The organism is Streptomyces sp. NPDC017246, assembly GCF_044331325.1.
Taxonomy (GTDB): Bacteria; Actinomycetota; Actinomycetes; order Streptomycetales; family Streptomycetaceae; genus Streptomyces.
The window spans coordinates 163191-213851 of the sequence record NZ_JBIRMW010000002.1 but is presented as its reverse complement, the minus strand read 5'-3'; the positions used below and the strand labels follow the sequence as shown (position 1 = coordinate 213851).

General features: G+C 69.8%; 48 protein-coding genes and 2 tRNA genes (1 of these 50 cut by a window edge). 17 read left to right on the top strand and 33 right to left on the bottom strand.

Annotation, left to right across the window (positions count from 1 at the left end):
* Positions 1-139 precede the first annotated feature (139 nt).
* The gene (locus ACH4MY_RS05740) at positions 140-1996 is read right to left on the bottom strand and encodes an SDR family oxidoreductase (protein WP_397998012.1); all 1857 of its coding nucleotides are present in this window, start codon (positions 1994-1996) and stop codon (positions 140-142) included.
* A complete protein-coding gene (locus tag ACH4MY_RS05735) occupies positions 1996-2841 on the bottom strand; it encodes a M24 family metallopeptidase (RefSeq protein ID WP_397998009.1) in 846 nt (281 codons plus the stop codon). The genes ACH4MY_RS05740 and ACH4MY_RS05735 overlap by 1 nt, the downstream gene beginning before the upstream one ends.
* Before the next feature lie 262 nt (positions 2842-3103).
* Between ACH4MY_RS05735 and ACH4MY_RS05730 the strand changes: the two genes are divergently transcribed.
* From ACH4MY_RS05730 to ACH4MY_RS05715, 4 genes are read left to right on the top strand one after another with little or no spacing between them, the layout of a single operon-like run.
* The gene (locus ACH4MY_RS05730) at positions 3104-4084 is read left to right on the top strand and encodes an ABC transporter ATP-binding protein (protein ID WP_397999344.1); all 981 of its coding nucleotides are present in this window, start codon (positions 3104-3106) and stop codon (positions 4082-4084) included.
* Positions 4081-4983, top strand: a complete 903-nt coding sequence (locus tag ACH4MY_RS05725) for an ABC transporter permease (RefSeq protein ID WP_397998007.1) — start codon at positions 4081-4083, stop codon at positions 4981-4983. Before ACH4MY_RS05730 ends, ACH4MY_RS05725 begins: the two co-directional genes overlap by 4 nt.
* Positions 4980-5891 carry an ABC transporter ATP-binding protein gene (locus ACH4MY_RS05720; RefSeq protein WP_397998005.1) on the top strand — a complete coding sequence of 304 codons (912 nt, stop codon included), beginning with the start codon at positions 4980-4982 and terminating at the stop codon, positions 5889-5891. Before ACH4MY_RS05725 ends, ACH4MY_RS05720 begins: the two co-directional genes overlap by 4 nt.
* Positions 5892-5905: 14 nt before the next feature.
* Positions 5906-6625: an ABC transporter permease gene (locus tag ACH4MY_RS05715; RefSeq protein WP_397998002.1), complete on the top strand. Its 720-nt coding sequence runs from the start codon at positions 5906-5908 to the stop codon at positions 6623-6625.
* A gap of 105 nt (positions 6626-6730) precedes the next feature.
* On the opposite strand, the gene ACH4MY_RS05710 is transcribed toward ACH4MY_RS05715, so the two are convergent.
* Together ACH4MY_RS05710 and ACH4MY_RS05705 are read right to left on the bottom strand one after the other, a co-directional pair.
* Complete coding sequence (locus tag ACH4MY_RS05710; RefSeq protein WP_397997999.1) at positions 6731-8050, bottom strand: CynX/NimT family MFS transporter; 1320 nt, start codon at positions 8048-8050, stop codon at positions 6731-6733.
* Positions 8050-8727, bottom strand: a complete 678-nt coding sequence (locus tag ACH4MY_RS05705) for a FadR/GntR family transcriptional regulator (protein ID WP_397997997.1) — start codon at positions 8725-8727, stop codon at positions 8050-8052. Before ACH4MY_RS05705 ends, ACH4MY_RS05710 begins: the two co-directional genes overlap by 1 nt.
* Before the next feature lie 124 nt (positions 8728-8851).
* On the opposite strand from ACH4MY_RS05705, the gene lpdA reads away from it, so the two are divergent.
* The 3 genes from lpdA (at position 8852) to ACH4MY_RS05690 (ending at position 11139) form a co-directional block, all read left to right on the top strand.
* Positions 8852-10255: a dihydrolipoyl dehydrogenase gene (gene lpdA, locus ACH4MY_RS05700; RefSeq protein ID WP_397997994.1), complete on the top strand. Its 1404-nt coding sequence runs from the start codon at positions 8852-8854 to the stop codon at positions 10253-10255.
* A gap of 35 nt (positions 10256-10290) precedes the next feature.
* A complete protein-coding gene (locus ACH4MY_RS05695) occupies positions 10291-10971 on the top strand; it encodes a rhomboid-like protein (RefSeq protein WP_397997992.1) in 681 nt (226 codons plus the stop codon).
* An 83-nt stretch (positions 10972-11054) separates the two neighbouring features.
* A tRNA-Ser gene (locus tag ACH4MY_RS05690) sits at positions 11055-11139 on the top strand.
* A gap of 131 nt (positions 11140-11270) precedes the next feature.
* On the opposite strand, the gene ACH4MY_RS05685 is transcribed toward ACH4MY_RS05690, so the two are convergent.
* From ACH4MY_RS05685 to ACH4MY_RS05645, 9 genes are all read right to left on the bottom strand, one after another.
* On the bottom strand, positions 11271-12077 hold the full coding sequence (locus ACH4MY_RS05685; protein WP_397997989.1) for an HAD family hydrolase: 807 nt from the start codon (positions 12075-12077) through the stop codon (positions 11271-11273).
* A complete protein-coding gene (serS, locus tag ACH4MY_RS05680; protein ID WP_397997986.1) occupies positions 12074-13363 on the bottom strand; it encodes a serine--tRNA ligase in 1290 nt (429 codons plus the stop codon). Before serS ends, ACH4MY_RS05685 begins: the two co-directional genes overlap by 4 nt.
* A 498-nt stretch (positions 13364-13861) precedes the next feature.
* Positions 13862-14797: a prephenate dehydratase gene (pheA, locus tag ACH4MY_RS05675; protein ID WP_397997983.1), complete on the bottom strand. Its 936-nt coding sequence runs from the start codon at positions 14795-14797 to the stop codon at positions 13862-13864.
* A gap of 81 nt (positions 14798-14878) precedes the next feature.
* Positions 14879-16150, bottom strand: coding sequence for an iron uptake transporter deferrochelatase/peroxidase subunit (gene efeB, locus ACH4MY_RS05670; protein WP_397997980.1), 1272 nt, complete (start codon positions 16148-16150; stop codon positions 14879-14881).
* Positions 16151-16153: 3 nt separating this feature from the next.
* Complete coding sequence (locus ACH4MY_RS05665; RefSeq protein ID WP_397997978.1) at positions 16154-18118, bottom strand: copper resistance protein CopC; 1965 nt, start codon at positions 18116-18118, stop codon at positions 16154-16156.
* A 45-nt stretch (positions 18119-18163) separates the two neighbouring features.
* Complete coding sequence (locus ACH4MY_RS05660) at positions 18164-18640, bottom strand: copper chaperone PCu(A)C (RefSeq protein ID WP_397997975.1); 477 nt, start codon at positions 18638-18640, stop codon at positions 18164-18166.
* Positions 18637-19371, bottom strand: a complete 735-nt coding sequence (locus ACH4MY_RS05655; protein ID WP_397997972.1) for an SCO family protein — start codon at positions 19369-19371, stop codon at positions 18637-18639. Before ACH4MY_RS05655 ends, ACH4MY_RS05660 begins: the two co-directional genes overlap by 4 nt.
* 45 nt (positions 19372-19416) lie before the next feature.
* Positions 19417-20184 (bottom strand): YcnI family protein, encoded by a 768-nt coding sequence (locus ACH4MY_RS05650; protein WP_397997969.1) that lies wholly within the window; start codon positions 20182-20184, stop codon positions 19417-19419.
* A 121-nt stretch (positions 20185-20305) separates the two neighbouring features.
* Positions 20306-21094, bottom strand: a complete 789-nt coding sequence (locus ACH4MY_RS05645) for a hypothetical protein (RefSeq protein ID WP_397997966.1) — start codon at positions 21092-21094, stop codon at positions 20306-20308.
* 204 nt (positions 21095-21298) lie between these two features.
* Between ACH4MY_RS05645 and ACH4MY_RS05640 the strand changes: the two genes are divergently transcribed.
* Positions 21299-21751, top strand: a complete 453-nt coding sequence (locus ACH4MY_RS05640; protein WP_397997963.1) for an ATP-binding protein — start codon at positions 21299-21301, stop codon at positions 21749-21751.
* A 65-nt stretch (positions 21752-21816) separates the two neighbouring features.
* Here the strand turns inward: ACH4MY_RS05640 and ACH4MY_RS05635 are convergent, their stop codons facing one another.
* A complete protein-coding gene (locus ACH4MY_RS05635; protein ID WP_397997960.1) occupies positions 21817-23277 on the bottom strand; it encodes an aminopeptidase P family protein in 1461 nt (486 codons plus the stop codon).
* Between the two features lie 135 nt (positions 23278-23412).
* Positions 23413-24864, bottom strand: coding sequence for a PP2C family protein-serine/threonine phosphatase (locus ACH4MY_RS05630; protein ID WP_397997958.1), 1452 nt, complete (start codon positions 24862-24864; stop codon positions 23413-23415).
* Positions 24865-25428: 564 nt separating this feature from the next.
* Here ACH4MY_RS05630 and ACH4MY_RS05625 point away from each other — a divergent pair.
* Positions 25429-26109 (top strand): bifunctional DNA primase/polymerase, encoded by a 681-nt coding sequence (locus tag ACH4MY_RS05625; RefSeq protein WP_397997955.1) that lies wholly within the window; start codon positions 25429-25431, stop codon positions 26107-26109.
* 1159 nt (positions 26110-27268) lie between these two features.
* On the opposite strand, the gene ACH4MY_RS05620 is transcribed toward ACH4MY_RS05625, so the two are convergent.
* The 3 genes from ACH4MY_RS05620 to ACH4MY_RS05610 form a co-directional block, all read right to left on the bottom strand.
* A complete protein-coding gene (locus ACH4MY_RS05620) occupies positions 27269-28246 on the bottom strand; it encodes a DUF5926 family protein (RefSeq protein ID WP_397997952.1) in 978 nt (325 codons plus the stop codon).
* Between the two features lie 266 nt (positions 28247-28512).
* Complete coding sequence (locus ACH4MY_RS05615; protein WP_397997949.1) at positions 28513-29136, bottom strand: ATP-binding protein; 624 nt, start codon at positions 29134-29136, stop codon at positions 28513-28515.
* A 133-nt stretch (positions 29137-29269) separates the two neighbouring features.
* Positions 29270-30091: a glycerophosphodiester phosphodiesterase gene (locus tag ACH4MY_RS05610; RefSeq protein WP_397997947.1), complete on the bottom strand. Its 822-nt coding sequence runs from the start codon at positions 30089-30091 to the stop codon at positions 29270-29272.
* Positions 30092-30292: 201 nt separating this feature from the next.
* Between ACH4MY_RS05610 and ACH4MY_RS05605 the strand changes: the two genes are divergently transcribed.
* The 4 genes from ACH4MY_RS05605 to ACH4MY_RS05590 all read left to right on the top strand — a co-directional run bounded on the left by ACH4MY_RS05605 (position 30293) and on the right by ACH4MY_RS05590 (position 35172).
* A complete protein-coding gene (locus tag ACH4MY_RS05605) occupies positions 30293-31849 on the top strand; it encodes a S1C family serine protease (protein ID WP_397997945.1) in 1557 nt (518 codons plus the stop codon).
* A gap of 48 nt (positions 31850-31897) precedes the next feature.
* A tRNA-Ser gene (locus tag ACH4MY_RS05600) sits at positions 31898-31987 on the top strand.
* A 239-nt stretch (positions 31988-32226) separates the two neighbouring features.
* Entirely contained in the window at positions 32227-34749 is a 2523-nt protein-coding gene (locus ACH4MY_RS05595) for an AAA family ATPase (protein WP_397997942.1), read from the top strand.
* The gene (locus ACH4MY_RS05590; protein WP_358759606.1) at positions 34750-35172 is read left to right on the top strand and encodes a hypothetical protein; all 423 of its coding nucleotides are present in this window, start codon (positions 34750-34752) and stop codon (positions 35170-35172) included.
* A 2-nt stretch (positions 35173-35174) separates the two neighbouring features.
* Here the strand turns inward: ACH4MY_RS05590 and ACH4MY_RS05585 are convergent, their stop codons facing one another.
* The 8 genes from ACH4MY_RS05585 to ACH4MY_RS05550 form a co-directional block, all read right to left on the bottom strand.
* Entirely contained in the window at positions 35175-36554 is a 1380-nt protein-coding gene (locus ACH4MY_RS05585) for a tyrosine-type recombinase/integrase (protein ID WP_397997940.1), read from the bottom strand.
* Positions 36548-36751 carry a helix-turn-helix domain-containing protein gene (locus ACH4MY_RS05580; protein ID WP_358759610.1) on the bottom strand — a complete coding sequence of 68 codons (204 nt, stop codon included), beginning with the start codon at positions 36749-36751 and terminating at the stop codon, positions 36548-36550. The genes ACH4MY_RS05585 and ACH4MY_RS05580 overlap by 7 nt, the downstream gene beginning before the upstream one ends.
* Positions 36742-38211, bottom strand: coding sequence for a replication initiator (locus tag ACH4MY_RS05575; RefSeq protein WP_397997937.1), 1470 nt, complete (start codon positions 38209-38211; stop codon positions 36742-36744). Before ACH4MY_RS05575 ends, ACH4MY_RS05580 begins: the two co-directional genes overlap by 10 nt.
* Before the next feature lie 136 nt (positions 38212-38347).
* Positions 38348-39094: a DUF2637 domain-containing protein gene (locus ACH4MY_RS05570; protein WP_397997934.1), complete on the bottom strand. Its 747-nt coding sequence runs from the start codon at positions 39092-39094 to the stop codon at positions 38348-38350.
* Positions 39095-39145: 51 nt separating this feature from the next.
* A complete protein-coding gene (locus ACH4MY_RS05565; RefSeq protein WP_397997932.1) occupies positions 39146-40552 on the bottom strand; it encodes a cell division protein FtsK in 1407 nt (468 codons plus the stop codon).
* On the bottom strand, positions 40549-40947 hold the full coding sequence (locus ACH4MY_RS05560) for a hypothetical protein (protein WP_397997929.1): 399 nt from the start codon (positions 40945-40947) through the stop codon (positions 40549-40551). Before ACH4MY_RS05560 ends, ACH4MY_RS05565 begins: the two co-directional genes overlap by 4 nt.
* A complete protein-coding gene (locus ACH4MY_RS05555; RefSeq protein WP_397997927.1) occupies positions 40944-41189 on the bottom strand; it encodes a hypothetical protein in 246 nt (81 codons plus the stop codon). The genes ACH4MY_RS05560 and ACH4MY_RS05555 overlap by 4 nt, the downstream gene beginning before the upstream one ends.
* Positions 41189-41566, bottom strand: coding sequence for a hypothetical protein (locus tag ACH4MY_RS05550; protein ID WP_397997924.1), 378 nt, complete (start codon positions 41564-41566; stop codon positions 41189-41191). Before ACH4MY_RS05550 ends, ACH4MY_RS05555 begins: the two co-directional genes overlap by 1 nt.
* A 164-nt stretch (positions 41567-41730) precedes the next feature.
* On the opposite strand from ACH4MY_RS05550, the gene ACH4MY_RS05545 reads away from it, so the two are divergent.
* Positions 41731-42270, top strand: coding sequence for a GntR family transcriptional regulator (locus tag ACH4MY_RS05545; RefSeq protein ID WP_397997921.1), 540 nt, complete (start codon positions 41731-41733; stop codon positions 42268-42270).
* 1392 nt (positions 42271-43662) lie between these two features.
* Here ACH4MY_RS05545 and ACH4MY_RS05540 read toward each other — a convergent pair.
* The 6 genes from ACH4MY_RS05540 to ACH4MY_RS05515 all read right to left on the bottom strand — a co-directional run bounded on the left by ACH4MY_RS05540 (position 43663) and on the right by ACH4MY_RS05515 (position 46626).
* Complete coding sequence (locus tag ACH4MY_RS05540) at positions 43663-44529, bottom strand: GNAT family N-acetyltransferase (protein WP_397997918.1); 867 nt, start codon at positions 44527-44529, stop codon at positions 43663-43665.
* Between the two features lie 88 nt (positions 44530-44617).
* A complete protein-coding gene (locus tag ACH4MY_RS05535; protein WP_162952559.1) occupies positions 44618-44782 on the bottom strand; it encodes a hypothetical protein in 165 nt (54 codons plus the stop codon).
* Positions 44779-45903 carry a radical SAM protein gene (locus ACH4MY_RS05530; RefSeq protein ID WP_397997915.1) on the bottom strand — a complete coding sequence of 375 codons (1125 nt, stop codon included), beginning with the start codon at positions 45901-45903 and terminating at the stop codon, positions 44779-44781. Before ACH4MY_RS05530 ends, ACH4MY_RS05535 begins: the two co-directional genes overlap by 4 nt.
* A complete protein-coding gene (locus ACH4MY_RS05525) occupies positions 45903-46109 on the bottom strand; it encodes a hypothetical protein (RefSeq protein ID WP_397997912.1) in 207 nt (68 codons plus the stop codon). Before ACH4MY_RS05525 ends, ACH4MY_RS05530 begins: the two co-directional genes overlap by 1 nt.
* A complete protein-coding gene (locus ACH4MY_RS05520) occupies positions 46097-46426 on the bottom strand; it encodes a hypothetical protein (RefSeq protein WP_397997909.1) in 330 nt (109 codons plus the stop codon). Before ACH4MY_RS05520 ends, ACH4MY_RS05525 begins: the two co-directional genes overlap by 13 nt.
* Positions 46426-46626: a hypothetical protein gene (locus ACH4MY_RS05515; RefSeq protein ID WP_397997907.1), complete on the bottom strand. Its 201-nt coding sequence runs from the start codon at positions 46624-46626 to the stop codon at positions 46426-46428. The genes ACH4MY_RS05520 and ACH4MY_RS05515 overlap by 1 nt, the downstream gene beginning before the upstream one ends.
* A gap of 123 nt (positions 46627-46749) precedes the next feature.
* Between ACH4MY_RS05515 and ACH4MY_RS05510 the strand changes: the two genes are divergently transcribed.
* On the top strand, positions 46750-48096 hold the full coding sequence (locus ACH4MY_RS05510; RefSeq protein ID WP_397997904.1) for a hypothetical protein: 1347 nt from the start codon (positions 46750-46752) through the stop codon (positions 48094-48096).
* On the opposite strand, the gene ACH4MY_RS05505 is transcribed toward ACH4MY_RS05510, so the two are convergent.
* On the bottom strand, positions 48074-48607 hold the full coding sequence (locus ACH4MY_RS05505; protein WP_358759639.1) for an NUDIX hydrolase: 534 nt from the start codon (positions 48605-48607) through the stop codon (positions 48074-48076). The genes ACH4MY_RS05510 and ACH4MY_RS05505 overlap by 23 nt on opposite strands.
* An 835-nt stretch (positions 48608-49442) precedes the next feature.
* On the opposite strand from ACH4MY_RS05505, the gene ACH4MY_RS05500 reads away from it, so the two are divergent.
* Both ACH4MY_RS05500 and ACH4MY_RS05495 read left to right on the top strand, forming a co-directional pair.
* The gene (locus ACH4MY_RS05500) at positions 49443-50153 is read left to right on the top strand and encodes a DUF4145 domain-containing protein (RefSeq protein ID WP_358759640.1); all 711 of its coding nucleotides are present in this window, start codon (positions 49443-49445) and stop codon (positions 50151-50153) included.
* Between the two features lie 422 nt (positions 50154-50575).
* On the top strand, positions 50576-50661 hold the start of the coding sequence (locus ACH4MY_RS05495; RefSeq protein WP_397997900.1) for an antitoxin. 136 nt of this gene lie beyond the right edge of the window; only the first 86 of its 222 coding nucleotides appear in the window; the start codon lies at positions 50576-50578; its stop codon lies beyond the right edge, outside the window.

Here is a 50661-nt window from a genome sequence, read left to right as displayed (position 1 = left end):
CGGCCCCACCCTGCCTCGCGCCCGGCCCCACCCTGCCTCGCGCCCGGCCCCACCCTGCCTCGCGCCCGGCCCCACCCTGCCTCGCGCCCGGCCCCTCCCGCCCCGCTGCCACCGTCTACGCCACCGTGCACGCCACCGTCTACGCCGGCGGCTGCCACCGTGCGAAGGCCCGCAGTGTTCCCGGGCTCAGCCGGGACAGGAAGTGCGCTCCCTTGGCCTCCGGGGTCACCGGCACGACCGCGCGGTCGTGCAGGACCGCCCCCAGGATCGCGTCCGCGACCTTCTCCGGCGGGAAGTTCCGCAGGCCGTACAACCGGGACGCCTTCTTCTGGCGCCGCTTCTCCTCCGCCTCGTCGGTGACCCCGGCGAACCGCGCGGTCGCCGTGATGTTGGTGTTGACGATGCCGGGGCAGATCGCGGACACCCCGATGCCCTGGCCGGCCAGCTCGGCGCGCAGGCACTCGCTGAGCATCAGCACCGCCGCCTTCGACGTGCTGTACGCGGGCAGGGCCCGGGACGGCTGGAACGCCGCGGCGGACGCGGTGTTCACGATGTGGCCGCCCTCGCCGCGCGCGGTCATCTGGGCGCCGAAGACCCGGCACCCGTGGATCACGCCCCAGAGATTGACGTCGAGGACCCGCTTCCACTCCTCGCTCGTCGTGTCGAAGAAGGAGCCGGTGAGACCTATCCCCGCGTTGTTGACGAGGACGTCGACGATTCCGTACTCGCCGGCGACCTTGGCGGCCAGCTTCTCCATCGCCTGCTCGTCCGCGACGTCCACGGTCTCGCCCCAGGCCTCCGGGGCGCCGATCAGCCGGGCCATCTCGGCCGTGCGGACCGCTCCTTCGGCGTCCCGGTCGACGGCCACGACCCGGGCGCCGGCCTCCGCGAACGCGAAGGCCGTGGCCCGCCCGATGCCGCTGGCCGCCCCGGTCACCAGGATCAGCTGACCGCCGAACCGCTCCGCGTACTCCGGCTTCACCCCGCTCTTCGCCGCCGCGGCCGCGACCGGCTTCGGCGCCTTGGTCGCCGGCTCCTCGTTGGCCCGGACGAACTCGCCGATCCAGGCGGACAGCTGGTCCGGCCGGGTGCGCGGCACCCAGTGCTTCGCCGGAAGCGTGCGCCGGGTCAGATCCGGCACCCAGCTCCCCAGGTCGTCGTAGAGCCGCTCGGAGAGGAAGGCGTCACCGGTCGGCGTGATCAGCTGCACGGGCGCGTGCGCGTACGCGTCGGCGCGCGGCCTGCCGAGGCGGGCGCGGACGTTGTCCCGGTAGAGCCAGGCGCCGTGCGCCGCGTCGCTGGGCAGCGACGGCGTCGGATAGTCGCCCGCCGGGACCTTCTCCATCCGCTCCAGGATCTTCGGCCAGCGCTTGCCGAGCGGTCCCCGCCAGGCGAGCTCCGGCAGCACGGGAGTGTGCAGCATGTACACGTACCAGGACTTGGCGCCCTGACCGAGGAGCTGGCCGACCCGGCGCGGGGTGGGACGGGCCATCCGCTGCTTGATCCAGTGCCCGAAGTGGTCGAGGGAGGGCCCCGACATCGAGGTGAAGGAGGCGATGCGCCCCTCGGTGCGCGGGACGGTGACGAACTCCCAGGACTGCACCGAGCCCCAGTCGTGGCCGACGAGGTGGACCGGCCGGTCCGGGCTGACGGCGTCGGCGACCGCGAGGAAGTCGTCCGTCAGCTTCTCCAGGGTGAAGCCGCCGCGCAGGGGGGCCGGTGCCGTCGAGCGGCCGTGGCCCCGGATGTCGTACAGCACGACGTGGAAGTCCTCGGCGAGCCGGGCCGCGACCTCCGACCAGACCTCCTTGGAGTCCGGGTAGCCGTGCACGAGCAGGACGGTCGGCCGGCCCGTCTCGCCGAGCTCGGCGACGCACAGCTCGATCCCGCCCGTACGGACCCAGCGCTCCCGCGCTCCCGCGAGCCCTGCCGTCGAACCGCCGTGCTTCGTCGTCGAACCGCCGTGCCCCGTCCTCGGACCACTGAACCCCGCCATCAGACCGCCCCCTCGTTCCAACGCCGCACGTGCGGCAGATCGTCGTCCAGCCAGAACGCGCTCTGCTCGGGGTCCCGGGAGTCGGTGACGACCAGGATCTCCTCGAACTTCGCGCCCGTCCCCCGGAAACCGAGGTGCGGCTCGACCGCCCACAGGCCGGGCTGCGGCGGGTGGTCGGAGAACTTGTACGGCGACCAGAGCGGCGACCAGCCGTCCCGGTGGCCGTGCAGGGCGTCGCTCGCGAGGCCCTTGAGCGCCTGGGTGCCGAAGCCGAAGACCGTCGGCGACCAGCGGCGCTCCTTCACCCGGTCGATCTTGTGGGCGATGACGCCGAAGGGGTAGGCGCGGTGTCGGTTCGCGTACCCCTGCCGGACCATGAGCCGGTCCACGTCCTGGTAGATCTCGCGCAGCGTACGGCGCTCGCGCACCTCGCGCAGCAGCAGCTCGCGGTGGTCCTTGAGGTCGGCGAGCAGCTTGTCGTGCAGGGGGTTGAGGCCCAGGCATCCGCTGTAGCCGATGTCGGCCGTGTGCCCCTTGTAGACCGGGGCCATGTCGAGGATGAACGGCATCCCCGCCTCGAGACGCCGGTTGGTGGGGAAGAACTGCAGCGGGATCTTGAAGTCCACGAAGGCCGTGCGGTCCCCGAACCAGGCGAACGGCCGGTGGAACCAGTCCCGCACCCCCCGCTCGTACAGCCACTCGCGCTGCATCCGGGCGGCCTCGCGCTCGGTCACCCCGGGCTTGAGCTGCGCCGCGACGGCCTCGGCGCACTCGTAGGAGAGCCGCTGCACTTCCCTGAACCCCCGCAGCTCCGCGGAGAGTTCCCCTGTCACTGCTGAGGCCATGCCACCCGCCGTCCCGTGTGAGCGCCCGACTGCGCTACGCGTCCGTAACTTGACACCGATGAATGTGACAATGCTCGGCGGCTGCGTCAAGGGGTCGGACGGAGCCCTGTGGAAAAGCCCCCTCCGCACCCTCGGCCGGCCTGTGGAAAAAGACTTTCGTCGCGAGCTCCCCTACTGGCTTGTACTCCTCTGGTCGGACAAGGATCGAGCCGTTGGGCTGACGACCGCTGTGGCGCACACCACTACCGTCGAAGGCGTGACTGTGATCGCGACCGAAAGCCTCAGCAAGCGGTTCCCCCGGGTGACCGCTCTTGACCGGCTCTCCCTGGACATCGGGCCCGGTGTGACCGGACTCGTGGGTGCCAACGGAGCCGGCAAGTCCACCATGATCAAAATCCTGCTCGGACTCTCCCCCGCCACGGAGGGGCGCGCCGAGGTCCTCGGCATGGACGTCCGGACCCACGGCACGCAGATCCGTGAGCGCGTGGGCTACATGCCCGAGCACGACTGCCTCCCGCCGGACGTCTCGGCCACCGAGTTCGTCGTCCACATGGCGCGCATGTCCGGGCTGCCCGCCACCGCCGCCCGTGAGCGGACCGCGGACACCCTGCGCCACGTCGGTCTGTACGAGGAGCGGTACCGCCCCATGGGCGGCTACTCGACCGGTATGAAGCAGCGGGTGAAGCTCGCCCAGGCGCTGGTCCACGACCCGAAGCTGGTCCTGCTCGACGAGCCGACCAACGGTCTGGACCCGGTCGGCCGTGACGAGATGCTGGGACTGATCCGCCGGGTCTGGACCGACTTCGGCATCTCCGTCCTGGTCACCTCGCACCTCCTCGGCGAGCTGGAGCGCACCTGCGACCACGTCGTCGTCATCGACGGCGGCACGCTGCTGCGCTCCAGCTCCACCAGCGACTTCACGCAGGTGACCACGACGCTCGCCGTCGAGGTCACCGACTCCGACACCCACCCGGACGGCACGGCGGCGCTCCGCGCGGCGCTCGCCGGTGCGGGTGTCACCCTCCACGCGGGCGTGGAGGACGGCCTGCCCGGCGCCGGCCACATCCTTCTCCTGGAAGCCGCGGGCGAGGAGACGTACGACCTCGTGCGGGACGTCGTCGCCGACCTCGGCCTCGGTCTCGTCCGCATGGAGCAGCGCCGCCACCACATCGCCGAGGTCTTCCGTTCCGAGGCGTCCCCGCAGCACGAGGACCCGCAGCCCGAGGAGGTGCCGGCCCGATGAGCACCCCCGCCCCCCAGGCCGCTCCCGACACGACCCGGATCCACAACATCGGATACCGGTCCTACGACGGCCCGCGTCTCGGCCGGGCCTACGCGCGCAGGTCGCTGTTCTCGCAGTCGCTGCGCGGCGCGTACGGCCTGGGCCGGAGCGCCAAGTCCAAGGTGCTGCCGATGCTCCTCTTCGGTGTGATGTGCGTTCCCGCGCTGATCATCGTCGCGGTCGCGGTCGTCACCAAGCAGACCAAGTTGTCGATCGAGTACACGCAGTACGCGATCTTCCTCCAGGTGGTCATCGGCATCTATCTGGCCTCGCAGGCACCGCAGTCGGTCTCCCGCGATCTCCGGTTCAGGACCGTGCCGCTGTACTTCTCCCGGCCGATCGAGCGCGGGGACTACGTGCTCGCGAAGTTCGGCGCGATGGCCTCGGCGCTCTTCCTGCTGACCTCGGTCCCGCTCGTCATCCTCTGGATCGGCTCGCTGCTGGCCAAGATGGACTTCGGCACCCAGACGCAGATGTTCGGTCAGGGACTGCTCTCCGTGGCCCTGCTCTCGCTGCTCTTCGGCGGCATCGGGCTGGTCATGGCGGCGCTCACCCCGCGCCGCGGCTTCGGCGTCGCCGCCGTGATCGGCGCGCTGACGATCTCGTACGGCGCGGTCTCGACCCTCCAGGGCATCGCGTACGGCACGGACAACCTGGGCGCCATCACCTGGCTCGGCCTCTTCTCGCCGATCACCCTCATCGACGGCGTGCAGACCGCCTTCCTCGGCGCTCCCTCCTCCTTCCCCGGAGGCGAGGGGCCGGGCGCCGGTGCCGGCGCGGTCTATCTGCTGGTCGTCCTCGCGCTCGTCGCCGGCTCGTACGGCATCCTGATGCGCCGCTACCGAAAGGTCGGGCTGTGACCACCCTCGAAATCGACCACGTCTCCCGATGGTTCGGAAACGTCGTGGCCGTGAACGACGTCACGATGACGGTGGGCCCGGGCGTCACCGGCCTCCTCGGGCCCAACGGCGCCGGGAAGTCCACCCTGATCAACATGATGGGCGGCTTCCTCGACCCCTCCACCGGCAGCGTCACCCTCGACGGGAAGCCGATCTGGGGGAACGAGTCGGTCTACCGCGAGATCGGCGTCGTGCCCGAGCGGGAGGCGATGTACGACTTCCTCACCGGCCGCGAGTTCGTCCTGGCCAACGCGGAGCTTCAGGGCCTCGGTGCCGAGGAGGCCCAGCGGGCCCTGGCCACGGTCGAGATGGAGTACGCCCAGGACCGCAAGATCTCCACGTACAGCAAGGGCATGCGGCAGCGCGTGAAGATGGCCTCGGCCCTCGTCCACGAGCCGTCCGTGCTGCTGCTCGACGAGCCGTTCAACGGCATGGACCCGCGGCAGCGCATGCAGCTGATGGACCTGCTGCGGCAGATGGGCGCGGACGGCCGTACGGTCCTCTTCTCCTCGCACATCCTGGAGGAGGTCGAGCAGCTCGCCTCCCACATCGAGGTGATCGTGGCCGGACGCCACGCGGCCTCCGGCGACTTCCGCAAGATCCGCCGTCTGATGACGGACCGCCCGCACCGCTACCTCGTCCGCTCCAGCGACGACCGGGCACTGGCGGCGGCACTGATCGCCGACCCGTCCACGGCCGGGATCGAGGTCGACCACGCGGAGGGCGGCCTGCGCGTGCAGGCGGTGGACTTCGGGCGGTTCACGGAGCTGCTGCCGAAGGTCGCGCGCGAGCGGGGGATCCGTCTCCTGACGGTCTCGCCCTCGGACGAGTCCCTCGAATCGGTCTTCTCATACCTCGTCGCGGCCTGAAAGGAGCCTGACCGATGTACAACCCCACAGTCGCCCGGCTCACCTACCGGGCCCTGCTCGGCCGCCGCCGGGCCCTGATCCTCTTCCTGCTGCCCGCCATGCTGCTGGTCATCGCGGCGGCCGTCCGCGCCTTCAACGGCGCGGACGACCAGGTCGCGGCCGATGTCCTCGGCGGCTTCGCGCTGGCCACGATGGTGCCGCTGATCGGTGTGATCGCCGGGACCGGCGCGATCGGTCCCGAGATCGACGACGGCTCGATCGTCTATCTGCTGTCCAAGCCGGTGAAGCGGCCGTCGATCATCTTCACGAAGCTGATCGTGGCGATCGCGGTGACCATGGTCTTCTCGGCGGTACCGACGTTCATCGCCGGATTCATCCTCAACGGCAACGGCCGGCAGGTGGCCGTGGCGTACACGGTGGCGGCGCTCGTGGCCTCCATCGCGTACAGCGCGCTGTTCCTGCTGCTCGGCACGATCAGCCGGCACGCGGTGGTCATCGGCCTGGTCTACGCCCTGGTGTGGGAGGCCCTGTTCGGCTCCCTGATCGCGGGCGCGCGGACCCTGAGCGTCCAGCAGTGGGCGCTCGCCCTCGCGCAGAAGGTCACCGGCGACGGCCTGGTCACCTCCGAGGTCGGGCTCACGACGGCGGTGGTGCTCCTCGCGGCGGTCACGGTCGTGGCGACCTGGTTCGCCGGCCACAAGCTCGGCAAGCTGACCCTGGCGGGCGAGGAGTAGCCGCGGCAGACGGACCGGTCGGAGAAAGAGGATGCGGTACGACTCCGCGGGCCGAGGCCCCACCCCGGGAGCCCCACCCCGGCGCCGTACCGCCTCCCCCTCTCCTCAGACCGTCCGGTTCCGGGCGGCGAGGAGACCGACGCCGAGGGCCGCCGCGCAGACGACGAGCACCACACAGATCGGCAGGGTCCAGGAGCCGGTGGCCTGGTGGAGGACACCGGCCGCGAGCGGGCCCGCCGCGGCCAGCAGATAGCCCACGGTCTGGGCCATCCCGGAGAGCCGGGCCGCGGTCACCGCGTCTCCGGAGCGCAGCACGATCAGGGTCAGGGCGAGACCGACGGCACCGCCCTGGCCGACCCCCAGCACCGCCGACCAGAGCCACGCGCCTTCCACCGGGGCCACCATCAGACCGGCGTAACCGGCCGCGACCAGCGTGGTGACCAGCACGATCAGCGGACGCTGGGTCCGCATCCGGCCGGCGAGCAGCGGCACCACGAAGGCGCCCGCGACCTGGATCAGGTTGTTGAAGGCGAAGACGACACCGGCTGTGGAGCGGCTCATCCCGTGGTCGGTGAAGATCGTCGGCATCCAGGCGATCAGCACGTACGACCACAGCGACTGCAGGCCCATGAACAGCGTGACCTGCCAGGCCAGCGCCGAGCGCCAGACGCTCACCGGGCGGGCGCCGGCGGCCGGGACGGCCCGTACCTCGTGGCCCGTACGGCCCCGGGCGATCAGGACCTGGGGCAGCCAGGCGAGGGCGGCGACCGCGGCGAGCAGCGACCAGAAGCCGAGCGATGCCTCCCAGCCGCCGCCGAGCGCCGTCTCCAGCGGCACCGCGGCCGCCGCGGCCACCGTCGCACCGGCGATCATCGCGCCCGTGTAGACCGAGGTCATCGCCGCGGCCCGGTCCGGGAAGTCACGCTTGATCAGACCCGGCATCAGTACGTTGAGCAGGGCGATCGAGGTGCCGACGAGGATGCCGCCGCCGTACAGCGCGTAGACGGAGGGCAGCACGCGCGCGAGGATGCCGACGCCCAGCAGGAGCAGCGCCGCGAACAGCACGCGCTCGGCGCCGAACCGGCGCCCCAGCCACGGCGCGACCAGCGCGCCCACGCCGAGGAACAGCACCGGGACCGAGGTCACGAGCGAACTCGCCGTCGCGGAGAGCCCGAAGGCCTCGGATATCTCGCCGACCAGGGGCGCCACGCTCGCCAGCGCGACCCGCATGTTCAGCGAGGCCAGCACGATGCCGACGAGCAGCAGCGCCGGGTGGGTGAGCAGGGCCCGCCGGGCCGCCGTCCCGGCGGCCGACGGCCGGACCCCGGCCTCGGCGTCGACCAGCACCGGCGCCCCGGCCCCGGCGTCGACCGCCACCGGCGCTCCGGTGTGCTCCTGGTCCTTCGTCCGTGTCTCGGCGCTCATCAGGAGCGCTCCGTCAGCGCCGCGACCGTCTCCATCGGCACCCGCAGCAGCTCACGGGCCTGCCGCTCCGCCGCCTCCGGGTCGCCCGCCTCGATGGCCGCAACCAGTGCCTCGTGGGCGTCGATGTCGACCGGCGGCATCTCCCGGTCGCCGAGCGCCTCCACCAGCACCTCGTGGACCTGCGCGGAGAAGAACCGGTACACCTCGACGAAGGCGGCGTTGTGGGTCGCGCCGACCACGGCCAGGTGGAAGGCGAGGTCCGCGTCCGCGTCCCGGTCGCCCTCCTCGCGCAGGGTGGTCAGGGCGGCCCGCAGCCGCAGTAGGTCGTGGGTGTCCCGTCGCGCCGCCGCGAGCCGGGCGGCCTCGGCCTCCAGGGCGACCCGGAGTTCGAGGACGTCGGACGCGCCCGCGTGCCGGACCCCGCGCAGGACGGCGGCCGGATCCGCGGTCGACCTGACGAAGGTGCCGTTGCCCTGACGGGATTCCAGGAGGCCCGCGTGGACCAGGACCCTGACCGCCTCGCGGACGGTGTTGCGGCCCACGCCGAGCTGCTGCGCGAGCTCGTGCTCGGTCGGAATGCGGTCGCCGACCACCCACTCGCCGTCCATGAGCTGTGTGCGCAGCTGTTCCACGACGGAGTCCACCAGCGAGGTCCGCCCCGCCGCCCTGAGTGCCATGCCGTTCCGACCTCTCCATTTGCCCGGTTGCCCAGTCATCCTACAACTGACCCGGGTGGGGGACACCGGACTACTGTGGGCCCGTACGTGGACCGAACACCCTCACCACCCTCGGGAGTCAGTCATGTCAGACCGCTTCGACGTCGTCGTACTCGGAGCTGGCCCCGGCGGCTACGTCGCCGCCATCCGCGCCGCCCAGCTGGGCAAGCGGGTCGCGGTCGTCGAGGAGAAGTACTGGGGCGGTGTCTGCCTGAACGTCGGCTGCATCCCCACCAAGGCGCTGCTGCGCAACGCCGAACTGGCCCACATCTTCAACCACGAGGCCAAGACCTTCGGCATCAAGGTCGACGGCACCGTCTCCTTCGACTACGGCGAGGCCTTCAGCCGCAGCCGCTCGGTCGCGGACGGCCGCGTCAAGGGCGTCCACTTCCTGATGAAGAAGAACGGGATCACCGAGTTCGACGGCCGGGGCACCTTCCTCGACGCGAACACCCTCCAGGTCGCCAAGTCCGACGGCACCTCGGAGACGATCACCTTCGACAACTGCGTCATCGCCACCGGCGCCACCCCGCGGCTCCTCCCGGGCACCGCCCGCAGCGAGCGCGTGGTGTCGTACGAGGAGCAGATCCTCGCCGAGGACGCCCCGAAGTCGATCGTCATCGCCGGCGCCGGCGCGATCGGCATCGAGTTCGCCTACGTCCTCAGCAACTACGGCACCAAGGTCACGATCGTCGAGTTCCTCGACCGGATCGCGCCGCTGGAGGACGAAGAGGTCTCCAAGGAGCTGGCGCGGCAGTACCGCAAGCTCGGCATCGACGTCCTGACCTCGACCCGCGTCGAGGCCATCGACGAGTCCGGCCCGCAGGTCCGCGTCACCGTCACCGGCAAGGACGGCGTCCAGAAGGTCCTGGAGGCCGACAAGGTCCTCCAGGCCATCGGCTTCGCCCCGAACGTCACCGGCTACGGCCTCGAGGCCACCGGCGTGGCCCTGACCGAGCGCGGCGCGATCGACGTCGACGGCCGCTGCCGCACCTCCGTGCCGCACATCTACGCCATCGGTGACGTCACCGCGAAGCTGATGCTCGCGCACACCGCCGAGGCCATGGGCGTCATCGCCGCCGAGACCATCGGCGACGCCGAGACCATGGAACTCGACTACCCGATGATCCCGCGCGCGACCTACTGCCAGCCGCAGATCGCCAGCTTCGGCTGGACCGAGGCGCAGGCCCGCGAGAAGGGCTTCGACGTCAAGGTCGCCAAGTTCCCCTTCGTGGCGAACGGCAAGGCGCACGGCCTGGGCGACACCACCGGCTTCGTCAAGATCATCGCCGACGGGACCCACGGCGAGATCATCGGCGCCCACCTGATCGGCCCCGACGTCACCGAGCTGCTGCCCGAGCTGACCCTGGCCCAGCAGTGGGACCTCACCGTCCACGAGGTCGCGCGGAACGTCCACGCGCACCCGACGCTGGGCGAGGCCGTGAAGGAAGCGATCCACGGCCTTGCCGGACACATGATCAATTTCTGAGGTTTCTCCCGGCTCCGGGTGATAGGCACTGAAAGGTGCCGACCGAAGCCAGCGGAAACAGCGGAACCCCGCCGGGTGGCGAACCGTCCCGACCGATCAGGTCGTGGGTGCGTTCGTCACCCGGTACGCATCTCTGGCTGGCGGTCATCGCCCTCACCAGCCTCGTCATCGCGCTCTCCCCGGACGGTCTGGAGGCCTATCTCCTCCACCGCAACAGCAGCAATCTCCACCAGCTCGCGCACCACCCGGCGCGCGCCCTGCTCGGCAGCGCGTTCTGGATCGAGGACCCCGCCGACCTCCTGCTGTACGCGGTGCTCTTCGAGGTCCTGCACGCCCCCGTGGAACGCTGGCTGGGCACCGCGAAATGGCTCTTCACCGTCGCGACGGCCCATATCGCGGCGACCTTGATCAGCCAGCAGGTCGTCCTGGTGGCCATCCGGCTCCACGACGTGCCGCGCAGCATGGCGCACGTCGTCGACATCGGCGTCAGCTACGGCCTCGCCGCCTCGGCCGGGATCCTGACCTACCGGCTGCCGCGCCCCTGGCGCTGGCTCTATCTCGCCGGTGTGATCGCGTTCTTCGTCGTACCGCTCACCATGGACCGGACGTACACCGACCTCGGGCACGCCATCTCGCTGGCGATCGGCCTGGCCTGCTACCCGCTGACCCGGGGAGAAAAATCATTCGCACCCGAACAGGGGCCCGGCGCACACTAGTTGTACGGGGGAAACGGGGGATCCCCCGTAGGGAGTGGCCGCTTCGAGCGCGTGGACCCGGTCCGCGCGGGCCGCTCCCTCCCGGAGGGTTGGCCGAGTGGTAAGGCAGCGGCTTGCTAAGCCGTAGTCGGGGGCGACCCCGCGCGCGTTCGATCCGCGCACCCTCCGCCGCGTACGACGAAGGCCACCCCGCGGGGTGGCCTTCGTCGTGTCGAAGCGTCGGAGTACCGAAGCGTCAGAGTACCGAAGCGTCGGAGTTCCGAAGCCTCGGAGTGCTGACGCCTCGGAGCCCCGAAGCGTCAGACCGACAGCAGTCGTTCCAGGACGACCGCGATGCCGTCCTCCTCGTTCGAGGAGGTGACCTCGTCGGCCACCGACCGCAGTTCGTCGTGCGCGTTCCCCATGGCCACACCGTGGGCGGCCCAGCCGAACATGGGGATGTCGTTCGGCATGTCGCCGAAGGCGATCGTCTCCGCGGCCTTCACACCCAGCCGGCGCGCCGCGAGCGAGAGACCGGTCGCCTTGCTCAGACCGAGCGGAAGGATCTCCACGACCCCGGGCCCGGCCATGACGACGTCCACCAGACTGCCGACCGTCGCACGGGCCGCGCTGGTCAACTCGTCGTCCGACAGCGTCGGGTGCTGGAGGTAGAGCTTGGTCAGCGGCGCCGCCCAGAGCTCCGCCGGGTCCTCGTACGGCACGTACGGCAGCGGCCCCGGGTGCACCCGGTAGCCGGGGCCCATCAGGACCTCGCCCTCCAGGCCGTCGCGGCTCGCGGCCAGCGCCAGCGGGCCGACCTCCGCCTCTATCTTCGAGAGCGCGAGCCCCGCGAGCTGCCGGTCCAGGGTCAGCGAGGTCAGCAGCCGGTGCTCCCCCGCGTGGTAGACCTGCGCGCCCTGCCCGCACACCGCGATGCCCTCGTAGCCGAGGTCGTCCAGGATGTGCCGGGTCCAGGGCACCGCCCGGCCGGTGACGACGATGTGCGCGGCGCCCGCCTCCGTGGCGGCGGCGAGCGCGTCCCGCGTACGGGCCGAGACGGACTCGTCGGCGCGCAGCAGCGTGCCGTCGAGGTCCGTCGCGACCAGGCGGTAGGGGAAGGAGCTCACTTGGCGATCGGCTCCAGGACCTCACGGCCACCGAGGTAGGGCCGCAGCATCTCCGGCACCCGCACGGAACCGTCGGCCAGCTGGTGGTTCTCCAGGATCGCCACGATGGTGCGCGGGACGGCGCACAGCGTGCCGTTCAGGGTGGCCAGCGGCTGCACGGTCTTCTTGCCGCCCTGCTCGTCGCGCATGCGGACGGAGAGCCGGCGGGCCTGGAAGCTGTTGCAGTTCGAGGCCGAGGTCAGCTCGCGGTACTTGCCCTGCGTCGGGATCCACGCCTCGCAGTCGAACTTGCGGGAGGCGGAGGCGCCGAGGTCGCCGGTGGCGACGTCGATGACCTGGAACGGCAGCTCAAGACCGGTCAGCCACTGCTTCTCCCAGTCCAGGAGCCGCTTGTGCTCGTTCTCCGCGTCCTCGGGCGCGACGTACGAGAACATCTCGACCTTGTCGAACTGGTGGACGCGGAAGATGCCCCGGGTGTCCTTGCCGTACGTGCCGGCCTCGCGGCGGAAGCAGGGCGAGAAGCCCGCGTACCGCAGGGGCAGCTTGTCGGCGTCGATGATCTCGTCCATGTGGTACGCCGCGAGGGGGACCTCGGAGGTGCCGACGAGGTAGAGGTCGTCGTTCTCCAGGTGGTACACGTTCTCCGCGGCCTGGCCGAGGAAGCCGGTGCCCTCCATGGCGCGCGGACGGACCAGCGCCGGGGTCAGCATGGGGATGAAGCCGGCCTCGGTGGCCTGGGCGATCGCCGCGTTGACCAGGGCGAGCTCCAGGAGCGCGCCGACGCCGGTCAGGTAGTAGAAGCGCGAGCCGGAGACCTTGGCGCCGCGCTCGACGTCGATGGCGCCGAGCGCCTCGCCGAGCTCCAGGTGGTCCTTGGGCTCGAAGCCCTCGGCGGCGAAGTCGCGGATGGTGCCGTGCGTCTCCAGGACGACGAAGTCCTCCTCGCCGCCGACCGGGACGTCCGTGTGGACGATGTTCCCGAGCTGGAGCAGCAGCCGCTTGGCCGTCTCGTCGGCCTCGTTCTGCTCGGCCTCGGCGGCCTTGACGTCGGTCTTGAGCTGCTCGGCCTTCTGGAGGAGCTCGCTGCGCTCCTCCGGAGTGGCCCTGGGGATCAGCTTGCCGAGCGCCTTCTGCTCGGATCGGAGCTCGTCGAAGCGGACGCCGGACGACCTGCGCCGCTCATCGGCGGAGAGCAGGGCGTCGACGAGCGCGACGTCCTCTCCACGGGCGCGCTGGGAGGCGCGAACACGGTCGGGGTCCTCACGGAGCAGGCGAAGGTCAATCACCCCACCAGGCTACCGGTGCGCGTTCGCCCGCCCCCACCGGATAACGTCACGCGTGTTGGCAAGCGTGACGTTTCGCCCGAATTGATACCTGTGAAAATACCGGGAGCCGGGCCTGCGCATTCAGTTATCCACAGGCTGTGCGGAAGATCTGTGGACTACGGGGAAGATCGCGGGGATTTTCCTGCTCGCGCCTGGGAATTCCGTGATCAAACGCCATTGAGGCACTCATTTGGGTGGGAATTGCTCGCTCCAAAGAGTTGGTCGAGCGAGGGGCGCTGACAAGGGTGTTCTTCCGGCGCTGTGGACAGCCGGGTGTGCGCGGGGAGTGGCTAGGGCGATTTGTCGACCTTGTCGGGGCGAGCTGTCGACTTGTCCCCAGGTCGGACGCCGACCCTGTGGATAACCGCTGTGGGTAACTGAAAAATATGCAGGTAGGACTAGTGGTTCGCACCTGTGGACGAACGCTCCCGTCGACGGGAGCGTTCGGTCACCATCGGGTCAGGCCCGACCGTCCTGGGCCCTCGCCAGCCAGTCGGAGGCCGCCATGAACTCCCCGTCCGAGGTCCCGCGCCGCAGCGCCGGTACGTCCTCGACCGCGACACCCGCCCTCGGGTACGAGCCGAGGAAGCGCACCTTGGGGCAGATCCGCTTGAGCCCCATCAGCGCCTCGCCCACCCGCCGGTCCGAGATATGGCCCTCGGCGTCCACGGCGAAGCAGTAGTTCCCGATCCCCGCCCCCGTGGGCCGGGACTGGATCAGCATCAGGTTCACCCCGCGCACCGCGAATTCCTGGAGCAGTTCGAGGAGGGCACCCGGATGATCGTCACCCAGCCACAGCACCACCGAGGTCTTGTCCGCGCCGGTCGGCGCCGCCGGCCGGGCCGGCCTGCCCACCAGCACGAAGCGGGTCTCGGCGTTCTCCGCGTCGTGGATCTCGGTCACCAGCGCCTCGAGACCGTACGTCGCCGCCGCGAACTCCCCCGCGAAGGCGGCGTCGAAGCGGCCCTCCTGCACCAGCCGGGCACCGTCCGCGTTGGACGCGGCCGACTCCCACAGCGCCTCGGGCAGATGCGCCCGCAGCCAGTTCCTGACCTGCGGCTGGGCCACCGGGTGGCCCGTCACGGTCTTGATGTCCGACAGCTTGGTCCCCGGCCGCACGAGCAGCGCGAAGGCGATCGGCAGCAGCACCTCGCGGTAGATCATCAGCGGTTCGCCGGAGGCCAGCTCGTCCAGGGTCGCGGTCACCCCGCCCTCGACCGAGTTCTCGATCGGTACGAGCGCGGCGGCGGCCTCCCCGTTCCGTACGGCGTCGAGCGCGGCCGGGACCGAGACCATGGGGACGAGTTCCCTCGTCGCGGCCTCGGGCAGCGTACGCAGCGCGGCCTCCGTGAAGGTGCCCTCGGGGCCGAGATACGTGTACCGGGTGGCGGACATACCGTCACCCTAATGGGCTCCGCCGGCCCGGGCCGCCCATGCGGCGGGACACGCGCGCCCACGGGCCGCCCGCCCGGGGGATCAGGACTCCAGGAGCCGCTGGCCCACGTACTCGCCCTCGGCGGGGCCGCCCGGGACCGCGAAGAGTCCGCTCGCCTCGTGGCGGATGAACGCGGACAGCGCGTCGCCCCGGTCCAGCTTGCGCTGCACGGGCACGAAGCCTCTGAGCGGATCCGCCTGCCAGCAGACGAAGAGGAGACCGGCGTCCGGCGTCCCGTCCGGACCGATGCCGTCGTGGAAGGAGAACGGCCTGCGCAGCATCGCCGCCCCGCCGTTCTGTTCGGGGGCGGAGATCCGGGAGTGCGCGTTGTCCGGGATCACCGTCTCCCCGTCGGGGCCGCGCTTGTTCAGATCGAGCTCGGTGGTCTCCGTGCCGCCGGTGAGCGGGGCCCCGTCGGACTTCCGGCGCCCGATCACCTTCTCCTGCCGGCCGACCGGCAGCTTCTCCCAGTCGTCGAGCAGCATCCGGATCCGGCGCACCACCGCGTACGAGCCGCCGGCCATCCACTCGGCGGCGCCGGTGGCGCCGGCCGGGACGAAGATGCGCCGGTCGAAGTCGGGGTCGGTGACCTTCGGGTTGCCCGTGCCGTCGATCTGGCCCATGAGGTTGCGCGCGGTCATCGGCTTCGCGGTGGCACCGGCCGAGCGGTTGAAGCCGTTCATCTGCCAGCGCACCCGAGCCGCGTCGCCCGCGTCCTTCTGGAGGGCGCGCAGGGCGTGGAAGGCGACGAGTGCGTCGTCGGCGCCGATCTGCACCCACAGATCACCCTCCGAGCGCCGGGCGTCCAGGGCGTCGGCGGAGAAGGCGGGCAGCGGGTCGAGCCCGGTGGGGCGGCGCGCGGCGAGGCCGGTGCGGTCGAAGAAGGTACGGCCGAAGCCGAAGGTGACCGTGAGGGAGGAGGGCCCCGCGTCGAGCGCGACACCGGTGTCGTCGGTGGGGGCCTTGCCCGCCATCAGCGTCTTCGCCGTCGCCGACCAGCGGCGCAGCAGGGCGATCGCCTCCTTGCGGCCGGCGCCCGGGGCGAGGTCGAAGGCGATCAGGTGGCCGCGGGACTGCAGGGGCGTGGTGATCCCGGCCTGATGTTTCCCGTGAAACATCACCTCGGTCGAGCCGACGGAGGTCAGCGCCGGGGCGCCACCGGCCCCGGTCCCGGCGGCGGTGTCCTCGCCCGACACGGCCGAGGAGATCCCGACCCCGCCGGCCGCGCCGATGACGAGCCCGGCCGCGCCGGCCGCGCCGACGGTGCCGAGCAGGCGCCGCCGGGAGATCTCAAGGTTGTCGTTCTCGGTCACGGGTCAGCCGATCTTCACGTTCTTGTCGATGGTGGTCTGGTCGATCTCGGAGGTACGGACGGTCACCTGGATCCGCCACTCTCCGGGCATCGGGATCTGGACGCCGCTCGCGCTCCAGTGTCCGGTCTGGATCCGGTCGGGGGCGACGGGCAGCGGACCGACGTTCTTCGCCTCCAGGGTGAAGGAGACCTTGATCTCGGGGACGTCCAGCGGCTTGCCGTTGGGGCGCTCCACGAAGATGTGGAGCGCGTTGGCCCCGGTGCGGCCGGGGTCGAGGCTGAGCCGGACGACGCCCTTGCCGTCCACGCCGCCGGTGTCGAAGGGCAGCCGGATGTCGACGGGCCGGTCGGGCACGGCGGCCGGTCCGGCCGCGGCGGTGCTCCTGCCCGCCTCCTCCTCGGTACGGCCGGGCTCGGTCGAGGTGAGGACGGTGGTCACGGCGAGGAGTACGACGGCGACGGCGGCCTCGGTCAGCACGGAGCGGCGCAGACCGGCCCGCTCGGGGTCGGCGTCCCGCTCCCGCTTGCGCCGCGCGGTGGCGACGGCGGCCTGCTGCCGGGCGAGCTGGGCGGCCCGCTCGGGCGCGACGGCCGCGGTCCCGGCGGCGCCGTCGGCCGCCGCGGCCTCCGCCTCGGCCTCTTCGGCCTCATCGGCGGCGCCGTTCCCGGCCGTCGCCTCCCCGGCCTCCTCAGCCTCTTCGGCCTCCCGGGCCTCTTCGGCGGCCGTCGGGGCGGCCAGGCGGTGGGTCCACCGGCGCGAGATCCACGCGATGCCGACGAGGACGCACATGAGGCCGATCTTGACGAGCAGCAGCTGCCCGTAGCGGGTCCCGGTCAGCGCCGACCAGGAGCCGACCTGGCGCCAGGACTGGTAGATCCCGGTGGCCACGAGGACGGCCACGGAGCCGAAGGCCACCTTGGAGAACCGCTCGACCGCCGAGCGCGGGACGCTCGGCGCCCGGTAGAGGGAGACGAGCAGCACCGTGAGACCACCGAGCCAGGCGGCGACGGCCAGCAGGTGCAGGATGTCGACCGGCATGGCGATGCCGGGCTGGATACCGGTCGAGGCGTGCTCGGCCAGGGCCCAGGTGCCGGCGATGCCGGCGGCGACGACCGTGCCGCCGATACCGAGCCCGAAGGCGAGGTCCTTCTTCTCCTTCGGGTCCGTGCGCCGGGCGAAGGCACCGAAGAGGACGGCCACGAAGAGCGCGGCCGCGCCGAGCAGCAGCAGCCGGGAGGTGAGCGCGGCCCCGGTCTTCGTCTCCAGGACGGCCTTCAGACCAGCCAGGTCGAAGGCGTCGGAGAGTTCGCCCGAGCCGGTGTACGGATTGCGCAGCAGCAGCATGACGAGGGTGGCGCCGGTGAGGGTCAGCCAGCCCCTGACCACGGTCTGCTGGACGGGACGGACGCTCGCGCCGCGCGGCCAGCAGGCCAGGACGAAGGCGCCGCCGCCGACGAGGATCGCGAAACCGGCGTACGAGACGTAGCGCGCGATGCCGTAGAGGGTGCCGACCGGTCCGCCGCCCGCCGTGCGGTCGGGCAGGGCGACGGAGGTCGTGGAAGGGGCGCCGATGGAGAAGGTGAAGGCGCCCGAGACGGGGTGGCTGTCGGCGGAGACGGTCTGCCAGGCCACGGTGTACGTGCCGTCGGGCAGTCCGGCGCGGAGCCCGACCCCGTAACGGACGATCGAGCCGCTGCACAGGTCGCGTATCTCGCCGGTGTCGGCGCGCCGGCCCGCCGGGTCGAGGACCCGGATCGAGTCGGCGCTCATGGCGACCTGTTCCGAGAAGGTGAGGTTGACCTCCTTGGGAGCGGAGGCCACCACCGCCCCGGCCTTCGGATCGCTGCCGGTCAGCGCCGCGTGCGCGGAGGCGGGGGCGGCGCCGGCGAGCAGCGTGCCGAGGAGCGCGGCCGCGAGGATCAGCAGCCGGGCCAGGGCGGTACCGAGGCGCGGGGCGGTGGTTGTCATCTTCCGGTTCACTCCGTCAGTTCTGTGAGAACTCCGTCAACGCGCTCAGTGCTGCTGCGGGTTGTGGTTGGCGGCTTCGACGGGAAGGTCGACCTTGATGGGGTCGGACTTCTCGAAGTGGAGCTCGATGCTGACCTTCTCGCCCTGCTTGGGCTTCTTCTTCAGCTCCATGAACATGATGTGGTTGCCACCCCGCTCCAGGGCGAGGGTGCCGTTCGCCGGGATGTCGAAGGAGTCGACCTGCTGCATCTTCTGGTTCTTCGTCTCGTGGATCGTGACGTCGTCCGAGATCGGGCTGGTGACCGAGGTGAGCTTGTCCGCGGCGCCGCCGGCGTTCTTGATGGTGAGGAAGCCACCGGCCATGTCCATCACCGGCTGGGGCATGAACGCGCCGCTGACCTCCAGCTTCGGCTTGCCGCCGGTGGATCCGGCGGAGCCGTCGGACGAGGACGAACACCCGGTCAGCGCGAGCGCGGCGGCGAGCGCCACGGAGGCGGACAGGGCGGTGGTGCGGCGGTTCACGGGTTCTCCCCCTTGATGAGCTTCGGCAGATCCTTGGCGTAGTCGTCGACGCTCGCGTCCTCGCCGTACAGGACGTAGCCCTGGTCGGTCGTGGGCGAGAAGGCGATCACCTGTGCTCCGTGCATGGAGACGACCGAGCCGTTCTTCTCCTTCTTCGGCGGGTCGATGCCGATGCCGATCTGCCGTGCCCCCGCCTGGATGGTGGAGAACTCGCCGGTGAGACCGGTGAAGGAGGCGTCGCCGGCGGCGGGCAGCCACTTGGCGAGCTCGGCCGAGGTGTCCCGCTCGGGGTCGGTGGTGACGAAGACGACCTGGAGCTTGTCCTGGTCGGCCTTGGGGAGCTGCTTCTTGGCGATGGCGATGTTGCTCATCGTCATGGGGCAGACGTCGGGGCAGTGCGTGTAGCCGAAGTAGATGAGCGTCGGCTTGCCCTTGGTCCGCTCCCGCAGGTCGTACTTCTCGCCCTTGGTGTCGGTGAGGACGAGCGCCGGCTTGGTGAACGGCCGGTCGAGGACGGTCGCGGCCTCGGTGGAGTCGTCGCCGCCGGAGACCACGGCGAGCGCGCCGGAGCCCGGGCCCGCGGTCTTGTCGTCGTTGCCGCCGAGGCCGACGGCCGCGGTGATGCCGACCGCGGCGGCGATCGCCACCGCGGCGACGATCAGGGGTGTGCGGCGGCCGGGGCGTGCCGGGCCGTCCTCGGGCTTCGGAGAGGGTGTCTTCTCTGCGGACATGCTGTTTCTTTCCGCTTCTTTCCGGGTTCGGATGAGGTGCGGCCGTCAGGCCGAGCGACGGCGGCCGGCGAGGAGACCGAAGGCGACACCGGCGACGCCCACGAGGATGCCGATGACGCCGAGGATCCGGGCGGTGGTGTCGGAGGAGTCGGCGGCGGCCGTCTCCTCGTGGGAGGCCGTCTTGTCCTCGTGGCCGGCCTTGTCGTCCTTCGCGGTGGAGGCGGAGGCGGACGGGGCGGCGGCACCGCCGTGGTGGTCGGCGGAGGCGGCGGAGAGCTTCAGGACGGGGGCGGGGTTCTGCGGCTCCTCCCCGCCCTCCTTCTGCTCCTCGATCCAGCGCACGACCTCCTTGTTGTCGTACGTCTGGATCGCCTTGAGGACCAGCTGGTCGGCGTCCTCGGGCAGCTGGCCGAGGGAGAGCGGGAACTGCTGGAACTGGCCGGGGCCGATCTTCGAGCCGTCGGCGGTCCAGGTCACCTTGGAGACGGCCTCGTTGATCGTCTTGCCGTGCAGCGTCAGCGGCTTGCTGAGCTTGCTCTTGGTCACCTCGGCCTTCCAGCCGGGGACGGGCTGCGGCATGACGGAGGCGAGCGGGTGGTCGAGCGGGAAGTTGACCTCGACCTTCACGGTGGAGGCGTTGTCGCGCTCGTTCGGGACCTTGATGTTGACGGTCGCGTAGCCGCCCTTGGCCGCCTCGCCCTGCGGCTGCACGCTCACGTGCGCGAAGGCCGTACCGGACAGCAGCACGACGGAGGAGAGGGCGATGCCACCGGCGAGGGCGACACGGGACGCGGAGACACGGGAAACGGTCATGGCAGAAGACACTCCAGCTCGGAGAGAGACGGTGCGGTCCGGCGCGCCGGGGAGGGAAAGCTCCGGGGGCGTGCGGACGAACGCGGTCCCACTCCCGTTGAGGGGACCGCGGCGGGCTGCGTCAGGCTGCGAGGACGCAGTCGGCGGCGGGCGGGCCGCGCCTGATCACCGTGTGCTGGAGGGCCTCGGCCACCGGCGGCGGCGAGGAGTCGAAGGCCGTACGGGTGGCGCGCCCCGGCGCCGTGGCCGGGATCGCCGCGAGCCCGGTGAGCAGCGCCCGTACGAGACGGAGCGCGGCCCGCAGCGAGCGGACGAGGGCGCACTCGGCGAGCTCCGTCGCCCCCTGCTCGGAGAGTTCGACGAGGCGGCCGAGGGCGCGGTCGCCGCGGCGCAGCAGCCAGCCCGCGGCGAGGGCGGCGAGCAGATGGCCGAGGAGCATGGGCAGTCCGGGCAGCAGCCCACCGGTGGGCGCGGTCGCCGTGGCGGCCGTGTGTCCGAGGTGGGCGCCGGCCCCCGCGGTGGCCGGGTCGAGTCCGGCGTCGCGGATGATCCTGGTGGCGTCGGCGGAGCTGAGGGACGAGGTCCCCGCTCCGCAGACGAGCCGGGCCGCCATCCGGACGAGGGCGTCGTCGGCCTGGGGGCTGAGGCCGAGATGGCGCTGGCCGATGCCGAAGAGGACGTGCAGGCCGAGCTGTCCGCCGGCGAGGGTGCCGACGACGAAGCCGAGGGAGCGTTCCCGTCCGGTGAAGAGGACGGCGATCCCGAAGACGCCGAGGAATCCGGCGAGGAGTGACCACCAGGCGACGCCCGCGCAGGCGGCGAGGGTGTGTCCGAGCGCGGACAGCACGACGCAGACCGCGGTGAACACCGCGGCCCTCAGCAGCCGTGGAGCGAGCGCGGGGGCAGTCATGGCGGGGCCATCATCGCACCAAGGGCCCCACCGGTATGAGGCAGGTCCAGAAGGTCGTGCTTGGGGGCCTTCGGGGTGACATACACCGGCGCACGCCCCCGGTGCATCCGCCGAACGAGCGCTCTTGTCACCTCCGGGGGCTTACGAAGGGTTCTGTCCGGCAATAGGTATCGGTATGTCGAGCCGCTGCCGGGAGGCTGGAGCATGAGCATCTGGTGGTCACTCCATCTGCGGCGCGAGGCCGCGAGCGTGCCGCTCGCCCGCAGGCTTCTGATGGGCACGATGGAGACGGCGGGAGTCGATCCCGACGTGTCGTACGAGCTGTCGGTCGCACTGACCGAGGCCTGTGCGAACGCGGTCGAGCACGGTGGCGCGGGCGCCGCGCCGGGGCCGGGCGCGACGGCCGGGGCATACCGGGTGACGGCCTACCTGGACGGTGAGACCTGCCGTATCGAGGTGGCCGACTCGGGTCCGGGGTTTCCCGGCGCGAAGCTCCCGGCGGCTCCGTCGGACGCCGAGCACGGCCGGGGGCTGCGGCTGATCGAGGAGCTCGCCGACCATGTGCAGTTCGGCAACAGATCGGGCCGGGGCGGCGCGGTGGTCAGCTTCGACAAGATCCTGAAGTGGAAGGACAGTCCCTCGCTGCTGATGGCGTGAGGGTACGGGGAAGGGCCCCCGCCGGTCGGTCGGCGAGGGCCCTTCGGTTCCAACGTACGCGGAGGTCAGCCCTTCAGCGCGGCCATCCACGCCTCGACCTCGTCGGCGTGGCGCGGCAGCCCGTCCGAGAGGTTCCGGTTGCCGTCCTCGGTGACGAGGATGTCGTCCTCGATCCGGACGCCGATGCCGCGGTACTCCTCGGGCACGGTCAGGTCGTCGGCCTGGAAGTACAGACCCGGCTCGACGGTCAGGCACATGCCCGGCGCGAGGGTCGTGTCGACGTAGGCCTCGGTGCGCGCGGCGGCGCAGTCGTGGACGTCCATGCCGAGCATGTGACCGGTGCCGTGCAGGGTCCAGCGGCGCTGGAGGCCGAGCTCCAGGACGCGCTCGACGGGGCCCTCGACGAGGCCCCACTCGACGAGCTTCTCGGCGAGGACGCGCTGGGCGGCGTCGTGGAAGTCGCGGTAGGCGGCGCCGGGCTTCACCGCGGCGATGCCGGCCTCCTGCGCCTCGTACACGGCGTCGTAGATCTTGCGCTGGAGCTCGGTGTACCGGCCGTTGATCGGCAGGGTGCGGGTGATGTCCGCGGTGTAGAGCTCGGTGGTCTCCACGCCGGCGTCGAGCAGCAGCAGGTCGCCGGAGCGCACGTCGCCGTCGTTGCGCACCCAGTGCAGGGTGGTGGCGTGGGGGCCGGCGGCGCAGATGGAGCCGTAGCCGATGTCGTTGCCCTCGACGCGGGCGCGGAGGAAGAAGGTTCCCTCGATGTAGCGCTCGCTGGTGGCCTCGGCCTTGTCGAGGACCTTGACGACGTCCTCGAAGCCGCGGGCGGTGGAGGCGCAGGCCTTCTCCAGCTCGGCGATCTCGAAGGAGTCCTTGATGAGACGGGCCTCGGAGAGGTGGACGCGGAGTTCCTCGTCGCGCTCGGCGGTGACCTTGTCGGTCAGCGCCGTCTCGATGCCGGCGTCGTGGCCGCGGACGTTGCGGACGGGGCCGGTGGCCTCGCGCAGCGCCTCGGCGAGCTCGCGGACGTCCTTCGCGGGGATGCCGAGGAGCTGCTCGGCCTCGGTGAGGGAGTGGCGGCGGCCGACCCACAGCTCGCCCTGGCCGTCGAGCCAGAACTCGCCGTTCTCGCGGTCGGAGCGCGGCAGCAGGTAGATCGTCGCCTTGTGGCCGCTCTTCGTCGGCTCCAGGACGAGGACGCCGTCCTGGGTCTGGTCACCGGTGAGGTACGCGTACTCGGTGGAGGCGCGGAAGCCGTACTCGGTGTCGTTCGACCGGGTCTTCAGGTTGCCGGCCGGGATCACCAGGCGCTCGCCCGGGAAGCGGGCGGAGAGCGCGGCGCGGCGCGCGGCGGTCTTGTCGGCCTGGGCGATCGGCTCGAGTCCGTGCAGCTCGGTGTCGGCCCAGCCGGACTTCATGTTCTCGGCCAGCTCGTCGGACACGCCCGGGTACAGGCCGTTCTTCCGCTGCTTGATCGCCTGCTCTTCGGTCTCTTCCGGGGTCTCCGGCGTGAGCTCCTCGGCCACGGGTCTGCCTCCTCTTGGTACGACACTGAACCCCCACCATCGTACGGTCGTACGGAAGGGGGCCCAGGGCCGGAAGACCCATTACCGGAATCTCACGCTCCGGTTACCGGTGCCTACAGTTTCGCGGCGGGCCGCTCAGTCGAAGCGGGCCGCGAGCAGGACCACGTCCTCCCCGTGCGCCTCGGTGTCGAGACGCTCGGGCAGCAGGGACCGCAGCACGTGGTCGGCGACGGCGCCGGGGTCGCCCAGGTCGGCCTTCGGCACGCTCGCCGCCGCCGAGTGGAGCCGGGCGAAGGCACGGTCCATGGCGTCTCCGGTACGGCGCAGCAGCCCGTCCGTATAGAGAAGCACCGTTTCTCCGGGTGCCACGGACAGCTCCACGCTCGGCGCCTCCCAGCAGGAGAGCATCCCGAGCGGAGCCGAGAGCGAGGTCTCGACGAACTCGGTCCGCCGCTCGCCGATGACCAGCGGCGGGGCGTGCCCCGCGCCCGCGAGGACGATCCGGCGCTGCGCGGGTTCGGTGTACGCGAAGAGCGCGGTCGCCGAGCGGGCCGGTTCGGTGAGCCGGAGCAGGAGTTCCAGGTCGGAGAGGACGGCGACGGGGTCCTCGCCCTCCATCACCGCGTACGCCCGCAGGGAGGCGCGCAGCCGCCCCATGGCGGCGAGCGCGCTGGGGCCCGTCCCGGAGACGGAGCCGACGGCGAGCCCGAGGGCGCCCTCGGGCAGCGGCAGCGCGTCGTACCAGTCGCCGCCGCCCTGCGGTCCGGTGCGGTGACGGGCGGCGAGCTGGACGCCGGGGACGCGGGGGAGACGGCTGGGGAGCAGCTCCTCGGCGATCGTGGCGACCTGGACGCGGGCACGCTCGACCTGGAGGAGACGGGCGAGGTGCTCGGTGGCGAAGCGGCCGTAGAGCCCGATGAGGTGGCGCTGGCGGTCGGTGGGTTCGGCGGGCTCGTCGTAGAGCCAGACGGCCGCGCCGAGCCGGCCGGCCTCCTCGGTGGCGAGGGGGAGGGCGTAGCTGGCGGCGTAGCCGAGGCGGGCGGCGACCTCGCGGTGGCGCGGGTCGAGGCCCTCCTCGGTGCGTACGTCGCGGATGGCGATCGGATCGGGGACCCGCTCGGGGTGTCCGGGATCGGGGAGGCCGTCGAGGAGGCGGCCGTAGCTGCTGGTGCCGCGCGGGACGGTCTCGATGGTGCCGAGGTCGGAGTGGGCGAGACCGAGACCGATGGTGGAGGCGGGCCCCAGTCCGTCGGCCGGTTCGAGGACGGCCATGCCGCGGCGGGCCCCGACGAGGGCGGCGCCGGCGCCGAGCGCCTCGCGGAGGGCCTCGTCGAGGGAGGAGGTCCTGATGAGGCGCTCGGTGAGTTCGTGGAGGGTGGTGAGGTCGGAGACCCAGGCGGCGAGCCGGTCCTGGATCAGCGCCCCGGGCGGAGGGACCGGGTCCGAGGGTGTCGCTGCCGCCGGTACCCCGGGCAGCGGCGACGTAGTGTGCGGGGACCCGGGAATCGTTGAATCGATTCCAGCCACTTTCGGCATGTGCGGGGCGCTCATGTCAGTCGGCTTTCCGACCGGTGCGTTTGACGCCATAGCATCGCAAACCCCCATGTCATTCTGAGCCGCTCGATGCATCCACATGTACACGCACAAGAGGAACGATGTCCAGCATTGTCCCCACAGGACTTGTGGTGTCCGTGAGGTCGTGCGCAAGGGTTGAAGTCCGAAGGAAGTTGGCCGAAAATTGTCCCCGGTGTGCACCTTTTGCGGTCGACTGGCGTCGTTTGAAAGCGCGTCATTCCGAGCGTGCTGGGTACGTAATCGGTGACAGGCAGGGGCAGTTGGCGCTGCCCCGGAACGTGACGCGGAACCCCGGCGTCTCTCACGCCGCAGGCCGCAACCCGTCACCGAGTGGCGGGGAACGTGTTCTGACCCGCCCTGGTTCTGACCTGGCTCCACCTCGTTCTGACCCGGCTCCACCTGGCACCGACCTCGCTCCATCCGGTTCCACGTGGTTCCACCTGGCTCCGGCCCGGCCGGCCCCGCTCCGACAGGGGCCGTCACCCCGCCGACCCGGTACGCGCTGATACGCACGGTGAAGTGTCCTGCACATGGTGTGATGTGGATTCGGCGTTCAACGGAAAGGAACGAGCGCTCATGCGCGAGATCCTCGGAAGGCGACGCAGGCTCCGGTCCCGGCGCAAGGCGAGGACCGCCCGGCTCGACGCGGCGGTCACCTTCGCCGTCGAGTGGGACTGGCCCGTCCTGCCGGGAGCAGGCCTGAGAGCGACGACCCGCACGGCCGCGGGACCGGTCTGCTCCTGCCCCGACCCCGACTGCGTGGTGCCCGGTGCCCACCCGTACGACCCCGGACTGCTCGCGGCCACCACGGACGAGCGGATGATCCGCTGGTGGTGGACCCGGCGTCCGGACGCCCCGGTGGTCCTCGCCACGGGCGGTGCCGCGCCCTGCGCGGTCAGTCTGCCCGCGGTGGCGGGCGCGCGGGCGCTCGCCGCGCTCGACGCGACGGGGATGCGACTCGGCCCGGTGGTGGCGACCCCGACCCGGTGGTCGATCCTCGTCGCCCCGTACGGCCTCGAACGGCTCGGTGAGCTGTTGTACGCGAAGGACAGCGTTCCCGGCTCGCTGCGCTTCCATGGAGAGGGCGGCTATCTGTTGCTGCCGCCCTCGGTCGCCGGTACCGGGCAGGTGCGATGGGAACGGGCACCGCTCGCGGGCTCGGCCCGGCCGTGGCTGCCGGACGTGGAGGCGGTGGTCGACGCGCTGGTGGAGGCGAGCACGAGCACCCCGGGCGGCGGGAGCCGGCTCGCGTACTGACGGGGGCGGTCCCGGCTCTCGTACCGAGGGGCGGTCCCGGCCCGGGCGGTAGGCGGTGACTCTGGGGCGGCGGGACCCCGGCCTTCCGGCCGGGGCCCCGGCCGTTCACCCGAACGGGTGTGTCCTGGCCCGACTTCTCCGGGAAACGGGCGCGCGGCCGGCCGGGCGCCCGTCGGCCGCCGATATGTTCACCCCACCGTTCAAGATCTCCAGCCGAGCAGGAGCAGGTGGGCGCATGAGTCCGGTGAACCTCCGCGTGGTCGGACTCGGGGCCGCCGTCACGGTCGCCGTGCTGCTGCCGCTCGTCGCGACGGCGGGGCCGACGGGCGAAGCCGCACGGCCGACGGCCGTGACGGATTCGGCCGACGCGAAGCCCGGAGAGCTGCTGGGCGGGCTCGGGCCGGGCCCCGGCGGGGATCCTGCCCCGGCCCCGGCGGCTTCGGGGGCTCCAGCGGCTCAGAGGGCTACGGGAGCTTCGGAGGCTGCGAGGGCGGCTCCGGGCGCTTCCGCGGCCGATCCCGCCGCCACTCGCCCCGCTCACCCCTCCCACCCCGCCGATCCGGCCGCCGTGTCTCCGAGGTCTCCGGAGCGGGTCACGAACTGTGGGCCGGAACTCGCCTCCCCCGAGGGGGTCGAGGCGCAGACCTGCGTTCTGGCCGAAGGACCCGACACCTGGGCGCGTACGTACTACCGGAACGCGACCGGCCAGGATCTCGACGCGTTTCTTACCCTCTTGGCCCCCGGCGGGCGGACCGTACAAGTCCGCTGCCCGGTCACGGCGCAAGACGAACCGGGTACCTGTGAAACGCCCAGGGAGCGCGGTCGGGGCTTGGCCTCGGCGTATACGGCGGTGGCGGAATTCGCGGGCACGGGCGAGGGGGACAACACCCCGCTGCTGCTGCGGGCCGGTAGCAACACGGCGGACAGCGAAGGAAGTTGAGCGTCGACGCTCCGGACCTGCCGGAAGCGGACATGGAAAGGCCCGATCGCTGGCGACGGGGGATGCACCAGCGACCGGGCTTCCAGAACGGTAACAAGAGATCTGCTGTTCGCAAATTCGATCTCGGTTATTCGGACAGGGATTTACCCGTCCGAAGTCTGGGTTGTGGCGGAAGTCACCGACTGATCGGTCTGCCAGTCACCGATACCACGTGGGGTATCAGCTGAGAGTCACCTGACGGTTCGTGAGGCCGCCGCGCGCCCGCCGCTCCTCCGCCGTGAGCGGGGCGTCCGAGGCGAGCGCCTCGGTCAGCCGCTCGGCGAACTCCGCGGCCGGCTTCTCGCACTCCTCGGCGGTCATCGCCGTCGGCAGGTCCCAGACCGGCACCATCAGGCCATGGGCGCGGAACGAACCGACGAGCCGGGTGTCCGGGCCGAGGGAGGTCGCGCCGGCCGCCTGGAGGCGGGCGAGCGCGTCGAGGAGCTTCTCCTCCGGGTACGGCATGACCCAGCGCAGGTGGTTCTTGTCCGGGGTCTCGCACCAGTACGCGGAGTCGACGCTCTCCAGCTTCACCGTCGGGATCGCGGCCGCGTTGGCGCGCTCCAGGGACGCGGCGACCTCCGGGTCGGCGCCGTCCGTGGACTGCGGGATCCAGAACTCGAAGCCCGAGTGGACCTCCGGGGCGAACGCGGCGTCCGCTTCGAGCAGGTCCTGGAGGCGCGGGCCCTCGGCCGGGACGCGACGAGGGGGGACCGGGTTGCCCGGCTCGGTCTCCAGGGCGCGCTGGAGGGTGTCGGCGAGGTCGCGGGCGAGGTCGCCCGAGGTGGAGTCGTTCTGCAGGGCGAGCAGGACGGAGCCGTCGTCACGACGGAGCGCCGGCCACGCCATGGGCAGCACGGTCGCCAGGGTCACGGAAGGCACGCCCTCCGGGAGCCCGCCCTTCAGGGTGAGCGGCACGGTGGCGGCGGGCACCAGCTCGCGCAGCGCGACCCAGTCGCACTCGCCGGGCAGGCCCTCGAAGGGGCGCTGGACGAGCTCGGTCACGGCGTGCGCGGCGGTCCGGCCGTGACACGCCTTGTAACGGCGGCCCGAACCGCACGGGCACGGCTCGCGGGCGCCGACGACCGGGATCTCCCCGCTCGTGACCTGTGCCTGACCGGTCTTGCCGGCCTTCGTCTGGGGGCGCTTCTTGGCCATGGTGTGGCTTTCTCCCGATCGCGGCGGTGCGGTGCTTGTTCCGGGCGCGAGCCTAGCCGCACCGGGCACCGACACCCCTCAGGCGGGCCGTCGCCCCGCGAGGGTCCGGTGCGCGTACCCGCCGCCCGCAGGTGGCCCGGCGCGCGTACCCTCGCTCGCGCCCGTACTCATGCCCGGGCCCGTATCCGTATCCGAATCCCTCTGCGAAAAAGCGCACCCGTGTCGGTCGAGCCGTGCGCCCGCGTCGGTCCGTACGCGTGCCCGCGTCAGTCCAGATCGTCGTACGCGTCCAGGATGTCGAAGCGGGAGCCGCCGCCGACACGGGCCGCGAAGTCCTCACGGCGGTGTCCTTCGGTGACCACCACCCAGACCGTCACCTCGCCGGTCGCGCTGTCCCGTACGCCCCAGTCCTGGGCCAGCGCGCTGATGATGTTCAGCCCGCGGCCTCCCCGTGCGGTGACCGAGGGCGTGGCCGGAACGGGCCGCGTCGGGCCACCGCCGTCCGTCACCTCGACTCTGAGCCCGCCCGCCGGGTCCACCCGCCAGGCCGCCCGTACGTCTCCGTCGCCCCGGTCCGCCTGCCCCAGCGGCCTGCCGTAGCGACAGGCGTTGCTGAGCAGCTCGGAAAGGATCAGCACCGCGTCGTCGACGACCGAATCGGACACTCCGCTGCGGTACAGCTCGTCCCGCATCCGGTGCCTCGCCCTGCCCACGCCCGCAGGGCCATGGGGTACGGCCATGCTCGACGACGTGGGCACCTCTTGTGCCACCACAAACGCCACCCCCGAGACCTCCTTTGCCCCACGCCACCGTGTGAATGCCCCAATGGACTGGACCGGAAACCGGCCAATCCGCGTTCGATGAGGCACTCGTGACGATCGCGTACGCATCGAACGCGCCGGTGCACTCCCTGAAAGCCCTGTGAACCCTTGTGACGTAAGGGAAAGGAGGGTTTGAGGGGGCGAAAACCAGCCGGTCGAAGGGGCAAAAACCGGGGTGTCTCGGCGCGGGGCCGGAGACGCGTCAGTCGCGGCCCAGCTGGGCGAGCACCTGCTTGGGCCGGTTGGTGATGATCGCGTCCACCCCGAGGCGCTCGCAGAGCTCGACGTCCTCGGCGTCGTCCACGGTCCAGACGTGGACCTGGTGCCCGGCCTTCTGGAGCCGAAGGATCACGGCGGGATGGTGGCGGACGATCCGGATCGACGGCCCGGCGATGCGCGCGCCCGCGGGGAGCCGCCCGTCGCGCAGCCGCGGCGAGACGAACTGGGCGAGGGAGACCGTGGGGAGCGTCGGCGAGGCCAGGGCGATCCGTTGCAGGGAGCGCGCGGAGAAGCTCATGACGCGGACGGAGGAGTCGGCGGGGGACGCGGGCGCGTCCAGGCCGAACCTCTTGAGGAGCTGGAGCAGCCGCTCCTCGACCTGGCCCGCCCAGCGGGTGGGGTGCTTGGTCTCGATGGCCAGCTCGACCCGGCGCCCGGCGTCCGAGACCAGCTCCAGGAGGCGTTCGAGGGTGAGCACGGAGGTGTACCCGGGGTCGCGCCAGTCGGGGATCTCGCCGGAGTCGTCGCGGCCCTTCCAGGTGCCGAAGTCGAGGGCGGCGAGATCGGCGAGTTCCAGGGCGGAGACGGCGCCGCGGCCGTTCGAGGTGCGGTCGACGCGGCGGTCGTGGACGCAGACGAGATGGCCGTCGGCGGTCAGCCGGACGTCGCACTCCAGGGCGTCGGCGCCGTCCTCGATGGCCTTCACATACGCGGCCAGGGTGTGTTCCGGTGCGTCCTCGGAGGCTCCACGGTGGGCGACGACCTGGAGGGGGACGCGGTTCGGGTGCTGCCGTGCGTGAGTCACGGCGTCATGGTGCCATTGGCGGGGCGGAGCGGGCACACCGGAAGGTGTCCGTTCTGTCCGTATATAAAGGTAGGGGTGCGCACACACAGCTCCGCCTTACGGTGGCCTGACGTCCGGTGGGAAAAGCTTGTGCAGCACCCTGGACCCGGTAGGTGACCAGTAGGTTCCACCACCCCGCGCAGTCAACGAGGAGAGCGAGCTGTGAGCACAGAGAACGAGGGCACGGCGGTACCGGCGACCCCGGCCACCCCGTCCGCCCCTCCGACGCCTCCCTCGACGACGACGCCGGAATCGACGACGTCGGCGGCGACGGCGCCCGAACCGACGCCCGCCGCCCCGCACGACCCGGCGTCCGAACCGGTGTCCGCACCGGCACCTGCTCCGACGACGGCGCAGACCCCGACCCCGCCCCCGGCTCCGACCGACGCCCCGACGGTCGCGCACGCCTCCCCGCCGGCCGCCGCCCCGACCCATGCCCCGGGTCAGGAACCCGCCCCGGCCCACGCCCCCGCCCAGGAACCCGTCGCGGCCGCTTCGGGCGGCGCGGGCGCCGGCTGGCCGCCTCCCCCGCCGGCGGTGCCGGCCTGGGGGGCGCCGCTCCCGCCCGCGGCTCCCGCTCCCGCGGCACCGCGCGGGCGGACCGGCGGCCTCGTGGCGGCGGTCCTGGCCGCGGCGCTCGTCGCGGGCGGCATCGGCGGCGGCATCGGCTACTGGGCGGCCCAGCGCGGGGACGACGACGTCAGCTCGACCACGGTCTCCTCCGGCGAGGCCCCCGCCGCCTTCAAGCGCGACCCGGGGACGGTCGCCGCGGTCGCGGCGCAGGCGCTGCCGAGCGTGGTCACGATCCAGGCGAAGTCCGGCGGCACCCAGGGCGAGGGCGAGGGCGGCACGGGCACGGGCTTCGTGTACGACCAGGAAGGCCACATCGTCACCAACAACCACGTGGTGGCGTCGGCGGCGGACGGCGGCACCCTCTCCGTGACGTTCCCGAACGGCAAGTCGTACGACGCGGAGGTCGTCGGCCGGGCCGAGGGCTACGACGTGGCCGTACTCAAGCTCACGAACGCCCCGAAGGGGCTGAAGCCGCTGCCGCTCGGCAACTCCGACAAGGTGGCCGTCGGCGACTCTACGATCGCGATCGGCGCGCCCTTCGGCCTGTCGAACACGGTGACGACGGGCATCATCAGCGCCAAGAACCGCCCGGTCGCCTCGGGCGACGGCTCGGGCGGCAGCAACTCGTACATGAGCGCGCTGCAGACGGACGCGTCGATCAACCCGGGCAACTCGGGCGGGCCGCTGCTCGACGCGAGCGGCGCGGTGATCGGCATCAACTCGGCCATCCAGTCCACGGGGAGCGGCTTCGGCCAGACCCAGGCGGGCTCGATCGGCCTGGGCTTCGCGATCCCGGTGAACCAGGCGAAGAACGTGGCCCAGCAGCTGATCAAGACGGGCAAGCCGGTGTACCCGGTCATCGGCGCGACGGTGAACATGAACGAGAAGGGCGAGGGCGCCACGATCGCCTCCCAGGGCTCGGGCGGCACCCCCTCCGTCACCCCCGACGGCCCGGCGGCCAAGGCGGGTCTGAAGGCGGGCGACGTGATCACGGGCTTCGACGACCACCCGATCGACAGCGGCCCCACGCTGATCAGCGAGATCTGGACCCACAAGCCCGGCGACCCGGTCAAGATCACCTACGAGCGCGACGGCAAGACCTCCACGGCCACGGTCACCCTCGGCGAACGCACCGGCGACAACTGACCGGCTAGGCTGTTCCCCGCGCCGCCCGTGCACACACCGGCGGCGCGGGGTGGGTTGCCCGAGCGGCCTAAGGGAACGGTCTTGAAAACCGTCGTGGCAGCGATGTCACCGTGGGTTCAAATCCCACACCCACCGCCAGGTCAGAGAACGTGCTGATCAGAAGGGGTGTCCCGATTGAGGGGCACCCCTTCGGCATGGGTCCTGTCTCACCCTGGATCGCCTGAGTGCCGCTTTGGATCATCGTGTGTGGACCAGGCGTGGACCACCACGTGCGCATCAGGCGGAGGGGAAGGGAATCGGGCAAAAACCCATGCACCAGCTTTAGTTACCTGGGTAGCATCGCAAATCGCAAGGAGCGTTCTGCACAGGGAGCATCGGTGGACCCTCATCGTCACACGGCTACCAGTTCGGCCCCCGATGGCGGTCACGCCCGATCCTCGGCCGGCTCTAGCGAGCTGAGCCTCCTCACGTATGCGGACCTTGCCGAGGAAAGCAAGTTCGCACAGGCTCGTGCGAACAGCCCCCAGAAGAGGCAGGCTTGGGGGAACCTTCTCGCTCTGATCGAAGAGATCGGAGGAACGGGGAGAATCGATGCATGGGATCCTACGCGTGGCCTTTCATGGGACCTCGTTTCACTGAGGATCGAGGGTTTTCAGGGCGCCACTGTTCCTTTTTCCTTCCAGTTCGACCCGACGCCTGGCGTGACCATTCTTCACGGGCCTAATGGGTCTGGGAAGTCGAGCATCTCTGATGGGATTCGGACGGCGCTTTCGGGTCGATCGGACTGGTGGGCGGCTGTTGCTCCGGCGACTGCAAGAAGCGGGAAGAGTCCACTATGGGAGAAAGTGAACTGTGCCCGCGATGCAGAAGAATCTACGGTTGAAGTCGTTCTAACGCGAGGTGAAGAGTCACTTCGACTTACAGCTCGAATCGGCAAGGATGGGCAGGTTAATAACTTCGATTCCATCCGTGAGCTTTCCAGCGGGGGAGTTGCGAGTTTTGAAATCTCGGAGACCCCCTGGAGTTACGCCGTGGAATCTCATCCGCCGGTGTTTTCGTATGCCGATGTAGAGAGGCGTGTGCAGCAGCACGAAGATCTTCAGAGGTACATTGAGAATCTGCTCGCGCTCGGTGGCTGCTTTGATCACCTGGAACGTCGCGTTGAGGAGATCAGTTCTTCCGCAACTGCTAGTCGTAAGCGTCTCGCAGCCGCACTCAAGAGCGCCAAGGAGAGAGTGGCAAGGGTAGACGCCCACTTCTTGGAACTCGAACCGCAGCACCATCTTCCAGACATGTCCTGGAGTGGGGATGTGGGCGACATACGGGCCTGGCTGACTGAGAACGGCCTCACCGAAGTCGGAGCAGCGCTACCTGAGGTTACAGCGGCTGGAATCGAAAGACTGGATGCTTCGCTGCGCGATGTCGACCGTGCTCTGGAGTTGGTGCTAGGGGACGTTCCTACAGTTCACCATCGTCTGGCGGTTCACCTGACTTCTCTCCATTCAGAGGTCGAGCAGGTTGCTAACTGCGGATACATCTGCCCGGTCTGCGACAGCGAGGTTTCCGATTGGGTGCAGCGCCTTGCCGATAACCTGGCAAGTGTTACAGAGACAGCCCCCAGGAGAAATGCGGCAAACGCCTCACTGAAGGCACTTCGCGGAGCCGTTGAGATCATCCCGATGGTTCTCGACATAGTCTCAGGCGTAGCAGATTTCGATGAACCATTGCTCGACGGTTTCCGATCTGAGTACGCGGCTCTTCTGGCGACATTTGAGGCGTACGGCGAACAGCCTGTTGCCCCTGTAGTGACAGGATTCCTCGGAATTCGAGCGAAACTTTCAGGAGAGTTCTGGAAGGGTCTTTATAGTAAGGCGATCGAGCTGAGTGATATTTCCGCTCAGTGGCGACGGGGGCGTAGGGCGACGCTAGAGCCGTACATCGCGGCCTGGGAGCAGGAGAATGAGGAAGCTGAGTCTGCTCCCCTCTGGGAGGCGACACGCAAGTGTATCGGTGAACTTGAGGACCGTCTCCGTGCTGGCCGCACTGTGCGTTTCGAAGGAAAGGCCGGCGTACAGGTAGAGCGTCTACTAAAAGATGCTGGAATCGTCCTGGAATCGGTAAGCCTCAAGCGGACGCGAGCTGAAATTTCCGTACAGGGAGCTGACGGGAACAAGCTGGAACTTGCCATGCTGAGCGCGGGGCAGAGAAATGCCTTCTTGCTTGCTCCGCTGTTTGCGACGGCTGGTTCTGGACCCTTCAATTTTCTGATCCTCGACGATCCCGTCCATTCGTTCGATGAAATCAGGGTTGACAGGCTCGCCGCTGTGATCTCCGACCTGGCCAAGGGGAGGCGCGTCATCGTTCTAACTCACGATGAGCGTTTGAAGGAGCATCTTCTGGCACGGAGTCATGTGTGCGAGGCGTGGGTCGTGAGTCGTGATGGGATCCGGGGAGAGATTTCTGTTGAGAAGACCGACGAGCTTTGGCGGGTCCTTATTAGGGATGCGGAGTCGGTATGGCAGTTCTCACCCAAGGTGTCGTCTACGGGATACCTCAATGAGGTTCAGATTATTCGAGGGTTGTTGCGGCAGGCGCTGGATGATGCGTTGAGGCAGTGCGTCGTTCGATACTCGCTTTTCTCTGGGGAGAACGTGGCTAGGTCGCTGGGGCTTCTGGATGGAGCGATGACAACCACCAAGCGACTCGATGCAGCTAAGCAGATCATCTCTTTGGATCCGGCTCTTTCTCACCCTGTCGACAAGGCTCGGCAAGCGTGTGGGCATCACATCGCCAAGTGGAACAGCGCTGCACATGGCGGAGAAGAAGCGAAGGCCGATCTGAAGTTGGAGATCAAGGCAGGGCTTGATGCATGCTCGACGCTTGGTGAGTGGGATTTCTGAATGGATGTGACCGACCTCTCGTTGCGTAGAATCAAGGTTCTGGAGTTGAGGCTTCGGATCGAGAGGGTCTCGTCTGATGCCTACAAGCTTGTCTGCAAGCCGGATCGGCCTCCGACAATTTCAAACGGTGCGGATGCTCAACTAGCCTTTGTGCTCGGCCTTGTCGAGCAGGGTAGCTATGGAGAGGTTCTTGGCGTAATTAGACTGTCTCGCCATATCTACAAGAAGTCATCGGATATTTTGCATGGTCGCTCAGGTCTTCTGAATGCTTCCTCTGTTGTTCTCGATGAGTGGGAATTCGTCGTATCCCGACTGGAGGGTTTTCTCGATCAATTCGTTGAGAGGCCCGAGGTTGGCGGGGAATCTGCCATCGCTATTCCTGCTCCGGCTGGAGAGGTGAGTGGGCAGGTCGCGTCGAAGTGACGCTAGAGCAAATGACTCTCAATCAGAGCGTTGTCTCTGTCTTCAGACCCATGTATTGCCTTGGCGTAGAAGCGGAAGAGGACCGCGATGCTGTGGCCGGCGCGGCGGGCGACCTCGGCCGGGGAGACACCGGACTCCAGCCAGAGGGAGACGCAGGCAGCGCGGAGTCCGTACGGGACTTCGGCGAGGGGCGTCTTGGCTTCCTGTTCGCTGAGGACGGACAGGCGAGCGGCCTTCCAGATGTCGCCGTACTCCTTGCTGAGCAGGCCGCCGTTCCGGACGGCCCGGAAGAGTCGTCCGTCCTCGGCCGTGCCGAACTCCTCGATGTGGTCACGGACCAGGTGGACGAGGACCGGGGGAATGGGCACCTCGCGGGTGGCCCGGCGGGCGCGCTTCTTGAGGCCGCGGGAGTCGTACGACTCGCCCGAGTCGGTCCAGCCGGAGCCGACACGCGCGGAGCTGGACGACAGGACGACTTGTCCCCATCCCTCCTCGGGCAGGGTGAAGTCCGAGGCGCGGAGGGTCACGGCCTCGCCGGGGCGGGTTGCCGCGTAGTAGATGCATCCGAAGAACGCCTTGAGGTGCTGGCCACGAACTCCCTGTACGCCCACGGCATCGATCAGCTTCCGGGCGAGAGCCGGGCCGGGTACGTAGCGGAAGTCGATCTCGTCGTCCGTGTCGGGCGGCGTCCAGTCCACCTTGGTCAGGGGCAGCGAGGGCAGGCGTTCCAACTCGACGGCGTAGCGGAGGCAGTTGCTGAACACGGGGACCTTGCGGTTCACCGTGTTGTCGGCCGCAGCGGTGCCGTCCATCTTGCGGGCCAGCGCGTCCAGGGCGGACCGCACGACGGCCGGTGTGTTCAGAGCCGAGATGTCGACGGACTTGCGGCCGATCCAGTCGAGGGCCGACGCGATGGCTTCTGGCGCTTCCTCGGCATCGGCGCGGGCCACGAGTTCGCCGTCCTGGTCGAGGACGAGCCGGAAGGCCCAGGAGTAGAGCGCGGCGCGGAGGACCCGGGGAGCGGGGGCCCCGCGGTTGTCCTTGACCAGGCGTGGGGTGACCGTGGCCAAAGCATCCGCGATGCTCGCGCGGTGCTTGGCCGAGGCGTTCGGCCACTTCATCGCCACGTACTCCCGAGCGTGGGCGTACCAGGTGGGGGACTGGGCCGCCAGGACTTCGGAGGCCGGCAGGCCAGTCTCGGTGTCGAACTGCTCGCGGTTGCGCAGCGCGGCGAGCAGTTCGGAACGTCGTCCGTCTGCCTGGGCCTTGATCTTGTAGCTCTTCGAGAATGGCTGAATGCCAACTCGCCAGCGCAGCTGATAGGCCGCAGCCCGGTCGGGCCGCTTGCGGATGCTCCAGATCTTCACGTCGTACGTCAGCACGCGGACACCTCGCAGCCCTCGAACCAGGAGTCGAGGTCGGCCCGGCGGATGCGGATCTGTCCGTTGGGGAGCTTGAGGCAGCGGGGGGCGTTCCCGCGAGCGCGAAGCCGGTAGAAGGCGGCCCGCGACATGCGCAGCTCGGTCAGCGCCTCTACGAGGGTCAGCATGCGGGTGGTCGGTGCGGCGGTCACTGCCATACCTCCCCTTCGGTCTTGGCCCGTTCCTTGTCAGCGCGGGCCTGGTCGATGTCGTGGCGGGTCTGGGCGGCGAGGAGTTCCTCACCGGGGCGGTAGCCGGAGGTGAGATAGGCCCAGGAGGACTCGATGACGAGCACGGTGTCCGGGCCGGGGGTGGGGTGGCCGGCGCGAGTGCGGGCGGCGTCGGCCTGGGCGAGGCGCCAGGCGCGGCGTACGTCGCGCAGGGCTCCGAGGGTGGTGGAGTAGGCGCGGGACTTGGTGGAGAAGTGGCCCCGGAAGCCGAGCATGTGGGCCCACTTGCAGAGCTTGAGGTCCGCGAACTCGGGCAGGCCGCCGAGGTCCCAGGCGGTGCGGATCATCTGCCGGACGTGCCGGTGGACGGGCAGGTCCCGGAGGGGTTCGGCCTGTCGGGTGCCTTCGCAGTCGGGGCAGAGGTCCTTCACGCGTCCGCCGACCGTGCCCCGGCCGGAGCAGGTCCGGCAGACCAAGGAGCGGTCGACCGTGCCGGAGTCCTCGGCGCTCTTGGTGGCGTACTTGGCGACGTACCCGGCTACGGCCGCGTCGGTGAGCTCGCCGTCCCCCAGTGCGGTGATCTCCTGCACGTCGAGCATGGCGCCCCAGCGGATCTCCGGGTCCCCCACGGTGTCGGAGGTAACCGTGAGGGCGGTGCGGTGGACAACGGCGCGGATGGCGTAGGTGAGGTCGTCCACGCCTGCCCAGGCCGGCGGGGCGCTGGTGTGGCCGTCGGGACCGTCGATGCGGACGACGGCGTGGAAGTGGACCAGGCCGCGCTTCTGGTACTCGGCGACTTTGGCGAAGGACACACGCAGGAGTTGCTTCATGTCCTTCTGGGTGATGCGGAAGTGCGCGGCCAGGGCGCGGCGAAGGTTGAGGGTGAAGCGTGCCCACAGGGCTCCGGAGTGGGCGTTCCACAGCACGGCGCTGGTGTAGTCGTACGTCTTCGGGCTCAGAGGCGTGCCGAGCTCGGGGGCTTCCTCGGGGTGGTGGTCGCCGCAGCGGCAAGCGTGGGGCTTGCCGTCCTTGGCGGTGGGGCGGTTGTGGACGGGGCCGAAGGAGGGGGCGGTGAGGGTGAGGAAGACCCGGGGGTGGGTGCGGACGGTCTCGGGGACGTCCTTGCCGCCGCAGAGTCCGGCGCGGACGAGGTGGTAGGTGTCGGCGGCGTAGGTACGGGAGCAGGCGGGGCAGCGGGAGGCGCGGCGGTTGCCGCAGGTGGTCAGGAGCCGTCCGGTGGGTTCGTCGCTGGTGGAGTACGAGCGGATCGTTTCGCCGGTGGTGGCGTTGCGGGTGGTGGTGTGGCCGACGAGGTTGATGGGGCGGGTGCAGCCGCGCAGACGGGCGATCTGGTCGCGGGTGCGGTCGAAGTCGTCGAGGTTGGCCAGCTCGATCAGGTCCCGGACAGCGGGGCTGATCACGTGCCTGAGGTCGAGGTCTCGGGGCATCGGCAGGAGGATCCTTTCCGCTGATGAGAAGGGCCCCGGGCAGCTCCACCGGCGGGGTGGGGTGCTGCCCGGCGGCATGACAGGCCGGGCCCGGGAGGGGCCGAGGGCGGAGAAGTACGGGAGGCCGGCGGGAAGGTCAGGCCGACAGGGCTGCGTGCGCGGCGGTGGCGAGCGGCAGGGCGATGCCGAGGCGGGCGCGGAGCTGCACCGCAGTGATGGGTTCGCCGTGTGCGGCCAGGTGGGAGGCGGCGATGGTGCGGGCCGCGTTCATCAGCGGCTCTGGCACCACAGGAGCCTGAGTCGGGACAGTCTTCACCACGGGGGCCGGTGTAGCAGTGGTGATCGGAGCCGGGGCGGCGAGGTGCGGCGCGGGTTCGGCGACGGGTTTCGCTACGGCCGGGTTCGGCTCTGAGTCCGGCTCGGGAACCGGTGCCGTGATCGGTTCGGATGTCGGGACCGGCGCGGGAGCGGGGTCGGCGGGGGTGACGGCGTGGAAGTGCCGGAGCAGGGCGGGGCCCACCGAGCCCCAGCCGAGCAAGAGGAGCGGGGCCACGCTGTCGAGGGCGGCCCGGCCGTAGTGTCCGGCCAAGAGCGGGTGCGCGGTGTTGAGGGCGAGGGTGAGCACGCCGGACAGGTGCATGAGGCGAGTCGCCGAGCGCAGCTCACCGGCGGGGACTCCACGCAGGGACAGGGAGCGCAGAGCGACCAGGAGGCCCACCACCGACAGGTCCACCATGGGCGCGATCAGCGGGGCGATCGGGGCCGGGACTCCGAGCCGCAGGGCCAAGGCCCAGACGTTCCCGAAGGAGAAGACGAACGCCAGAGCGGCGATCAGGATCATCACCACGGTGATGGTGCGTTGCGTCGTCCGGTCTTCCGGCAAGGTAATTCACCTCCCTTCCTGGGAAGTTGGGAGCGACTGTGAGGCTGGGGGTCAGGCTGCGGCGGGGGCGTCGCCCTCCGGGGGCTCAGCCTTGTGCAGGCTGGGCGGGGTCAGCTTGGCCAGCAGTACCGTCGGGTCCTGGGTGAGGTGCGCGGTGGCGTTGGCGACGGCTGCGGCGTTGGCGGGGTCGAGGTAGGGCGTGCGGACACGGACGAAGCCGGGGCGCCCTTCGGCGGCCATGGACGCGACGCCCACGTACTGGGAACCCTGGAGGTTGATCGGGTCCATGTCCGGCCAGTTGCGGATGTCGTCCCCGAGCGCGGCGACCGATGCCTCGGTGGTGCGCTGGTAGAAGGACAGGGCAGCGCTGCACACGTCCCGGATCGAGGTGGGGATGGCGTCGCCGGTCGCCTTCTGGGTGGCTGGCACCGTGAAGATCCCGACCGACCGGCCACCCTTGACGAGCAGCCCCGTCAGGCGGATGTTCTCCGCCGCGAGGGCGGCGAGCGCGCGGGTCTCCTTGTCACTGCCCTTGTGATCGTGGAAGAAGGTGTGGGACTCGTCGATGACGACGAACACCAGCGGCCACTGCTCGCTGGGGCCGACATTCCACATGTTCGCCGTGCCCAGCACCCTCCGGGCCATCGTGGCACGGTCGTGCAGCAGCTTTACCAGCCGCCGCAGGAGTGCGTTGGCCTCATGCAGGTCATTGCCGGCGTGTGCGAAGACGCGGGGCAGCACGTCCGCGTAGTCACCGTGGGCGGCATCGGAGACCTTGCCGTCGAACAGCACGAACTGCACGGCCGGGGACGGCCCGAAGTAGGTGATCAGAGCCGAGAGCTGGTTGGACTTGCCGCCGCCGACACCGCCCGCGACGACCGCCCCCGACTTGTTCTTGAGCTCGATGTGGACCAGAGCTCCGTACTCGTCCCGGCCGACAGGCCATACCGTCAAGTCGGCGGGCGGCTCCCCGGTCGGCACGTACTGGGTGTGGCCGGTCAGCGGGTCGAGGCGGATCGCCCTCAGGACCGCGTGGCCCGGCTTGCCCGCCTCGACGGCGACGCGGACGCAGCCCCAGGCATCGGCCAGGAACCGGGCCTTGTCCTGGAGTTCCTTGATCCCGACCCTCGGCAGCAGTTTGACGTGGACGATCACCCCGTACCTGTCCGGCCGGGTCTTGATCACCGGGACCAGCTCACGCGGCTTGGGCTCCGGGGCGTCCGTGCTGATGTTGAAGTAGGACAGCCAGGGCGGGGTGCGGTCGGTGACCGACAGGCCGGCCATCTTGGCCAGCCGCCCCCACGTCATCTTGATTTTGACGGCCTGCCGGATGCTGCGGCGCGTCTCCCGGTCGGCCCGCACGTAGCGGACAGTCTTGGCGGTGGCCCACACCATGAGCAGTACGGCGCAGACCACGGCCAACACCGGCGCCCAGCCGATGATCTCTTCCGGGCTCACTTCGCCCCCTCCATAGCCAGCTTGCCGTCACGGATGTTGATGTCCTGTCCGGCCTCAAGCCGTGCCAGAAGTGCGGTGGCCAGTGCCCGCCGCTTGGATCCCAGAGGCAGACCCGCCCCGTCGGACGCGGACCGCATCAGGTCCCACAGCGCGCGAGTGCGCTCGCTGATCTGTTCGGAGTACAGGAACCAGTGGAGCGTCAGCTCCAGGTGCTCCAGGTCCCACTCATCGCCGAGCTCGGGATACCCGTGCGCCCGCAGCACAGCGTGCACGTCCATCAGCAGCCGCTCGCTGAACCGGGGGTCCCCCTCCTCGGGGAGAAGGACCGGGTAACCGGGAACCTCCGGGGTATCGGCCTCCCGAGCGGGGCCGCTGTTGATCTCTTCCGGAGTCATCGTGCCCTCCCCTTCCGGTGCTTGTTCATGTCCTCGATGGACGCCTTGATGTCCGCGCAGATCCCGTAGCCGTAGACCGACAGCCGGGCGTCATGGACCGCGTTGGTGACGTGCATCCGGGCGATCCAGTCCAGTTCGATCCCGTGAGCGGCAAAGACCGTCAACACGTCCTCGGACAGCGGCGAGGCCCCCTTGCCGCCGCCGGGCGGATTGGTGGAACTCCGCCCGGCAGTGGCACCCATTACGCGGCCCTCTTGGCTGCCGACTCGGCCGCCGGAGCAGCCGCCGGGGCGGCCAGGTCCAGGCGCGAGACCCGGTAGGCGACGCCGTCGGAGAGGCTGCCGTTGAAGATGCGGGCCCACGGGGTGGCGATCAGCTCCACCGGACGGACCATGACGCCCGGTGCCAGACCCGCCGGGACACCGGACTCCGGCACGGTGATCTTGAGGATCTCGGCGCGGCCCTCCGACATCTGCATGACGGTGACCGTGTGGAGGACCTCCCCCGTGTCGCGGTCGGTCGCAATCTCCCCCGTCTCCGGGTTCTTGATCTTCGGGGTGTTGCCGGTGCCGGTGATGTAGGTGTCGGTCGGCTTGACGAGGACCGGGATGCGAGCCATGCGTTCACTCCTGCGTTTCGGGGCCCCTGGTGGGGCCGACAGGAAGACGCTACCTAGCCCAGCTGGCCAGGTCAACAAAAGAAAGATGCGTGACCTAGCTATGTTGCGCTAGGTGGGTTGGCTGGACACGGGGTAGCTGGGCTAGGGGCCGCTAGGCTGGGGCCATGACGAAACGGCCCTCCAGCGACACGCGCCCTCCCTACCGGCGGGTCGCGGATGTGCTGCGCGACGAGATCCAGCGAGGCGTTCTGCAGCCTGGCCAGCAGCTTCCCTCGCACCGTGAGCTGCAAGAGCGTTTCGAGGTCGCCAACATGACCGCCCGCAGCGCACTGCGCGTCCTGCGGGACGAGGGCCTGATCCACACGGTGCAGGGTCGGGGCAGTTTCGTCCTCGCGCCCGAGGGTGAGGGTGCCGGCGACGCCGAGCGTCCCGACGATTCCACCGGTGACTACACCCCGCCAGCCTGGTACACGATGCAGGTCGGCCGCAAGGAGTTGTGGACCGGTCCGGGAGCTCCGGCCTCGCTGCGCGAGCTACTCAAGCGCGAGTCCAAGCCCGAGCCGGGGACGCTGACCCGGCCGGACGCCAGTCCGGAGTTCAACGCCCTGGCCCAGCAGGTAGAGGTCCTCACGCAGCAGGTCGACCAGCTCACACTGCTTTTCCAGCAGGTTCTTGAGGAAGTGCGGAAGCCGGACGCTTCATAGCTCCCAGCGCGCTCGCCACCTCTTCCGCCAGCTGCCCCAATCGCTCAACCTGCTCGCCCAGCCGAGCCATGTAACCGGCCAGTACCTGCTGTTCGTGCTCGGTCATGCCCACCCCGTTCTTGCTGCGTGCGTGCGGTATCTCCTGTCGGACATTGCCCGGCGGGTGTGTCCGCAGCCCGTCCGGCCTGGCCAACCCTGAGGCATCCCCGCGGATTGCTCGACCCCTCGATCCGTGAGCTCCCGTGCCACGGGAGGGCATTTCCGCAGTGCCCGTCTCAGGAGCCCCCGATCCGGCTTCGCGTCCCGCTAGGCGGGCAGAGTGGACCCCCTCCAGCACTCGTGCTCGTTCCGCCATGACCGTCTCCTTTCGTGCACTCGGACCGGTCCGGCCCTCTCGCCTGCTACAGGTGGGGAAAGCAGCCCCGGTGTGACACTCCGCCCATGTGGTGCGCGTCACGATCAACTCCCCCTCGCGGGCCTGGCTCCCTGGTCCGTGCTGGCAAGGATCCAGAGAATCCCCGGTTTGGCTAACCGGCGATCGTCGGCTATGTTCACCGGCCCGCAATCGCGGATCACGTATAGAGGTGCGAGAGATGCCCCGCGTGTGACCCCGTGCGAGGTGACCTGGATCACACCCCCCGCGCCCGCGCGAAACGGGCCTCTCCCCCGGTACGGCCAGCACAGTCGACAAAACGAATAACTCTCCCAAAAGGGCATCTAGCCCCTGTCTATGGATAACCCGACCAGAGGAGCCAACCACGGTTCACCTGTGGATAGTTTTCGCCGATTCCACGAACAGACCCAGGCAATAGCGGGCTAATAGGCGATTCAGCCGATAAACCATGCAATCCATGGCAAAGCAGCCCACTCCTACCGGCCGACGCGACGGAAGGGGCGAGCTGTCCAAAGTTTCTTTACTGGATCAAGGCGGCCCGCTGGCGCGGGCCGCGCGGCGCGGCGGCCCCAGGCCGCCGCTGGCTCCATGTCTCCGCCACCGCCCGCGACGGCCCCCGCCCACTCGCGCCGCAAAGCCTGTGAAGCGGGCAGCCAGGCCTGCGAAGAACCCCGCCAGCTGTCCCACGGCGAGCACGGCCAGCAGGAGCGGGACGCCTGCCAAGTCCGCACCGGTCACCGCGGATCGACGTTCAACCAGCCGTGATCCGGTCGGCCGGCCTCCTGTCCATCCGTCAGACGAGGCCGGCGGCAGCGCTCAGGCTGCAACATGGCCGAGACCGTGACGGATTGGGGAAGCGTGGCCGGGGCCGGTGGGTGGTTGCTGGAGACACACGTGGCGGGTGGTCGGTCGGCGCACCCGCCGTCGTGGCTGACTTTCGGTGGCTGAGGTCGCCAATGGCATGGGGCAGCTGACCAGGGAGGCGGCGCGGTCAGGAGCTACGCGGACGTGGTGTGGGTGAAGCCGAGGGAGGTCAGTCCTTCGGCCTGGCACAGTCGGTCAGAGGGGCCGCCGACCTCGGTCTGGAGGAGTTGGTAGGCGGCGCCGTGGGACTGGCCCCAGTGCATGGCGGCTCGCCACAGGACGCGGCCGAGGCCTTGGCCTCGGACCTCGGGCAGGACGGCGAAGTACTGGGGCATGAGCTGGGGGCAGCCGATTGCGTCGGGGCGTACTTCCATGGGACCGATCGCTCCCACGATGCGGTCCTGGATGGTGGCGGCGAGGACCGGGCCGCAGTGGCCGGCTTGTATCTGGGTGTGGAGGAAGGCCAGGCCATCGCCCGCCATGGCCTCGGCGAACGGCGCGAAGGTCTCCTGCACGGCGGTCGGCCAGGCGGTGACGGGCCGAACCGGGCCATCGGGGGCGGGGCAGGGGCCGGTGGTGAAGTCCTTCAGCTGGATGCGGGTGCCGCGCGGGTGTGTGGTTCGAGGGCCCAGGGGGCGTACGACCTGGGCGCTGACCACGTCGTGCACGGCCGCGAGTTTCGCGGCCAGTTCGGCGGCCTCCTCCACGACGCTGTCGCGGAGCCCGTAGGCGAAGACCTTCGCGGTGCCGCGTCCACGCCGAGTCAGTGTGGGGATGAGGGTGCGCTCGGGCTGATGCACCACGTCTTCGCGGAGGACCTTCTCGTCCTTCTCGCCGCCCCAACGCTGGTCCTTGTCGTAGGGCAGGAAGCCCCCGGTGACGGCCGCTCGCAGGGTGTCCTCGAAGATGCCGACGGTCAGGGCGTCGGGGTGGATGGGGCCTAGGGTCGGCACGATCGGTGCGGCCAGTTGGGGCCGGAGCCAGTCCCAGCGGAAGAACATGAGCGGCACCCTAACGGTGAGCCGGTCAGGGCTCAGGCCCCGACGCGAGTACGTCGGGGCCTGAACGGAGTTGACCGGATCGTGTCGGTCAGTGGGGGTTGTCGTCACCGGCGTCGCAGGAGCACTCCGCGCTCTCCACGATCACGTCGAGGTCCTGGACGGCAGTGATCGACGCGGTCGCGACGGGCGGGGCCGCGCGACGGGCCGAGGCCGGCGGGCCGGGCAGGATGGTCACCGGTACGGGCGGGGTCATGAGGCGTTCTCCTTGTCTCCGTGCTGGCAGTAGCTGTGCAGCGGCGCCTTCGCCTCCTGGTAGTGCTTGGCCAGGGGGCGGCAGACCCGGCAGGTGCCGGACAGGGCGCAGCCCTCGCACCCACCGGTGCGAAGCATGAGGCGGTCGGCGATGGCGCCGAGCCGTGTGAGACCGTCGATGCCCTCGGTCATCAGGTCGATCTGGTCGTCGCGGCCGACCTTGCAGATCGAGACCTTGGCGTGCGGGTCGGCGTGGAAGAAGGTGTGTCCCGCGTTGCAGCCGGCGAATGGCTTGCGCTGCCGCAGGTGGGCGGCGGACTGGGCGAGCAGCGGCTCTCCGCCGCCGTAAATCGTGGGCGTCATGTTCGTGTACGCGTGGTTCTCGACGTTCCACTCTTCGGCGAGGGCGGCCATCTCGTCGGCTTCGGAGGCGTTGTCCTCGGTCACCACGACGTTGATGCGCAACGGAAGCCCCGCCTCACGGGCGGCATCCATGCCGCGCCGGAACGCCTTCCACGCCCCGCGGCGCTGGGTGAGCGTGTCGAAGGACTCCTCGCTCGCCCCGTACATGCTGACCACCAGGCGGTATGGCGGGCAGTCGCGGAAGAGCTTGAGGAGGTCCGGCCGCCAGAGCAGCGAGCCGTTGGTGGAGATGGTGAGCATCATCCCGGCCTGCCAGGCGTACCGGTAGGCACCCTGGAAGTCCGGGTCCATGGTGGGCTCGCCGCCGGTGATCTGGAGCCAGAGGACGCCAGCCTCGCGCATGATGTCAAGAAGTCGCACTTTGTTCTCCCAGCCGAGGCCGGAGAAGGGCCGCTCGCCGAGGTAGCAGTGCTTGCAGCCGAAGTTGCAGCCGAGGTTGATCTCCCAGGAGGCCCGGCAGTAGCCGTACGGGGACGGCTCGCGCACCAGCACGGTGCCCTGCGCGGTCTGGCCAACCAGGTCCAGGCCCCACACGTCGGAGGCGGTCTGTACCGCCCAGGCGGGAAGCGACTCACCGTCGGTGGCGGCCTGGCGTAGACCCTCGAAGTGGTCGGCCGAGATTCGGGCGCCGGCCCGTGCTCCCGGCTTGAGGAGAAGGTGCCCGTCGAGGAACGGGGAGGCGATCAGAGCGTGGGCCATCAGTGGCCCTCCTTCCGGATCACGGAGCGGGACAGCGAGTGGGACTCCTGGTGACCGGCGCGGCAGTGGATCTCGCCCAACCCGTTGCAGGTGCCGCAGGTCTTGCCGGACGAGTTGGCGCCGCTGCCACCGCAGTCCCCGCACCGTTCGTTGCGAGGCGAGCGAGGGCGCCGGGTCTTGTGCGGGCTCGCGATCAGCTGGTGCACGAGACCTCCTCCAGGGCGTCTTCCCAGGTGTGCTGCTTGGCGTGGTCGGCGAACAGACAGCAGCCCTCACCGTCGGGTCCTGGGGCGGCCACCGGGCAGTCAGGGAGTACGACGAGCTGTGCCTCGTCCGTCCCGTGCCAGCGGAGCCACAGTGCGGTCCCGTACGCGCCGGCGTCGGTGAGGAGACCGAAGTGCTCACCTTCGTCGTGCGCGGACAGCTGGCACTGCACCGCCCTGTCGACGTACGGGGCGGCCGACTTCTCCCGCGCTTCCCGTGCCAGGTCGAGGGGCACCCGGCGCCAGTGCACGCACCGCATCACGACACCATCCGGAAGGACGCGACAGCACTTCGGACCTGCTGCGAGCACCGGGGGCAGACGCAGGGCGGGTAGCGGCCCGGATTCTCCGGGACCACGGGGTCCTCGCCCACGCGTACCTCCGTGAGAGGCCCCCACGTCTGGCCGGAGTCGCGGGAGACCCGCAGCGTCATCCGTACGTCGTCCTGTCCGTTCGCCATGGCCAGGAGCATCGCGATCCACAGACCCGGCCAGAAAGGCCCAGCGGATTACCCAACTTGGGTAACATCACCCTCGGTTGACCAAGTGCAGCGATCCGTAGTCCTCATGCCGGAGCGTGCCCGATGCCCGAGCCATCTCGCTCGAAGGAACTCCCGGTCAGCCTGCTCACGGACCCAGTGATGATCGAGGCATGCCAGGCCAGAGACTTCGGCCGCATCTTTCAGCTGGTCAAGGCACGAGCAGGCATCTATCCGTCGATGGTCGCGCGCCGCTGCGACCTGACCCCGAGCCGCGTGGGCGAGGTGATCGCCGGACGGCGGCAGTTGCTGCACATGGACGTGATCGAACGGATCTCGGACGGACTGCGCATCCCCGGCCACATGCTCGGCCTTGCCCGACGCTCCTGGGAGACGCCACCCACCCTGACGGTCGCGCCCCGCGAACCAGCCGAGGTACCGGCCTCAGCCGTCGAGCCGCTGGCCGCCGGATTACCGGGGGCGGACGTCGACAGCATCCTCGCCCTGGCGGCCGAGCGGCATCTCAGTGCCTCGACGCTGGACGCGCTGCACTCGTCGATCGCGGACTACTGGCGCCGGGACGACGAGCACGGCGGCGAGACCTTACGGCCGGCGGTCGTCGGCCAGCTCCGCTACGTCGTCGACCTCCTCAAGGAGCAGCGTCCGGCTCCTCTGCGGGACGGCCTGCACAGCATCGCGGCCGAGCTGGCCCGGCTCACCGGATGGACCTATTTCGACGCGCGTCAGTACAACCAGGCGCGTGCCTACTTCACCGAATCCCTCGGCCTGGCCAAGGCCATCGACGACCGTCAGTTCATGGCCAACGTCCTCGCCTGCATGAGCCTTCAGGCCACCTACCAGGACAAGCCCGGCGACGCCCTCGCACTGGTCACGGCCGCTCAGGACCAGGCCCGAACGGCCGTGGGGACGACACCGCGCGTGCTGGCCATGCTCGCGATGCGCGAAGCCTTCGCTCACGCCACCCTGGGCAACCACGGCGCGACTCACACCGCGATCTCGGAAGCCCACACCCACTTCGGACGGATCAGCACAGGTGATCCGGACCCGGCCTGGGTCGCCTACTTCGACGAACCGAAGCTGATCGTGGACACCGGCATCGCGCACGGCCGCCTGGGCGAAGCAGCCCTCGCCGAACCCCTCATTGCGGACGCGCTACGCCGCGAGCACGCATCGAACCACCGAGGCCGGGCCTTCCACGCCTTCTGGCTCGCCCGCACCCAGCTTCAGCGCGGCAAACTCGACGAGGCGTGCCACACGGCCATGGATGCCCTGGCCCCGGCGGCGGCCGTCAGCTCGCAACGAGTCGCCGGCCACCTGCGGGAGTTCTACGAGCAGCTGGAGCCCTTCCGTCGGGAACCGGCTGCGGTGGCGTTCGAGGCCCGACTCCGGGAAGTGCTGCCCCGCCAGATCAGCGGATCGCCTCGTCCATGAGCACGTAGAGCAGCCCGACCAGGGAGCCGCTGCTGACGATCTCGCGGCGGTCGATCATGCCCCGCACGTCGGCCAGCGGGATCCACTCGATCCGGTCCGACTCGTTCTTCTCGGTCGGCGGACCCTCGTACGTCGCTCCGTCAGCCCGGAAGACGTGGTGCTGGGAGTCGGTGATGCCGTTGGCCGGCTCGGCATAGATCAGCGACTTGATCGGGCCGGGCCGCCAGCCGGTCTCCTCCAGCACCTCACGGGCTGCCGCTTCAGCCGGGCTCTCGCCTTCCTCGACCAAGCCCATGGGCAGTTCCCACGCCCAGGCGTTGGTGATGAAGCGGTGCCGCCACATCATCAGCACCTCGCGCCGTTCGTTGACGACGGCAGCCACGGCCAAGTGCCGGAGCTTTACGACGTGGTGCTCCCAGCGGTTTCCGTCCGGCGTCTCGACGTCCGTGAGCCACAGGTTCACCCAGCTGTTCTCGTAGATCGGACGTTCCCCGTGGATCTTCCACTGCATCGCTGCGGCCCCTCTCGATCGGCCTCCAGCATCGCAGAGCTACAGCCACAGACTGCCAGGTTCAATCAAATTCACGTCATAGTGACGAATAGGTGGCCAGCCTGAGGGGACGCGGATGGTGGTGATTGGCCCTCGCCCAAGACCATGAGCGGGGCCAATCTGTTGTCAGCCAGTTACGAAGCCAGGGCTAGCTGTTGTTGCCTTCCTGACGACCGCGGCGACGCCACCGTGTTAGTGCACTTCGGCCGGCGAGTACACCGATAGTCGTGACAGTGCTTGCCGCCAGATTGGCGAGGATGTCGATGAGAAAGCCCTGCATGTGCTCTCCATGGGCAGCTTGAAGCTACCCACCGGATGAGCGGGCTTGCAGCGAACGTCACGTACGTGACTGGAAAGTGACCCCGTCCTCGCCCAGGGACTGCCCTAGCCATGCGGCAGCAGATTCATGGTAGCAACGAGACGTCCAACTCGGTGAAGCCCGCAGCTCGCATCTCGTCTACGAGGTGCCACCACCTTGTCGCTTCAACCTGGGGCGTGCGCGGGCATGCTGGGCACCTGAAGACGTATGAACTGCGACCCATCATGGACCCAGGCTCGGCGTCCCGCATTGGTGACGCGAAGTATCTGAAGGCATGGGTCATCCCATGGCTGCCATCAGCTTCGCGTCGAGCCATCGTCAGACGGACTCGCGCGTGCTGGCCCCTATCGGTGCATACGATCCCGACTCGGTACTCCTTGGCCATACCGACAGTCTCCTGTAACTCTTAAACCGTATGCGCACGTAACCTTCGGCAGCGATGATCGAGAGTTCCATCGCTGCAGTCGGAGTGTTGATATGCCCAATCAGGAGCAGGTCCTCTCGTACGCTCGCTCACTGGCCCAGACGTTGCAAGAAGGTCTGGTGTGGAAGCCCGGTCGGAACGAGGACGGTCGGGGCTGGTGGCAGATATCGGACCATCAGGAGCTTCCTGCCCTGATGGCGAACGCGTTCGCGGGCATGGAGTTTCTGCGCCAGTACGCCGGTGAGGACAGCTTCTGGACCTCCCGTGCTGCTGAGGTGTACCAAAGCAAGGGAGATAACCAGTCCACTGAGTCGGGAGCTCGCGCCGTCGGTGATGTCCTGCTTACCTGGGTTCGCCAGGTGGAAGCGGGCGTCAGTGAAATCGTGGGTGCTCGCGCTTGGTCGGAGGTCGGCCTGATCAGCACGGACATGATGGGCCAGGTACGGCGGCTACTGAGTGACAAGCAGACCCATCCTGCTGCGGCCATCGTGCTGTGCGGTGCAGCATTGGAGAGCGCACTACGGGCGCTGATTGAGGCCCGCGGGCTGGAACTGCCCGAGCGCCCCTCGCTCAGCACGTACTCGCAGCTTCTCCGTCGGGAGGAGCTGATCACCAAGCAGGAAGCGAAGGATCTTGAGCAAGTTGGGGGACTCCGGAATGCGGCGGCTCATGGTCAGTTTGAGGAGCTGAGTCGAGAACGCGCCGGCCTCATGGAGCAGCAGACCAACCTCTTGCTCAGCAGGATCTCTGAGCTTCACCTGTAGGACTGCTGCGGGGCGGTGCGATCGCGCCCGCGCCGGTCGCAGTGGACCCGGCGTGGACCGCGTGGCTCCACGGCGGCTGGTGGTGGGGTCGAGTATGCAGGTCAGGCGCGTGCGAGAGGCTTCCCGCAGCACCCTCTTGAAAACCGTCGTGGCGCGAGTCACCGTGGGTTCAAATCCCACACCCACCGCAGTGGAAAGCGGCCTCTGACCAGTACGCGTGGTCGGGGGCCGCTTTCGTCTGCCCGTCGCTCGGCACGCGAGGCTTCGAGGTGGCTCGGGACCGCTGCCCGGCCCGTGACCGGCCCTGCTCGGGCCCTCCCTCCGTGAGCGGGGCGACGCCGCATGTACGCGTGGCTCGGGATGCGGGACTCGGGTGGTGCCGTGATGCTGGAGGGGCTGGAACAGTGGCTAGGAGGGCCAGGATGTCTGTGATGGACAAGCTCAAGGGAATGCTGAAGGGTCACGAGGATCAGGCCTCCAAGGGCGTCGACAAGGCCGGTGATCTCGT

Bases quoted from the DNA above. Each gene is read 5' to 3' on its own strand.
- ACH4MY_RS05650 (WP_397997969.1), bottom strand. From the start codon at position 20,184: ATGACCGTTTCCCGTGTCTCCGCGTCCCGTGTCGCCCTCGCCGGTGGC.
- ACH4MY_RS05620 (WP_397997952.1), bottom strand. From the start codon at position 28,246: ATGGCCAAGAAGCGCCCCCAGACGAAGGCCGGCAAGACCGGTCAGGCA.
- pheA (WP_397997983.1), bottom strand. From the start codon at position 14,797: ATGTCCGCCACCCGGTACACGTATCTCGGCCCCGAGGGCACCTTCACG.
- ACH4MY_RS05740 (WP_397998012.1), bottom strand. From the start codon at position 1,996: ATGGCGGGGTTCAGTGGTCCGAGGACGGGGCACGGCGGTTCGACGACG.
- ACH4MY_RS05710 (WP_397997999.1), bottom strand. From the start codon at position 8,050: ATGAGCGCCGAGACACGGACGAAGGACCAGGAGCACACCGGAGCGCCG.
- ACH4MY_RS05735 (WP_397998009.1), bottom strand. From the start codon at position 2,841: ATGGCCTCAGCAGTGACAGGGGAACTCTCCGCGGAGCTGCGGGGGTTC.
- ACH4MY_RS05510 (WP_397997904.1), top strand. From the start codon at position 46,750: ATGCCCGAGCCATCTCGCTCGAAGGAACTCCCGGTCAGCCTGCTCACG.
- ACH4MY_RS05560 (WP_397997929.1), bottom strand. From the start codon at position 40,947: ATGACTCCGGAAGAGATCAACAGCGGCCCCGCTCGGGAGGCCGATACC.
- ACH4MY_RS05580 (WP_358759610.1), bottom strand. From the start codon at position 36,751: ATGGCAGTGACCGCCGCACCGACCACCCGCATGCTGACCCTCGTAGAG.
- lpdA (WP_397997994.1), top strand. From the start codon at position 8,852: ATGTCAGACCGCTTCGACGTCGTCGTACTCGGAGCTGGCCCCGGCGGC.
- ACH4MY_RS05725 (WP_397998007.1), top strand. From the start codon at position 4,081: ATGAGCACCCCCGCCCCCCAGGCCGCTCCCGACACGACCCGGATCCAC.
- ACH4MY_RS05640 (WP_397997963.1), top strand. From the start codon at position 21,299: ATGAGCATCTGGTGGTCACTCCATCTGCGGCGCGAGGCCGCGAGCGTG.
- ACH4MY_RS05630 (WP_397997958.1), bottom strand. From the start codon at position 24,864: ATGGCGTCAAACGCACCGGTCGGAAAGCCGACTGACATGAGCGCCCCG.
- ACH4MY_RS05500 (WP_358759640.1), top strand. From the start codon at position 49,443: ATGCCCAATCAGGAGCAGGTCCTCTCGTACGCTCGCTCACTGGCCCAG.
- ACH4MY_RS05590 (WP_358759606.1), top strand. From the start codon at position 34,750: ATGGATGTGACCGACCTCTCGTTGCGTAGAATCAAGGTTCTGGAGTTG.
- ACH4MY_RS05530 (WP_397997915.1), bottom strand. From the start codon at position 45,903: ATGGCCCACGCTCTGATCGCCTCCCCGTTCCTCGACGGGCACCTTCTC.
- ACH4MY_RS05515 (WP_397997907.1), bottom strand. From the start codon at position 46,626: ATGGCGAACGGACAGGACGACGTACGGATGACGCTGCGGGTCTCCCGC.
- ACH4MY_RS05505 (WP_358759639.1), bottom strand. From the start codon at position 48,607: ATGCAGTGGAAGATCCACGGGGAACGTCCGATCTACGAGAACAGCTGG.
- ACH4MY_RS05665 (WP_397997978.1), bottom strand. From the start codon at position 18,118: ATGACAACCACCGCCCCGCGCCTCGGTACCGCCCTGGCCCGGCTGCTG.
- ACH4MY_RS05705 (WP_397997997.1), bottom strand. From the start codon at position 8,727: ATGGCACTCAGGGCGGCGGGGCGGACCTCGCTGGTGGACTCCGTCGTG.
- ACH4MY_RS05655 (WP_397997972.1), bottom strand. From the start codon at position 19,371: ATGTCCGCAGAGAAGACACCCTCTCCGAAGCCCGAGGACGGCCCGGCA.
- ACH4MY_RS05535 (WP_162952559.1), bottom strand. From the start codon at position 44,782: ATGACCCCGCCCGTACCGGTGACCATCCTGCCCGGCCCGCCGGCCTCG.
- ACH4MY_RS05520 (WP_397997909.1), bottom strand. From the start codon at position 46,426: ATGCGGTGCGTGCACTGGCGCCGGGTGCCCCTCGACCTGGCACGGGAA.
- ACH4MY_RS05645 (WP_397997966.1), bottom strand. From the start codon at position 21,094: ATGACTGCCCCCGCGCTCGCTCCACGGCTGCTGAGGGCCGCGGTGTTC.
- ACH4MY_RS05555 (WP_397997927.1), bottom strand. From the start codon at position 41,189: ATGGGTGCCACTGCCGGGCGGAGTTCCACCAATCCGCCCGGCGGCGGC.
- ACH4MY_RS05550 (WP_397997924.1), bottom strand. From the start codon at position 41,566: ATGGCTCGCATCCCGGTCCTCGTCAAGCCGACCGACACCTACATCACC.
- ACH4MY_RS05545 (WP_397997921.1), top strand. From the start codon at position 41,731: ATGACGAAACGGCCCTCCAGCGACACGCGCCCTCCCTACCGGCGGGTC.
- ACH4MY_RS05540 (WP_397997918.1), bottom strand. From the start codon at position 44,529: ATGTTCTTCCGCTGGGACTGGCTCCGGCCCCAACTGGCCGCACCGATC.
- ACH4MY_RS05615 (WP_397997949.1), bottom strand. From the start codon at position 29,136: ATGCGTACGCGATCGTCACGAGTGCCTCATCGAACGCGGATTGGCCGG.
- ACH4MY_RS05575 (WP_397997937.1), bottom strand. From the start codon at position 38,211: ATGCCCCGAGACCTCGACCTCAGGCACGTGATCAGCCCCGCTGTCCGG.
- ACH4MY_RS05625 (WP_397997955.1), top strand. From the start codon at position 25,429: ATGCGCGAGATCCTCGGAAGGCGACGCAGGCTCCGGTCCCGGCGCAAG.
- ACH4MY_RS05715 (WP_397998002.1), top strand. From the start codon at position 5,906: ATGTACAACCCCACAGTCGCCCGGCTCACCTACCGGGCCCTGCTCGGC.